The sequence below is a fragment of the Chryseosolibacter histidinae genome (genome assembly GCF_018598225.1).
In the GTDB taxonomy this organism is placed as follows: Bacteria; Bacteroidota; Bacteroidia; order Cytophagales; family Cyclobacteriaceae; genus Chryseosolibacter; species Chryseosolibacter histidini.
This window is the reverse complement of the sequence record NZ_JAHESF010000012.1, coordinates 173,014-223,665: the sequence shown is the minus strand read 5'-3', so window position 1 is coordinate 223,665 and position 50,652 is coordinate 173,014. Positions and strand designations below refer to the sequence as shown.

Genomic DNA, 50,652 nt, shown 5'->3' with positions numbered 1-50,652 from the left:
CCTTACTCCTTACTCCTTACTCCTTACTCCTTACTCCTTACTTCTTACTTCTTACTTCTCAACTCCTCTCCTGACTTCTGACTCCTGGCTCCTGACTTCTTCTCAAACTACCTTACGCTAGCTAGTATTTCCGAAAAGTTTATCCATCGCGTCCGCAGGAAATCAATACGATTTATTTTATTATCGCGTTTTTACCAGTAATGATTTCACTGCACAACATCACGTTTTCACGATCAGGGAAAAAGCTGTTTGAAGATCTGAGCCTGGAGATAAAACCCGGTGAACACCTGATCATACGGGGATCCAATGGCTCAGGCAAAACAACGTTGCTCGAATTGATCGCCGGTGTACTTCATCCACAGGCGGGTACAGTGACCTATGATTTTATTGAAGGCGATGATTGGCATGAACGTTATTTGCAACGCCAGGAAAAGATCCGGTATATCGGTGCGCACGCGCTCCAGACCTTTCTCAGCGGTTATCACGGACTGTTCTATCAACAACGGTATTACAGCATAGGTGACACACAAATTCCCAAGGTCAGCGATTTCTTCGGCGATCACATAAGCCGGTTGCAGCAATATGATTTCCCTGAAAATCTCAACATTCAAAAGCTGCTGGGGCTCGAGCTCACGAGATTGTCTAACGGGCAGCTGAAGAAAGTGCTCATTCTGCACGGCCTCATCAAACACATGCCCAGGGTATTGTTGCTGGATTATCCGCTGGAAGGTCTTGATCGCGAAAGCCGCAGGGATCTGACAGACTTCATAGACCACATTGCCGGCACATTCGGTATACAGGTCATCATGACCGATCATCATCACGAGCTTCCGCAGGTGATCAACCGCAGGCTTGTGCTCGACGATTTCAGGATCGCCCGGATCGAGGCGTTTGAACATCGCACGGAAGCACTTCCATCTGATGTTAAGAAAGCGCCAGCAGAGAACAACGGGCAAAACAAAATACCGGTGGTTGAAATGCGATCGCTCACCATTCAATATGGCGAAAAAAAAATCATCGAAAACCTCAGCTGGTCCATCCACCAGGGTGAGCGATGGGCGCTGACGGGAAAGAACGGGTCGGGCAAAACAACACTCTTCAGCCTGATCTACGCAGACCATCCCATGGCGTATAGCCAGCAGGTGTTCCTGTTCGGAAAACGCAGGGGCACCGGTGAGTCGGTCTGGGATATTAAAAAACGGATCAACTACCTCGGCCCGGAACAGATCCATTTCCTGGACTCCAAAAGCATCACAGCCTCCTGCAGGGAATACATCCTTCACCAACATGCGCCAGGGGAAGACCGCCTGAACACCCTTATCGATTTTTTCAACGCAGCCACGCTGATGAACAAACCGGTGCGCCACCTGTCATCCGGCGAACTACAGGTAATGCTGCTGCTCCGTTTTTTCATGAGCGATAAGGAGCTGCTCTTGCTCGATGAACCGTTCCAGTTCCTGGACCCTGTGAACAAGCAGCGAACCACCGAATACCTGAACAATTACCTCGATCGCAATGCCACGCTGGTGCTCATCACTCACTATGAAAGTGACATGATCCACTGGACACAACACCGGATGAGGATTTAGTCGAGGATCAGCCCTTTGAGGGTTTAAAACCCTCAAAGGGTTGTAACCGTCGACTGTGGACTCTTCCCTACTTCTTCAACACCTTATGCGTAGTCACCTTCCCATCACTCATCACCCTGATAAAATGCAAACCTTCAGGAAGCCTGGATGTGTCTACCACCGTGTGATGTTTCCCTGCAGGTAACCGTTCATCTCTCAACACAACCACGCTGTTCTGCACCGTATTGTATAATTGCACCCGCACATTTCCTTCGCGTGTTGTTTCATAGTATACGGTGACCTTGTCCGCTACCGGGTTGGGACTGATAGCGCTCAGGCTTTCTGTGGAAGATCTTTCGAGCGCACCTGCCGCGGGCACGCCAAACACCCTGAACTCGAGAAGGCTTGCCCACGAGCCCGTGTAACCTGACGCCCCGGTGACAGTGATCCGCACAAATCTTGCACTGACAGCCGTGAATGTGTTGGTGATGGGCGCAGCAATGGTGCCGGGTGTGGTGTTGGTACTTCTGTTCACGATCTGGCTATAAGCGCCTGACGACGTGGTTTTGGACTCAACCACAAACTGATACGCGCGGTCTTCGTAGCTGATCACTTCTGTGCGGCTGATATCGTACAACGCTCCCAGGTCAACTTCGAGCCACTGCGGATAGGTGCTGGCAGACCAGCGTGTTGTTGTATTGCCGTCCACGGCGTTGACTGGCACGTTGGTATCGCTTGAAGATGCTGTCACCGTTTTATTGAGCGCCACGTTCTGAGGTGCTGTTCCTGTAACTTCAAGCTGGTCCACGTTCGGTCCCCCTCCCGCGGTTGTAGCGGTTGCCCGCACTGTGTTAATACCAGCGTTCAGGCTTACGGCAAACGTGCGTGTGGTCCAATCGGTCCACGCGGTGGTGGGGCTGAAGCTCAGGCCAGTGTGCACAACAGTACCGTTAACAGCAATATCCATGGGGCGGTCCACACCTGAAGCATTCGCGTACCGGATCGCCAGGTTATAGTTACCGGCGCTGGTCACGTTGATGCTCCACTGCACATAACTTCCCGCGACGTTATCGTAATTCACAAAACCGGTGCCGTTGAATCCGGTGTGATTACTTTCCACCACGCCCGATACAATGGTTGCATCCTCGGCCTGGTAAACAGGTGTAACCGGCGGCGCCTGTGTGGTGGCGTTGGCAGTATTCGAAAAGGCGGAGTTGCCGCCCGTATTTTCTGCGCGTACCCGGTAATGATAAGTGGTAGAAGCCGGAAGCCCTGTGTTGGCGTAGGTGGTGGTGTTGGCGGCTACATCAGCAAGGAACGACCACGTAGATCCACCGTTGGCGGAACGTTCGATCCTGAAACTACTTTCGTTGGTAGAGTTGTCGGTCCAGCTGAGGTTGATCTGGGACGTCGACACGGCTGCAGCACCGAGACCACCGGGTGCGGCAGGCGCTGAAACCAATCCTGCGGCAGGCCCAACATCGGCAGTGGTCAACGGCCTGTTCAACACCGGCGTGGTTTGGTATTCATCTCCGCCTACGTCACGGGCACCACTGCGCGACTGTTTATCTATGTCTTCCGTAACATAAGTGTACGACCCTGTGGAGGCATCAATGGCGGGGCTGTTCGACTGGATGTGGTAAACACTGTTGGCATCTTCCACCAGCTTCGGGTCTGCGGTTGTATATCCGCTGGATGGCATAGCGCCTCCGGTAACATTCCACAGGATATTACCTGACCACGTGGGGCTTGAATATGTACCGCTGAGCGATATCGGATCGCCTCCCTGGATGATGTTGTTGGCAAACACGATGCCCGTTGCTCCCAGGCCTCCTGTTCTTCCGGGCATCCTGTAGTTGGTGGTGTTGTTTACGAGCGTGTTGAACACAACCTGAACCCTGTCGGGGCGGTCGTGGCTGGTGAGCGGATCGCCATCGGCTACTTCTCCATCGCCATTCACGCAGTTGATGGCAAAGCTGCAGCCTTCGAAATAGTTGCTGTAGATCTTGTGATCATCGGCACAAAAACGCAGGCCCTGGCTGCCGAGAAAGAAGTTACCATATACCTGCATCCTGTTGCCATGCCGCAACGACAGCTCCGAGGTTCCGGTACCAAAGGTGTTGTAACGGTAAATGTTGTCAGACGATTTGTTGGCAATGTTCTCGTTCTCTCCCCGGCATTGTACAAACAGGTTGTACTCGATCAGCGAATGGGCTGGCGTGAGACTGCGGCTGCTGAGCCCCGGCTGAATGGCTGAAGAGTTGTTGGCGCCGGAAGGTTCAAAATTGAAGAAGTAGTTGTGATGGATCCACGTGTTTTGCGCCATACCATCGCTGCCCGGGCCTTGTATGGTGACCATACACCCCTCGGTGGATTTGTTCTGAAAAGTATTGTAGCTGATCTCGTTGTCGTCTCCGGAAACGCTCAGGTAAGGTTTATTGCCCGTACCTGCTGCCGCACATTCGTAGACATTGCGGGTGATGGTGCAATGTGTGGCGCCGGTGTTGATGCGCGCGGTGCCCGTGCTGTGCGTGAATTTGAAACCTTTGATGATGATGTACGCTGCCGGGCTGTTGAGCTGAAAGCCGGTTGTTCCGGCGATCTCCACGCCCCCGGTGGTCTGGGCCATGATGGTGATCGGCTGCGAGGCTGTTCCCTGCCTGTTCACCGATATGGCGGTGCTGGCAGTATATACACCGTTGGTTACAATAATGATGTCGCCGGGGGAAGCGCTGTTGATGGCGCTCTGCAGGGCCGACAACGATGAGACGGTGATCGTTTCGGCCGAAAGCACTCCGGGCCTTGTCAACAGGAAGATCAGCAACAATAGCCAGGCCTTTCGTTTGATAAAGAATGATGAGAATGATTTGTTCATGATATTACGGTTAAGGATAGATCGATCTTTTTAAACGGCTTATGGGGTAGCTGGTGACTCTGAGACTTATTTTTTCAGGATCTTGTGGGTGGTCACTTTACCCCTATGCGTCACGCGGATGATGTACAATCCGCCGGGAAGATGACTTAGGTCGACGGTGGTGTTGTGCTCCCCTGCCGGCTGATGCTGATCGACCAATGGGATGGTACGGTTCTGCACCATATCGTACAATGAAATGCTGACAGGGCCGCCTTCTTCCATTTGATAGGTGACAATGGCTTCACGGGTTGCTGGGTTCGGATAACTTTTGATACGCATTGCCCGGGAAGTTTGATCTTCTCGCATCGCAGAAGCTGCTGCAACGCCAGGGTTGAGCGAAAGATCGTTGGTGACCAGGAGCTGGTCAAGCTGCGCGCCATCTTCGCGATAGGCTACCTCGAGTGTATGCGCTCCGGCGCTCAGGTTGTAGGTAATCACGGTGTTGTTATTGGCAAAATCGTGAAGGTCATCCCACACCCAGGTTGTGCCCACCGGCATCTCGTTCCAGTTTATCCAGGTGCTGTTATCCACGCGCACCCAGAATGAATCGTCACTATTGGTTGCACACAGCGATCGTCCCCATACTTTGTAGGTGCCTGCTGATGGCACAGTGAAATTGTAGCTTGCCCGGCCCGTTGCAGGCGCGGAGGCGTTGCTGTTGTTTCCGGCAGCCACGGTAATGTACTGGCCACCCGATGCACTGCTATTAGACTGCACTTGCATGGGCGCAGTGATGGTTCCTGACTCGGCTTCAATATAAATGCTGACAGGAGTAGTAGTCACTGCAGTGCCAAACACCCTGAACTCGATGAGGCTGGCCCAGGGACCTGTATATCCGGATGCACCGGTCACGGTGATCCTCACATACCTTGCATTCACGGCAGCGAAGTTATCCGTGATGGGCGCGGCAATGGTTCCGGGCGTGGTATTGCTGCTCCGGTTCACAATTTGTGTATAAGCTCCCGATGAAGTTGTTTTTGCTTCAACCACAAACTGGTAAGCCCTGTCCTCATAACTGACTACCTCTGTACGGCTGATGTCATAAACAGCGCCCAGGTCAACTTCGAGCCATTGTGGTAAAGGACTGGCAGACCATCGTGTGGTTGTACTACCATCGACGGCACCTGCCGGCACATTGGCATCACTCGAAGAGGCGGTCGCCGTTTTATTCAGCGCTACATTTTGCAGTGTTGTGCCAGTGGGCGTAGTGGCGTTGGCTGTATTGGAGAATGCGGAGTTGCCGCCCGCATTTTCAGCGCGTACACGATAGTGGTAAGTTGTTAAAGGCGACAGGCCCGTGTTGGCGTAGCTCGTGGTATTGGCACCAACGCTGGTAAGCAGAGACCAGGTGCTGCCGGCATCCAGCGATCGCTCTATCCTGAAGGCGCTCTCGTTGTTAGCGTTGTCGGTCCAGGTCAGGTTGATCTGTGTTGGCGACACCGGTGTGGCACCAAGGCCTGTGGGTGCTGACGGAGCAGTTACGCCGCCGATGCTGCTGGGGCATTGTGAAGCGCTGCTCTCGGAGATACAAAAATCTGCGAACCGCACCTGCTCATCGCGCAGCACATCATCGAGCCCGCGGTAGATTCCCCACTTCGGCCTGTTGAAGCTTGCCCCTGTTCGCCACATGTCGATGCCCGTGCGGCTCACAGAAAGCAACGTTGCACCATCGCTGATCCTTTTGATCACCAACGAGAAGGTTCCGGCGCTACCTTCCGAACTTTTGAACTGCATAAAGGCTTCCACCCATGCGCCCTTGAACGGGGCCAGGTCAACCTCGGCGATCTTTCCCTGGCTGCCACTGCCCTCGCCCGAGCTGTGGATCACTTCCATTTTCTGCGGACTGCCTGCCCGTGGCGTGAGCGTCATCAGCGGAGCGCCAGCGTCACCATCCAGCGCCTTGATCTGCATAATGTGGGTGAACCGTGATGAAGGCACAAAACCTGCGTCGAGCTTGAACTTCCAGCGCATATAGGCAGTTTCTCCCTCGGTGTGTTTCAAACCCGCGGGTGATCCGCTGCCGCCTTTGATCTCATTCCGCTGGCGATCGAAGTTCGTGCAACGGTCATTGTCGATGTCGGCATGGATGTGGAAGATAAAAACATTCTTTCCGAGCTGGCTGTCAAATGCCTCCGTAATGTGCCTGCCGAATGCCGTATGGCTGCAATCCGGATCTTCGGGTTCAGCGCCGAACCTGTCGTTGATCAGTTCGTAAGTGTTACCCGCGCCATCAGCTTCAAGCGTGATCTGCGCAAACAAGTGCCCTGTAGCGAGCAGCATGCAAAACAAAAAGGCCAAAGCGATGCTGCCCGGCCTGAGATTGAGTGAGTCTGGTAGTGAATTTTTCATAGGTCTGTTTATTGAGTGGATAATAGAGATCCAAAGTATACTGACCGGTTGATCAGCGCAGGGAAGAACTATGCGGGGCGGGCGTCACATCAGCAACGGTCAGGGTGATCCTCCTAAAGAATATTGCACGGGCATCAGCATAAAACGTTGGTTCTATACAGGTGACGTGATTTTTACCTGACACCCTTTCATGAGATGCAAAAAAAACGGATGGAATGCTGTAATAGCAGGTAGGAAGTACAGGAAGTGATGGCTTGCAACGTTAAGCCCACACTACGATCATCAAATCAGGGATCTATTTTTGTGCAATTGCACATCCAGGCATGCAATTACAGACAACACAGTGCAACTGCACAACGGTTGCCCACAACGTACTTCTAAATAAAAACTGCCCGCATCGCTCTTGCAAAGCCACGCGGGCAGGTATATCATGAGCGCTTGCCTGTCACGGCAGCACGATTACCATCCGAACACCTGCTCGAGGTTAGGATTCAGCAACACCTGGGGTGCCGGCACAGGACGGTAGTAGTATTTCGGCTCCGTAAAAGTACCACGCTCAGGATCGGTGACGCTTGTGCCACTGGTACCATTGCTCAGGTAAAACGATGCGTCACTTCCCTGCGGCCCCACCTGGTAGTAGATCAGCTTCTTGCCAAGGGAGTTCTGCTCCTTGTCAGCTTCCGCGGGAATAGGTTGTGTGTTAGGAATAAGGATGATGTCGACCACTGCATCTCCTGTAAGGTCATACTTACCCAAGCCAGGGAAGTACAGCCCTTCAGGTTCTTTTTCGATCAGCTTGCCCGCATGCCAGCGCATGAGGTCGTCGAAACGGAACCCTTCCAACGCCAGCTCCACACGCCGCTCACGCCGGATCTCACGCAACACATCCGGCTGGGCACCGCTCACGTTCGGGTATTGCGCCTGCAGCACGGGATCGGCCGGCGCATTCAGCATCAGGCTACCCATGCCTGCACGGGCGCGCAATTTATTGACGGAAAGGTCGAGATCGGCCTGTGTAAGCTCACCGAGCTCTGCCCTGGCTTCTGCGTAGATCAACAGGATCTCCGCCAACCTGATCACAGGAATGTCGAGGCTATTCTGCACAGCGGTGCTTGTGTTATTGACAAATCCTTTGATCTGGTGATAACCTGAAAAATTCTTGGCAAGCTGTTGCACATAAATGCCACCACCCTGCGCGTAGGTAGAAGTGTTGATCAGTTCCCAGCCTGGATAAGCATAGGTCTGATACAGGCGGGGATCGCGGTTCTGAAATTCCTGCACAAACTGTTTGGTCTGATAACCAGGTTGGTTGGTGAACGGTGTGCCGTCGGCCATCAGGTAAGTTTGCATGAGGTCGCGTACCGGGTTCACTTCATAGTTGCCAAACATATAAGCCCACCATCCGCTGTTCTGCTTTTCATTTTCGTTGAAGGTTGCCAGGATCACCTCAGGGTTGCTCTCCAGGTTAGTGCTGTTGAACAATGCGCCGTAATCCGCCATCGGTTTTCCGGTGTTGTAAATAGAAAAACCTCCGTTGTCGATGATCTGCTTTGCAGCGTCGCGGGCCAGCTGCAGATAGATGTTGGCAGTACCCTGCAATGAAAGCTCATCATGATATTTTCTGAACGTGCCCTCATGGAGCGCATGCCGTGCCTGGTAAGCCAGCACCACCCACTTGTTCACAGCACCACTACGGTCGTCTTCACGCACGTGCTGGGCGGCAAAAGCATAATCTTCGAAGATCTTGTCAACAACCAATGTTCTGGGGTCTTGTTTTTTGTACAGGTCGGCATCGTTCGTCTCCAGCGCCTTATCATACCAGGGCACGTTAGAATAACGTTTCACCTTGTCCATGTAAAATTTGGCGCGGAAAAATCTGCCCAGTCCTTCATAGTGATTGAGCGCAGCTTCATTGATTTTCGCTTTGCGCATGTTTACGAGGTAATAATTGATGTTCCGCAGCTGCGTCCAGCTCCATCCTTCGGTAACCGTGGCAGCTGTAGGTGTTCCGATCATCATGTTCTTGATCTCCGTTACGCCGGTGGTCGCGGCGTTGTCTGTGGAAAGATCGCTCACGTAGATTCCGAAACCGGGGAAGTCGTACAGGCTGTACACGTAGGTAGCCAAGTCTTCCTCGCTGTTAAAGAAATTCTCCCTGGCAATGGAGGTCTCCGGATAACGCTCCAGAAAATCGTCGTTACAGGATTGACACACCAGCAACGTTATGACAAATAATATGATATACTTTTTCATGATATCGTGTTGTTAAAATTGCAGTTCCAGGCCAAAAGAGTAACGTCTCTGAAAAGGATAGGCATATCCCCAGCCATTGGACGATTGATACGAGGGATCGAGCTTGCCGATGTTGTCGGTAACGGATTCAGGATCGAAGTATTTTTTCAGTGCCGACCACTCCGTAATGTTCTCACCGCTGGCGTAGATCCTCAGCTTCGAGATCTTCAAACGGTCCAGCAGCGCCGAAGGCAAAGTGTATCCGATCGTCAGGTTCTTCAATCGCAGGTAAGCGCCGTTCAGCATGTACTTTGTCTGTGGTATCGCGAGCCCCTGTGCCTCATCGATGCGCTCACCGAGGTTGCGGTCTGCCAGCCACGCCTGCAGTACTGGAAATGCCGCATCGGTGTTGGCATCCGCAAGGCCTGCAGCGAGGTACGACTGTGAATGTTGTGCCCGTTCTACATCACTCTCCGAAGTAGCGCGGTAATAATCCATCAGGTGCACATAACCGCCGGCATAGGGTTGCTGATAAGCGCCCCAGTACAAATAGTGGAGTGGATAATAATCCATCTTGGCAACGCCCTGCAGAAATACACGGATATCGAAACCACCCCATTCCGCACCCAGGTTGAAACCTACCCTGAGCCGCGGCGTGATGTTGCCGATCACAGACAGGTCTTTAGGATTTTTTACTGTAGTTCCTTTTTCGATCTCGTGATTTCCATCCAGGTCTTTGTACCTGGGCCAGCCTGGCACAATGGTCAAAGCGCCCCAGGGAATGATGGAGGTCTGATTCAGCGCATCGATCTCGCTCTGATCTTTAAAGAAGCCATCGCTCTGCAGGCCCCAGATCTCTCCCAGTTGTTTTCCTTCGTAATACTGTGTGAGGCTGCCGTTGGGATTGTCGAACCTGGTGATGTATGAACGGGAATCCGCCAGCGTGAACCGTGCGTTGAAATGAAGTGGCTTGCTCTTAACCGAAAATTCATTGTCGTATCCCAGTGACAGTTCCCAACCTTTGGTCTCGAGGTCAGCGGCGTTCTCATCAGGCTCTGCGGTGCCCAGCACGTCCGGAAGGTCTCTGCCCTGCGTGAGCATTCCTTTGGTATCGCGTTGATAGATATCGAACGATGCACTGATCCGCTGCTGAAGGAAGCCAAGGTCAACGCCAAGGTTGCGCGTGTAAACTTTCTCCCACGTATAGTTCGATGATACCAGCGGTGCCGCCGATACAACCTGTGGCACGTTTCCACCGATCAGGTATCGTCCAGGCGCTGCATTCATGGTAGCGATGTATCCATATTCTCCCACAAACTGGTTGCCCAGTGAACCGTAGGAAGCCCTGATCTTGAATGTGCTTATAACGGGCCGCAACGATTCCCAGAATTGTTCACCATCGAACTTCCAGGCAGCGGATGCAGAGGGGAAGAATCCAAAACGATCACTCTTTGGGAATTTGGAAGATCCGTCATACCTGCCGTTCAGCTCAACAATATACTTGTCCTTGAAAATATAATTTAGCCTGTAGAATGCCCCGCGGATAGCCCAGTCTGCGATCTCTTCGTCCACACGCGCTTCTCCCGTAGCCAGACCGATGGTGGGCAGCGAAGAGGAGATCACACCGCTCCGTTGAGCCTGAAACCATTCAGACCGCTGATATTCCTGGTTGTAGCCGAGGATAAGGTTCAGCGCATGATCGCCGAATTTTTTCTCAAATGTTCCATAGGTATTGAAGACATAATAAGACAGGTAGCTGGATTGCCGGTAGGCGGTATTGCTCCCTTCTTCGCGCACATCGTTGGGACCAAAACCGATATTGTACTTGGTACGACTGCTATCACCGTTCACATCTATTCTGCGCGCTGTAAAATCAGCATTCAGTCGCAGCGCCCTGTCCATGGCCGAAACCTCGCCGCTGAAAGTGGTCTGCAGCATATTCGTTTTGTTGGTCACGCGACCACCATTTGTAAGGCCAGCCATGGTACGACCCGCATCCGTGTTGGCCCAGGTGCCGTCAGGATTGCGATCCCAGCTGGTGGGGAAAATATTAAAAAGATCCTGGATAGAAAGATGAGAGGGCTTTGACCGCTCTGTCAGCGAGATCGATGTATTGTTGCCGAGTGCCAGCCATGAAAACGGTTTGAAATTGATCTTGCCACGCATGGCATACCGGTCGAATTTGTCTTCCGTCACATTCAGCGCGCCGTTTTGAGAGTCATATGCGCCGGAGAGATAGTAGGATGTATTACCGGATTTTCCCGACACAGAAACATTATGGCGCTGTGATACGGTATAGTTATCGAGAAAATACTTCGTCCAGTCCCTGTTGCCCATGTACTGCCACAATGAATTATCGGTCGGGTTAATCCTCACAGGGCCCGAAGACGAGGGATCATCGGAGCGCTGCCTGGCCCACGCATATTCCTCTGCCGTGTAGTTCACATAATCCCACGGCGTATTGTCAGTCGAGGTCTCGAGCATGCGCATATAGATATAGGGATCGGTGATCTTGTTGGGCAGAACCGTTGGCTTTCCCCATGAAAAGTTGTTGGTATAGTCGATGGTGATGCCGTCACGTATGCCCGACTTGGTCGTGATCAATATCACACCGTAAGCTGCCCGTGCACCGTAGATGGCTGCCGATGAAGCATCTTTCAGAATGGAAATACTTTTGATATCTGAAGGAGCGATGAAGTTCAGCTCGGCGGCATCCAGGGGTACGTTATCAACAAGGATCAGCGGGTTGCCACCATTGATCGAGGTGAATCCACGGATATTGATGTTGGGGGTGGTGCCAGGTTCGCCGCTCAAAAAATCCACGTTCAGATTGGGCACCGCGCCCTGCAATCCCTGGGCGATATTCTGGATAGGCCTTGCTTCAAGGGCTTTGCTATCCATGGCGTCAACTGCGCCGGACAGGTTTTCTTTTTTCTGCTCGCCATACCCCACCACCACGATCTCCTGCAGCGCACTGGCGTTGGCCTGCAATGCCACGTTGATGACAGACTGCTGCTCAACAACAACTTCCTGTGTAACATAGCCGATGAAAGAAATAACCAGAACATCGCCTGGGCCTGCATCCAGCGCAAACGACCCGTTCACATCGGTAATGGTGCCGCGTGTGGTTGATTTGATAAGAACATTCGCTCCCACTAACGGAGAACTATCGGTGGCATCCGTAACAACACCCCGGATGCGGTCTGCAGTACCGCTCTGAACGCTGACCTGCGCCTTTACGAGCACAGGCATGACCATGATAAGCAATATGCCTAAAATGGCCATCCTGAGCTGCTGCAAAAATCTGATGTAGATATGCGTCATATATTGAATGGTTTAGTGTTTCTTAGGTTAGCGGAACCAAATGTAGGCGTTCGGAATATATTGAATGATTGTTCAATCAAAATTTAACACATATTTCATATTGGATGAAATATAACTTCACTTATTTTTGACAGAAGTTTAACATCATTTATGGGAAGAACCAGCCTTAAGCAAACCAGACAAAAAGAGATCGTTCAGGCTTTTTATGAGGTATCGAAAAAGATAGGGCTTGAAAATGCATCGCTCGCCAAGGTGGCAGACCACATGGATATCAACCCAAGCCTTGTGGTGCATTATTTCAAAACAAGAGATGCGCTTTTTTCAGGGTTGATCAGCTTTATCCTGGAAAAGTACAACGACATCTACCAGGCGAACGGAGCCACCTACAGCACACCCAAAGAGCTGCGCGCGTTGATCGAAAACCTGTTCTCACGCAAATGGAACAAACTTTTTGACGACAGCGTATTTTACAGTTGCTATGCGATGACCTATCGCGACAAAAAGATCAGAAAAGCTTTCAAGGCCCTGCATGATTCTTTACGGGCGTTGCTGGTGGATGCCTTGCGGAAGGCAAAACAAAACCAGATCGTTGACATCAGCAATGAAAAGGTTACAGCAGAAGTGATCTTTGCGTTAGTGGAAGGCGCCTATTACTACCTCGGCATGGTTGATTCCAAAGAAGAATACAACACGAAGCTGAAGCTATTAAAGACCCAGGCGCTCTCTATGCTGAAGATAGAACGCAACGGGCAAGGTTGATGTGATGGACTAGTTACTGACCTTGGATCTGCCCCTGTCAGCTTTTTTAAAGCTGATCTTGATGATAGAAATGAAAGCGATGAAGATCCAGGCCAGGTTCACAAAAAGGTTGGGCATGTCAGACATCGTATAGGAGACGATCACCAGGCAGATGCCGCCGATGGCATTGAGCAAATGATAATGCACCCGGTCTGCCCGCATCCAGCCCAGGCTGAGAAAAGCATACGCAACGATGTATACAACAACGCCCGTCCATCCGATAAATTCTGCCATAACCCTGATTGTGTTGGTTCGTGATCAAATTTAATTATTCTATAACAATGGTTTCTTTCCGGTATAAGTTAATAAATTCAATTTTAAACGATCGTTCAATAAATTCGCCTTTAATGTTACGGCTTATTATTCACCAGGCTTTTATGAAAACAATTAAGTTTTCTTTAATTATTCTCTTTCTGCTCATCTTTTCGGTATGCGATGCGCAACGCAAAGCGGTGTTCATCATCGTGGATGGCATTTCTGCAGACGTGATTGAAAAACTGGAAACGCCCGTGCTTCGTGAGATCGCCAAACAGGGCGGATATGCCCGTGCCTATGTGGGTGGGGAAAAGGGCGGGTACAGTCAGTCGCCAACCATTTCCGCTGTTGGTTACAATCACTTACTGACGGGAACGTGGACCAACAAGCATAACGTCTGGGATAACGATATCAAAGCACCCAACTATCATTACTGGAATATTTTCAGGATCGTGGAAAACGCCAACCCGCAGCTGAAGACGGCCATATTTTCGTCGTGGACAGACAATCGCACCAAACTGGCAGGCGAAGGGTTGCCGGAAGCAGGCAATCTCAAGCTGGACTATGCTTTCGATGGCTTCGAGCTGGACGAAAAAAAATTCCCCCATACGGAAGACAGAAAGTTCATGCTTGCCATCGATGAGCACGTGGCAGCCGAAGCGGGACGTTACATCGCTTCCAATGGCCCTGACCTCTCGTGGGTTTACCTGGAATTTACGGACGACATGGGCCACATGTACGGCGATGGCCCCGAATATTACGACGCCATTAAGAAGGCCGATGCACAGGTTGGCAAAGTCTGGAATGCCATTAAGGAGCGCGCGCAAAAGTATGGCGAGCAGTGGATGATCGTGATCACAACAGACCACGGCAGGGATGCGAAAACCGGAAAAGGTCACGGCGGGCAAACAGACCGCGAACGAACCACTTGGATCACCACCAACGTTAAAGATCTGAATCAGCGGTTCAGGCAAAACCTGGCCGTGACAGACATTATGCCCTCCATTCTCCGGTTTATGAACATCGCTATACAGGAAGCCACCGCAGCAGAGGTGGACGGCGTTCCGTTCATAGGGCAGGTTTCCGTCAGTAACCTGAAAGCAAAACGCGAAGGCGATAACCTGACCCTCACCTGGAATGTGATCGATCCCAAAGGAAAGGCAGAGGTCCTGCTTTCTGTCACCAACAACTTCAAAGAAGGAAAAACGGACAGGTACATATCGCTTGGGCAGACTGAAGTTTCAAAAGGGAAGCACGTGGTCAATGTGTCTCAATACAAATCAGCCTTTTATAAAATTCGTCTGAAGGCTCCCGCTAACGAGGTGAATACCTGGGTAAAATAACAGGATAGTCGTCGGACCACTGGTTGGCGCATGGCTAGAGCGCAGTGGTCTGACGACTAAGATCACGACCAAGATCATAGAATTTCAGGCTGTCGTGAAGTCTTTCACCGCAGTATTCAATTTGAAGGATCCGTCTGTTCCGCAATGTTCGCGACGCCTCTGACCTGTGAACCGTCAGTGCTTTCAACAACGTTATGCTTCCTGCGGGTGAAACACACAATAATGGAGCAATCGTCTTTACCTTGTGATCCAGATCTTCATTGCTCAGCAAGCCCTCCTGATGTGTTCCGGGCAATACCTGTAAACCTCCGTTCTCGTCATCGCTGTCGTCGAGATTGAATCTTACGGACAACATTTTATCAAGGAAACGCGGTGGCGGAATTACATGCAGGATGCCCGACTCATTTGTCCAGCCGGAGTAACCCTCCGCTTCCGCAAAGGAATCTACGGCCACCTTGATGTCCTGGTGCCAGGGCAGTGTCCAGTTATTATCCTGTGTCTTGTTGAGAAAAAAAGCGGTGACAGGGATGGCCGCGCCGCCAATAACACTTTTCACCAGGTTCAGGATACGCGGCTCAAAAGCCATGTCTCTGACAACATCGCTGCGATTTAAAAGATTATCCATCGAAGGTGCCCCGGTCTCGATGCGATCATATTCACGCAGTAGATCGTCCAGGGTCTGCGTTGTAAAATACTGCTGCACAACAGCGAAGCCCTGCTGATGGGTCTCCGCTATCGCGCTGGTGAGGTCTGTCATTGCTTCCTGAGATCAGGGAGCATAAATAGAAAGAAATTGTGAAAAAGTCCACAGTCGACGGTCCACAGTCCACGGACGTAACGTTTCAGGATTAAGTGTACCCACCTATAGAAGGTACAAGATACGAAGTACGATCAGCTGTCCAGCACACTACACGGCCGTGGACCGTCGACTGTGGACCGTGGACTACTTATTCAGCATCACCGATGCATGTTGCTCCACCATTTTGCGGCATTCTTCTGCACAGCGGCGACATTCCCGTGCGCACTCCCTGCAATAGATCAGTTCCTTGGAGTCGCTTTCGCACTCTTCTGCGCAGGCTGTACAGATCTCATAACAGGCGCCGCAAAGTAATTGAGCGTTCTCTGCACCGACGCTCATTAGCATGGCCGTGGCGTTGCACACGATGGCACACTCTCTTGTAAGCGCAATGCAACGGGAAAGCATTTCTATGCTATGCTCTTTCAGGCATTCCGTAGCGCAATGCTCGCATTCAGCAGCACAATCATTGCATGCTTCAATACAACGTCTAAAAGTATGATAGTTCATAAGGCTCTTGTTTTATTTTCGATAGTGAACCCGTGTGCAAAACGTCCAGCCACCAGTCACGCATTTTTATCTGACCTGGATGGCTTTTTTAAGCTTTCCCTGAGGCTCCTCTTTTTTGGAAATGGTCAGCTTTAAAATACCGTCTTCGTATTTGGCCTGAACATCTTCATCATTGGTATTCACCGGCAGGTTGAAAGCGCGCGAAAAGGATGTAAAGCCAAACTCTCTCCTGGTGTAGTTATCCTGCTTTTGCTGCTTCTCTTCGCGCTTTTCAGCCGATACCGTCAGCAGTCCGTTGTCGATGGAAATATTAAAATCCTTTTTGTCGTATCCCGGAACAGCGAGCTCCACTTCATACGTCTTGTCAGTTTCTCTGATGTTCACAGCCGGCATGCTGCGGCCGCTGAGCCAGCGTGAATCAAAGAACCTTTCGTCGTCGAAAAAGTCAGACAACAGCGAGCCTCCCAGTGTAGAAGGCCAATCAGAACGTTTGATCAGTGACATATTCCCTCCTTTTTTTAGTGTTTACGTCGATACTGTTATTTGGCAAAATGCACAGGAGGCCGCATACCGGATGCGAGCCTCCTTATTGATCGCTTTATGCTGCCGGTATACCAGATCGGTTGGAAAAAATTTAATTCAAACCAGCCTGGCATGGTCTCGTATCGGCAGTACTGATAAAGGGATCAACTATAAAAAAATCGATAATTTTCGTGCCCTCAGCGCGCGTGGTTTTTTTGCTCAGCACGGGGAAGAAATGTCTACAGTCATTTTTCGGATTCGCCTGACCGTACGCTTTGCGCGGAAGGTAACGGGCAGAACCTTTGCGCCTTTAACGTGCTTATGCTTCAGCAGCACGACACGCGGATCAGGATCTCATGAGGTTGAGGAACGGGAACGGACGCCTTCGTCAGCACAAGTGGTTTATGTGCCACGGCAAGGTCAAAAGTATTATTGAGAGCCATGCCTTCATCAACATATCGAAGCTATTTCAATTTCCCGATAAAGTCTTCAAGCGAATCTTCTTCCGCGAGCGTCAATTTCTTCTTGAGCCGGTAACGCGACTTTTTTACACTCTCAACGGAAATGCCCAGGGTACCCGCAGCTTCTTTCAGCGTGAGCTTAAGCTTGATCAGCGCCGACAACCTCAGCTCTGCGTTGGTGATCTCAGGAAACTGGTAACGCAGGCCGGCGAAAAAATTCGGGTATACTTCGCTAAAAGTATTTTTGAACCTGTCCCAGTCTTCATCTGTGAGGATGTTCGAATGCAGCACCTTATTGAACTTCACAATACGCTCCTGCTCGGCAGACGATCCGTTCTTCAGCAGCTCCAGCTCTTTGGTGATGACGCTGATCACGGTAGATTTTTCCATGATGTTCTGCGTATAAAGATCCAGCTGTTGTTTTTTGGATTCCACCAGCGCATCGTTCTGTGCTGCCAGCTCCTCGCGCTGCCGCACCAGCTCGCCGTTCTGTGATGTGATCTCTTCTTCACGCGACATGAGCTCTTCGTTGGCCATCTGCAACGCGCGCGTCCGCTCATCCACCAGCATCTCCAGCTTCCTGTTCAGCCGGTAGATCTGTCGCACCCTGAGCTTGTAAAAAGTCAGCGCCAGCGCACCCAACGCCAGGGCAGCGGCGATCCTGAACCACAAGGTCTTCCACCACGGAGGCAATATGTGAATGGTCAACGAAGCTCCCTGCTCGTTCCAAAGACCGTCGTTGTTGCTGGCTTTCACCCGGAATACATAGGTGCCGGCATCCAGGTTGGTGAAGGTAGACGAGCGTTTGTTGCCGATGTTGATCCAGTCCTTGTCAAAACCTTCAAGCTTATAAGCATACTGGTTCTTGTTGCTCGAAGAGAAATTCAGGGCCGCAAACTCGATGCTGAAGAAGTTAAAATGTTCCGGCAAGGTGACCTCCGAGGTCTCGCTGATGTGTGCCTGCAGCAGTGAGTCGTGCTCGCCTACTTTCACCGACTGGTTGAAGATCCTGAAATCGGTAAAATAGACGGGGGGAACAAAGGGGTTCAGCGTGATGCTGGCGGGATTGAAGACATTCACACCTTTTCCGCCAAAAAAGAAAAAACCTTCCTTACTCTTGAAACAGGCGCCGGGTTTGAATTCGTTGCTGTTCAATCCATCGCTTACATTGTAATTTCTGACGGCTTTGGTTGCAGGATTGAACCTTGAAATTCCCTGGGTAGTGCTCAGCCACAGGTTTCCCTGATCATCTTCCACGATGCCGTTCACGATATTGCTGGGAAGTCCGTCGCGCACCGTATACGATGCCGTGTATTGCTCTTTCACCATCATGTGCAGGCCGTTGTTCGTGCCTACCCAGAGCCGCCCGTGCCTGTCTTCATGGATGATATTGACGATGGCGTCGAACCTTGTGGAATCGTTATCGTAGAAAAACCGCTTTCGCTTGCGCGTTTTGATATCGTAAAGGTTCAACTCGGAGATGGAGCCCATCCACAGGTTTCCGTTGCTGTCTTCAAAAAGGGTGCGCAAGTAATTGTTGGACTCATGCCTGAGATCAAAATGCCGTTCGAATTTTCCGTTCCTTTCATCCGTCAGCACGTTCAGTCCTTTGTAGCTGCTGACCAGCATCTGACCGGTCTTGTCGTATTCCGCAATGGCATACACGTTGAGGTCCGAGAGACTCTGCGGGTCATTATCTTTCGGCTGATAGGAGATGAACCTGTCATTCACTTCATCGTACCGGTTGACTCCTCCTTCCCACGTGCCGAACCACATTCTGTGCTGGCTATCTTCAAAGATCGTGAGCACGGGATTGCTGCTGAGGCTTCCCTTCCGGTCAGGCTCGTGTTTGTAGTACCGCACATCGCCATCCTGCCAAACGGCAATTCCGCCTTCTGTACCGATCCAGATCCTGTTCCGCGAGTCCTGCCAGATGGCGTTGACCACATCATTTTCAAGTGAAACATCCAGCTCCGAAAATTTTTCCTGGAGGTCATCGATCACACAAAGTCCTTTTGAAAAGGTGCCGGCCCAGATCCTTCCCTGGTGGTCTTTGTACACACACCACACTGAATTATCGCTGAGGGAAAACGGATCCATCTTGTCGTACAAAAAATTCGTGATCTGATCATTGGTTGTGTTCAGCCGGCTCAGTCCCCCGTTCTCTGTAGCGAGCCACAGATAATCACCATCCACGCAGATATCGCGCACCACATTCACCACCATTGAATTCCGGCGGCCTGGCCGGGCAGTAAAGTTCGTGAAGGTACCTGCCTTGATATCGAATTTGCTCAGTCCCTCACGGGTAGCGATCCATAAATTTTCACGCTCGTCTTTGACGATCCTGATAATATTGCTGCCAGCGATGCTGTGGGGATCATTTTTGCGGGGCTCGTACTTTACAAGCGCATTGTTCTCGGAATTCCATTTAAAAAAACCGGTTCTTCGAACGCCGATCCAGAACTCGTGCTCGCCGGCCTGGATCATGGAGCAGATGGACTCGTTGGTAGGGAAGATCTGAAATTCCTTCCATTGTCCGGTGATCGGATCGAACGATGCAGCGTAGGCATGCGAGTACCGGGTGCCTCCGATCCAAACGTGCCCCCTGTGATCTTCTGTGATGCTGATCGTTTCACAGCCGTAAGAAAAACGCTCGTTCCGAATGAAGCGATCCAATCGCCTGTCATAGGTATACAATCCACTGCCCCGGGTACTTACCCAAAGTACACCGCGACTATCTTCAAAAATGGCATTAATGGTATTCTTCAATAAACCGACGGTGTCTGTTTCGCTGCTCCGGTAGGTTTGAAAACCATAACCGTCATATTTATTCAGCCCGTCGTCAGTGCCCACCCAGAGAAACCCCTTCGAATCCTGAAGGATACAGGTGACATTGGAATTGGAGAGGCCGGCGCTCACCTCTATTCGGGTAAACTTCACTTTTTCGGGCGGGGATTGTGCCGAGAGGAATTCACAGCAAAAAGCGCGTATCGATAGCAGGCAAAAAATGAACAAAACCTTGAACAGGATACTATCCACGGATCTTCCAACAGCCATACCTGAATTTACCAGTATTTGTCCTGAAATTCAACATTCGATTGCACAAAGCCCGTAAGCGCTTTTTTGAAAATGTCCACGTGCTTGTCCACCCGATTGACTACTATTTTGTCAGGGTATTTTCTATCGGAATAAGTCATAAAAAATAAATCTTTAATGCACCAAAGACCCGCCGCAGAGAACACGCAGAGGAGACAACCAACCAGGTGTAAAATGAAACCCGATCTGAAATTTCAAGCCGAACAGTACAGTTCCATGATCCCGTTCCTGAAGCGGATCGCAACTGACAAGAGATTCCTTGATGCTTACGTGGAGGCGATTGTGTCTAACATCCGCATTGCAGTGCTCGATAAGAACTATACCATTATTTGGGTGAACGAACGTTTTTGCAGGCTCACCCAATACACACAGCACGAGCTGGTGGGCAATCCCATCGATAAGCTGAAGCTGATCTGCCTTGATTACAAGAGTTTCAAGACGATCTTTCAGACCATTTCAAAAGGTGAAGAATGGTCAGGCGAGATCAAAAGCCAGGCCAAGGACGATTCCTTTTTCTGGACCAAGACCACCATCCTTCCCATCAAAGACGGAGACGAGATCGAATCATACCTGGTGTTCAACTCCAACATCACTGCCACAAAAAATGCACTGGAAGAAAAGAACATCGCCGTTGAGAGCCTCACCAGGAGCGAGGCGCGTTACAGGGCGCTTGTGGAAAACCAGTCAGACCTCGTGTCGTTATGCCAGATGGACGGCACGCGCATTTTTGTCAATAAGAGCTATTGCAGGTTCATGGGGAAGAGCTTCGAAGCGCTGATCGGCACCCGCATCGCAGACCTGCCTTTGAAAGGTGTTCCGCACCACATGATGGTCAAAGTATTTTCACTGACCCTACAATCTCCGGAAATATCCGAAGTGATGGAGCTGGAGAACGCTGCCGGTGAAAAAGTATGGATATCCTTACACGTCAAGGGAATCTTTGATGCCGCCGGAAACCTGTACGAATTCCTGACCATCAGCAGGGATGTAACAGACCTGAAAAACGCGGAGCTCCGCAAAACGCATTACATCGACGCCCTGGAGAAGATCGCCTTTATGACCTCACACAATGTAAGAGGCCCCATCGCCACCATGCTTGGCCTCGCGGAGCTCCTGCGCATGAACGCCATCCATTCAGAAAAATGGAATGAGGTGCTGGACAACTTCAAAAAATGCATCAGTGACCTGGATACTTACACCCGGGAACTGGGAGCTTTCATCTACCAAAGACAATCTTCTAAATAAACCGGCGTTATATCAGAAATATTGTGATCAAAAGCGAAATACAGGTTATGGAAAAGGCGGGGAATGATGTTATGGCAACGGAAAAATACCTGTCTGAAAAAGAAGATCTGATCTTTATGCTCATGCACGACCTTCGCACGCCACTGGCACGCGCGCAGGGGCTGGTCGAGATCCTTGGCGCAACCCAGCTGACCGAAGATCAGAAACAGATCGTTCAAATGATCTTAAAGGCAACGGGCGAAGGTTTTCAGCTGATCAACGACATGCTTCAGATCAGCTCGATCGCCCATCAAAACCAGGAACCCGAAGCTGCATCCATCGACCTCCGCCTGTTTGTACACGAGCTCGTCAAAAACCATTTTGCCATAGCCGCCAATGAAAAAAAGGTACATATCAACATTGCCGTAGAAGATCATCTCCAGGTTCACATCGACGCGCTCGCATTGCAGCGGATCTTCGATAACCTGATCTCCAACGCCATCAAGTTTTCGGGCGCCGGCACCACCGTACACATCAAGGTGCTGAACACAGAACGTTATGTTTATATTTCGGTCCAGGACGAAGGCCCCGGCATCAGCGCGGAAGACCAAAAGAAATTGTTCAAAAAATTCCAGAAGCTTTCACCACAACCTACCGCAGGAGAGTCGTCTACCGGGTTAGGACTTTATATCGTAAAGAATTTAGTGGAGAAGCTCAGGGGAACCATCAGGGTAAAGAGCGAGCCGGGAAAAGGCACTGAGTTCATTATCCGGCTGGACAGTGCGCGATAAGTCGTCAGACCACTGCGGGTCAGCCGTGCGCGAGTCTGTGGTCCGACGACTATGCTTCCTGCTCTATGATCAAAATAATAGCTTCGTTTGAAAGCGCTTCAAATTCTATCACTTCTGCGTGTGTAATGGCAAGTCCGTCGCGCGCGTGAAGAAGCCGGTTTTGCACTTCGAAGGCACCTTCAAGCACAAAAATAAAAACACCATTGGCCGGATTACGCAATTGATACGTTCCTTCTTCCCGGCCCTGGAACGTGCCGAGCAGAAAGGATCCCAAGCCTTGCGCTTGTGGCTGAAACGGTACCAGCTGGTTTTTATGCAGCTCAATATCGAATGTATGACGGCGACCTTCCACCAGATCGCCGCCATGATAGCTAACGGTAAACCTGATCTGAAGAAAATTGATCAGCGCATTTTCATACGGATTGGAGATGCTGAACACCGAGTCCTTCACTGCAAAGAACCCGTATGACTCGCCAACATCCAGGAAACCCGGCGTGGCAGATCCTGTATCATGGTTCAAACCTCCCACCAGGGGAAGCAACAACACAAATGTATCTTCTGCAACCCGGTAACGGATGGTGTGCCCTGCACCCAGCGTCTCGTCATTGAAGGCCTGAAGTCTCCCGAAAGCTTTTCTGTTCTCGTTCGAATACGTTCCGAAATTGAACGTGTAAAGTCCCCGGTACCAGTCCGACTGTGCGCATCCTCTTTGCTGCGCGAGATAGATCGTAGCTTCTGTTTGCATGATCATATTGAAAAGTCCAGGCCGTGTCAGCATTTCCATTTACCAAACAACATTAAGCATTCACAACAATGGTGTGGGTCAGGTCATACCCGGCGGCCACGCTGCCTGTTACCGTACCCAGCTCAGCCGCTGCGGAATCTGAGAAGATGTTGTCAGACCCGTTATAAGTATAACCAGACATACCTTTTGTATAACCATTTTCAGCAGATGCGTTTACCAACATCACAGCACTGTTTGTTCCCTCCGGGAAAGCGATCTGTGTTACCAGCAAGGAAGTGCCTGCGGCGTTGTAGATGTGCACGTGGATGTGCGTTGCCCGGCCCTGATACCAGCCCGGGAATATGGTGGTGAATCCGGCCATGCCATTGCTGTCGGTCACCTGTCTTCCCCTGAGAAAATGTACGGCGGTATAGTTGACGGTTTGCATCTGGGTGCCACCGTACTCGGAGTAATATCCGTCTTTATCACAGTGCCAGATGTCGACGATCGCACCCTCGAGTGCGGCACAATTGTTATTCTTGTTCTGGATGGTGATGGTCACGGAAAGGGGCACTCCTGTTCTGTCGGCGCGGATGTCCGTTCTCACCAGCGACGACGGATCTTTCGTCGGGAAGGGCCCGGCGGTTTCAGAAGGGGTTGTCGTGCAGGAGGAAGAAGCAGACGGATCATCCTCCTCGTTGCTGCACGAACCAAGCAATGGCAACACAAGGCTGCCCATGCCTAACTTTTTCAGGAACTCTTTTCTTTGCATATCGATCTGTTGATGTTTATCAGGGTACTTACCGCATATGGATATTGCTGTGGACTACTGCGCTGCACGTTTTAGATCCAGCATATAGCTGCCAAACTCGTGATCTGCACATGACCACATGACCACAAACACCAGGCAGGCGCCGGTGAGCAGGGAAAATATTTTTGATCGTTCCATGATCGTCATTTGAAACAGCTAACGGCAAAAGTAGCGCTTTAAGTGCCCTGACGATGAGGAGTATAGATAGATCGCCGAAATGTGTCGATTGGCAGGCCAGATACTGCATCAAAGAAATTTTCAAAAAAAAACAAACGTGCCTTGGGGGCATCATTGCGCTAGCGTGCTATTGATGAGGAAAACCGATTTCTTGAATTTTTACCTTTACCTGAAACCATGCACTTAAGAAAAACTGTATTGATCGTCACCCTCTTATCCTGTATAGCATTCATCACATCCTGCGCACCCACGGCTATCGTAGTAGCCCCTAAACCGGCTCCTCAAAAACAGGTCCCTCCAGGCCAGGCAAAGAAGGCCACCGGTAGCAAGTCTGCCAAAGCCTATGCACCCGGCCAGCAAAAGAAAAAACAGCACTAAGAACGAACCTGGATTCCCTGAATATTCCATTGCAGATCCCTGGTGAGGGAAACATTTTCCGGAAATATCCGTCTATCATTTAGTTTGCAGCACAAACTGAATGTTAAACAAGTATATTTATACCATGGAACCGGAAGAAAAGAACATCTCGCACTTGGAAAGCCTCCATGTTATTGCTGACGCCATCAGCAGAACGAAAGACAACTTCAGGGAAAACAGTTTTTATTTCTTACTGTGGGGATGGCTGATCACGGCTGCGAGCGTTGCCTTTTTTATATTGCAGCAATACACCACCGTTCATATCTTTTTCGTACCCTTTCCTATCGCCGCGGCCACCGGGGGCATTGTCACCATCGTGCGGTATCTGAAGCACAGGTCTGTTGCGCCTACAGAAAGTTACATTACCTACTTCCTGAGCAGGTTGTGGATGGTGCTGGGACTGAACTTCGTGGCGGTGGTCTTCATCAATGTATCGCAAAACCAACAGCCATTCACCTATACGTTGATCCTGGCCGGCATCGGCACCTTTGTATCAGGACTCGTAATGAAATTCAGACCGATGACGGTAGGTGGTATTGTCTGCCTGATCTCCGCCATGGTCATCGTTTATGTGCCACAGGATTACCGGGTATTGCTTCACGGCGCAGCGGTCGTCTCAGGATACCTCGTGCCAGGCTATCTGTTAAAGGCATCGAATAAGTAATTCATCAGCATGTATAATGAATTAGACCCGGTACTGAATACGCCTGTACGGCTGGCGGTGGTGTCAACCCTGATCAAGGTGAAGAAGGCCGACTTCAATCACCTGATGGAGATCACCCGCACCACGCAGGGAAACCTCAGCCACCAGCTGAAAAAGCTGAAAGAGGCGGATTATATCGAGATCGAAAAAACATTCAAAGGAAATTACCCCAACACCATCTGCAGCCTGACCCCCAAAGGCAGAAAAGCGTTCCAGGTATATGTGGAATCAATAAAAAAATACCTGCACCTGTAACAAATCTTTTTTTTATCAGTCTAGTTTGTAATACAAACCATATTACCATAGAGAACTAAAGTCGTTTCATTAAAACTGATATTGTATGAAAGCATCAACAGAAAGAAAGCTCTTAAGGTGGATCCATATCGTCACCGGCATTCCCATAGTAGGTTACATTTACGGTCCGGTGGCACAGATGCCCGAGTCAGCCATGGCCGTTAAAGCCGTATTCTTTCCCGTGCTCGCCCTTTCGGGACTATGGCTCTGGAAAGGTTACCTGGTAAAGAACTGGGTACGGAAGCTGAGCAGCGGCAATGCCTGACGTTGGCAAACTGTTTTTTTTGATGATCTGGTTTGTACTGCAAAACCAGATCATCAAAGTTTAAAGTTTAAAGTTTAAAGTTTGAAGTTTGAAGTTTAAAGTTTAAAGTTCCGCTACGAACCTAGGTTGCCCGTTGATGATAAGACTTGAACCTTGGAACTCGAAACTTGAAACCTTAAACTTGAAACTTGAAACCTGAAAACCTGAAACCTTAAACCTGGCCTTCCATGATCTAAATTCTTAAATCGTTCCTAACCCCACACGCCGGTGGCCGCGCTCTTCTTCACATACTCTGAAAAATCTGTCGGCTTTCTGCCCAGCGCGCGCTGAACGCCATCGGTAACGCTCGTATTACGTCCGTCAAGCACTTCACAGAAAAGATACGTAATGAGCGAAATAAGATCGTCAGGCAATCCGTATTCCTTGAGCATGACAGCATACTCCTTTGACGAGATCTGCTCATACCTGATCTCTTTGCCTGTGGCCTTACCGATCTCTTCAACGGCCTCTTTAAAAGAGAGCAGTCTGGGTCCCGTAACTTCATAAAGCTGGCCACTATGACCTTCTTCTGTCAGCGCCGCCACGGCCACATCGGCAATATCATCGGTATCGATGAATGGCTCTTTTACATTGCCCACGGGAAGCGCCACATGTCCTGCGAGGACCGGCTTCAGAAAATTACCTTCACTGAAATTCTGCGAGAACCAGCTTGCGCGGATGATGGTCCAGTCATCGATGGCTTCTTTGATGACCTTTTCACATTCCTGTGCCTCCTCTTCTCCCCTGCCAGAGAGCAGCACCATCTTTTTAACACCACTTTTTACAGCGGCCGCTGCAAACTGTTTGACCGTTTTCACGGCGCCAGGCATGGCCAGGTCGGGCTGAAAAGAAATGTACACCGAATGAATGTTCTGAAGCACTGGCGCCCACGTTGTGCTGTCGTCCCAATCGAACCTCGGTGTAGTAGACCGGGCAGCGCTTTGTACAGGCCAGCCAAGTGTTGTGAGCCTTTGAACGATCCTGCCACCGGTTTTTCCGTTTGCGCCCAGAACAAGGATCCTGTTTTTTGAAGTTGATTTTGCGTTGTTCATAACTTTGATTTTTTTATTCAAAGCTATGCGCCGTGGTCAGCGAAAAATAGAACAAATCCGACAGCCCATCATTTTACGATCTGCGGAAAATTCTCGACCACTTCACGGGATTGTTTGATGAACTCAAGGGGAGAAAAGCCTGTGAACTCCTTGAATACTCTTATAAAATGAGATTGGTCGGCGTAATTGCTCTCATAAGCGAGATCAGAGAGCTTGTCGAAATTACTTTTTCGCATCTGGTTCAGCGACTCCTGAAAGCGGCAGATGCGGGAGAACAGCTTCGGTGAGATACCGATCGCCTGGTTGAACTTCCTTTCAAGACTCCGCTCCGACAGCTGAAGCTTTTGCTGCAGATCTTTCAGCGATATGTTGCCATTGGTTTGAACGATCTGTGCCAGTGCGTATTTGGTGGTTTCATCAACCTGGCGGGTATTGCTTCTGATGTTGTCTGCCATAAAGCCAGACAACGTTGCGATCTGGTCTTTCGCCGACGGAGCCGTGAACAACTTTTCAGAAAAGCCATCGTGTTTCCTGGCGAGCTGGGTAAGGTCTAAACAACCGTTGGTAAGATCGCCGGCATCGAATCCAAAGACGGACTTCAGCGCATGGGGTTGGAAGCAAATACCCACAGCGTTGACATTACCGGCCGACGTGAATGAAACGGGTTTTAAGGTCTGGCCATATAAAAAGATCTCCGGTAATCTTTTATTCTGCTCGTCGCAGAAGGCCTCTTTTTCAGACTGAACCATGATCACCCCGGGGCAGCCATCTACAATGGCACCGAAGGTCTTGGGTTGGTCATCAGCACCTGCACTCTCCAGAGTCCAGAAATACCTGATGAAAGGTTTCAGCACATCCGGAGGTGTAAATGACTGATAGTTCATGAACGTGGCATTTCTGAGATCAATATAATTCATTTCCCGCAGATGACGCGGATTAGCGCAGATATTGCGTCTCAATCGGCGTTCATCTGCGATCCCAATAGCTCTACCAGGACTGCGGGAAACCTTCACAACATCCTGAAATCAAGCGCCGGGCCTTTGAATTGATCCGTTATCAAAGATGCAGGCCATCACCACAAAAAGTATGGTAAGTGCAGAGGCAAGGCTACGGATGCGGTGCAGGGAATTCCATGGCCCTTCAAAAAGTGTGCGCTGTGCCTTGAGCTCATCGGCAGAAGCATTGAGGTTGATCCGGGCAAGCGCATCGTTCAGCGGCACATTTCCAAACATCGTTACGCCGAACACACCAACGGCATAGGTAACAGTAGCCAGCAGCAACAGGTAAAAACGGGCAGTAGGCGTTGCGCTGTAGTGACAATAGGTACTGAGCGGCAGCAGCAACAATGTTCCCATAAAGCTCATCATAAAGAGCGGGTTGATGATCGCCTCGTTGATCGCTTGCATGGCGGCAATGTATTGCGCGTCAGGGAGGCGTCCGAGCCCCGGGTTCACGGAACAGCTATAGGCATAAAACAAGCCGCCGATCAGGGCAGTAGTCATCGCCGTCGTGATAAGAATGGTGGTATGCATAGGTTTTTTCATAATAAATTATTGTTGATTATGGGTTGATCGAAGGGTCTTGACATAGCGGACCACCTGGTGGATCTCTTCCGGTGTAAGTTTTTCTTTCCACGAAGGCATGATGCGCCGGCCTTCACTGATGGTTTCATACAGTGTTTTGTCATCAAGTTTGCTCGTCTGCAGGTTCTTGGCGCCAAACAATCCCCTGGTGCCATCGCGGCCATGACAGCGGGTACATTTGCTTTCGTAGATCTTCCGGCCCATAGGGTCAGGTTGCCGGGCCATTGCGCCAATGCTTTCAGAGAGCAGCAAGGCCACTAAAATGAGGTATTTTGGATTCATCACGCTGATTTTTTAACAAAGTAAACCCCTGTGAACCCGGGGAAATAGAACAAAACCGACACCCCATCTGCCCAGCGGAATAAAAATTCCAATGACCCGGTAGAAATTATGCATCCTGACCGATAACTTTCTGACTACACTAACCCCCTCCTGAGCATGAGACTAATGCTGATCTTTGCCTTCCAATGTCTTATCGGTGCAGCACTGGCACAAGACGAAATCGAATATCCTTTCAGGCACGACCTCAAAGGGCCTGTGCAGGAGTGCAGCGTAAAGAAGTTCAAAGCGCGTTTCGGTGCCGACAAAATTGAAATGGGAGAATACATTGAGGATGATAAATTCGGTATCAAGGCGTTTGACCGCGATGGCCGGCTGATCGAGTTCAGAACCCATCCTGACGCAGCGGCAACCTGTGAGAAAAAGGTAATTACTTACCTGGAGACAGGCTGCTTACAGGAGATGAAAGAATACCACAGAAAAGGTTATGTTGAAGGTAATTCGGTCTACGGGTGTGATGCCAGGGGAAACGTTATCGCGCAAACCGATTACTATTTTGTTTATGAAGACCGGCCCACTGCCAGGATCACTTATAAATACGATGCGGCAGGTCGTATCACAGAAATGCACAAAAAATCAGGCATCCCGAAAAACAAGGCAGCCAAATCAAAAAGCGAGTTTGATGAAGATCATTACGAGCACCGGTATAACGAATATGACCAGAACGGGTTTCTGATCAAATGGACGATCAAACGAGAGGGAATGGATCCGGAGCTCGCCGCCCTGTTCAGCGGAAACGCCGAGATCACCAACGATGCGCAGGGAAGACCGCTGGCTGAATACTCCGTCAACGATCTTGCTGCCAAAGAAGGCAAGACCAAAAAGCTCTCCAAGGAAATGGCCTACAACCCCGAAGGGTTCCTTTCCAAAAAAGTGGATTACAATAATCTGGGTATAACCGTCACGTATTACGAGTACACCTATGACGATCGCGGAAACTGGATCACCAGGCTCGAACGGAAATCGTCAGATGCATCGGGCAAGGACAAAGGTATTCCGGTGAACATGATTGTGAGGGAGATCAAGTACTATTAGTTATCATGAGCATGATTGACTGCACGGTGAGGCTGGCGAACACCAGCGATTTTTCGGCCATTGCTTCATTACACGCTGCCAGCTGGAGAACAGCTTACAAAGGAATTTTGCCCGATCAGTTTCTCGGCGATGGCCTTGAAACAGAACGCGAAGCGTACTGGATAAAAAAAATGAGCGCTTTAAAGGAAAAAGAATTTGTGCTGATTGCCGAAAGTAAAGGTGAGGCGGTTGGATTTATTGCGGTATTGGATAAACCTGAAAACGGAATTGATGCTTTCATTGACAACCTGCATGCGCGGCCCGATATGAAAGGAATGGGCATCGGCGAAAGGCTCATGCGGGAAGCAGCCAAAAAACTGGCAGCGGGCAACAGGAAGAGTGTCTATCTCTGGGTGCTTGTTGGCAATACCGCGGCAGAAGGTTTTTATCTATCGAAAGGTGCGCGCATCGCCGATACAACCACCGTTGTGTTTGGGGGATCAGAGGTATTGCAGCGGCGATTTGTATGGGACACACTTGATCCGTTGTTGTAATTTTCTGCGGTCTACAGAAGCAAACTTCCGGATGAGGCTGGGGGAAGAGGCACTTCCTTATTCGCGCAAAGCATCAAGCAGTTCCGCTGGCAGGCTTTCGATGGGTGTCCATTTAACGTCTCTCTGAGAAGAATAAAAAAAGTACTTGCCATCGGGCGAGAGGTAAGCGCAATACTCATACGTGGGCGTATTCCATTTCCTGCCCATAGATCTTCCCTCCTGCCAGCTACCGTCGTCGTTTCTTACTGACATATACAGATCTCCCTCGCCCAACCCATCCTCCCGGTCAACGGAAGTGTAGATCATGAATTTCTCGTTTGCAGGCAGGCACGCATCATGGTCAGAATATGGCGAGTTTATCTTAGGCCCCAGATTTTCAGGCTTCGTGTATTGTCCATTCACCTTCCGGCTTACATAAATATCTTCCATTCCAAAGCCACCCACCCGGGAGGACGCAAAGTAAAGATTACCATCACCGGCAAAAGAGACATAGTATTCGGTGCTGTCGGTATTGACAACCGACAGGTTTTCGGGCCGGCTCCACCCTCCGCCTTCCTGCGGGCGAACAAACCAGATGTCAAAATCTTTCAACGTATCGGCATCGTCCTTAGGCATATTGGATATAAAATATAGAAACCCATCGGGGCCGATGGCCGGATCGGCTTCTGAATATTGATCTGTATCGAACACTACCTTTTCAGGTTTGCGCCAGCGATCTTCCCGGAAACGGGTTTGATAAATATCCCAGCTGCGATTGCGCGAGCGGGTGAAGTAAAATGTTTTTCCATCCAGGGAAAAGGTTGCATTAAAATCGATCGAGTCTCCATCACTACAAACGACGCCCGGCAGGAACCGCGCAATAGAATCCTTCGGCGGCGGTGGCGGATATGGAACGGAAACAGTGTGAGGCTGTGAACAATTTAAAGCAACCCATAGCCATACCGGTAAGATCCAGAGCAGATGTTTCATGAAATGTTCTTTGTGGCTTAATATCTGAAACTGTATTTATCGCGGTAGTCAGTAACGGAAAGTCCGGTGATCTTTAAAAACAGATCCCGGAAGGTCTTCATATCCGAATATCCTACCTCATACATAATTTCGTTGACGGTGCGGCGTCCCATTTCGATCTCCTTCTTGGCGGCTTCGATGCGCACCCGTTGAATATACTCGGCAATGGAATTTTTCGTGGCCTTTTTAAACCTGCGCTCGAGGGTACGCCTGATGATCGAAAAATCTTCTGCCATTTTTTCGATATTGATCTTATCCCTGTAATTGGCTTCGATAAAAACCTGCACCTTTCGCACAGTTTCATCGCCGTGCTCCTTCTGTCCTTTGAACATCATAAACTCGGCCTGGCTGGTCTTTTCGATGTCGAGCAGAAAAAACTTCGTGACCTCGAGCACTTCACGGCGCGAGCTATATTTCTCCAGCAGGTACAGCAGCAGGTTCCAGTATGAGATCCCGCCGCCGCTGGAGTAGATGCCATTTTGTTCGGTGATGATCTTATCGTCTACCAACGTGGATTCAGGGTAAAACGAACGGAATTCATGCGCATACTTCCAGTGCGTGGAACATTGCTTGCCATTCAACAGGCCGGTAGCCGCCAGCACAAAAGCCCCCACACAATAAGTAGCGATCTCAGCACCACTCTTGTATTGATCGACAAGCCAGGGAAAGTAATGACGATTAAATTGCGTGGCGCGTAACACATCGCCGCTTACGGCCGGAACAATGACCAGGTCGCTCAAGAACGTCTCGTCCAATGTTTTGTCAACACGCATGCAAACGCGGCCCTCTTCCAACAGGATCTCCCGGGTGAAACCGACCAACTGAACAGCAAAGGGATCGTCGCCCCCGGTGGACCTGATCAGCTCGTTGGCTTTTCCAAAAAACCGCAGCGTGTCTGTAATGCTTGCCGTAACACCATGCTCCGGCACGATAACCGAGATCAGCTTTTTCATAGGCACAAACCTAAACATCGACCGTGTCGCAATCAACCCCATATTTTGTCGCTAAACCACTGGTACCGGTCCTGTTTGAGACACCATCTTTGAGCAAACAATTTAAACCAATGATCAAGCTCGACCCGTATTTAAACTTCCCCGGTAACACCGAACAAGCATTCCTTTTTTATAAAAAAGTGTTCGGTGGAGAATTCGCTACTTTTATGCGCTTTGGAGAGATGCCGGGCGCCGACAAGATGCCTGTAAACGACCGAAACAAAATTCTGCATGTCTCCCTGCCAATAGGATCCAGCACCCTGATGGGGACAGATGCCATGGATTCAATGAATCAGAAGCTCACGTTGGGAGACAACTTTCACATCGCCATCCAGATAGACGATGAGCCTGAGACGCGCCGTATCTTTGATGCGCTGGCACAGGGTGGTGTGGTGATCATGCCGCTGGCCAAAGAATTCTGGGCCGACCTGTATGGCATGTGCAAAGACCGGTTTGGCGTACAGTGGATGATCAACTATAAGGCGCAGTAGCCCGAAAATTCTATCGTGGAAGCGCCTATTGGAACCAGGCGTTAATCAGCAGCAGGTAACAAAAGCAGTTTCTGGTCGTGCACAAGCGGTTTCCGGTCGTGCATTGGGTACTTATTGTTGCTGAATAGCGTAACTTTCATCAATTTCCAATTTGAATTTAAACTGGTTACCAAGAGATGAAAAAAGTAGTTCTTGTTTTACTGGGTGCCATCGCGCTGATGCTGACGCCCAATGGATTGAAAGCACAATCTTCTGTAGAGACAAAAAAAGCGAACTCCGACTATAAGCCTGCCTTTGAAGGGCAAACGCGGATTTCGGCGGTTGTCACAAAAATGCCCTATGAAGGCAAGATGCTCACCGCTGCGCTGAAACGGCCGTGGGGTATTGCCGCGATGCCCAACGGCAAGTTCCTTGTAACGGAAAAAGGCGGCACGATGAAGATCGTATCCGCTACGGGTGAGGTGGGTGAAGCCATCAACGGTGTACCTGCGGTGGCCAGCGAAGGCCAGGGCGGGTTACTGGGCATTTGCCTCGACCCGAACTTCAGCAAAAACCGCATGGTATACTGGGCGTTTTCCGAGCCGCTCGACAACGGCAACCTCACCTCTGTTGCCAAGGGAAAATTATCAGCCGATGAAAAGAGCCTGGAAGGCGTTACCGTGATATACCGCGCCACGCCTGCCTACAAAGGCAACCTTCACTTCGGAGGCCGTGTTCTTTTTGCCAAAGACGGCACGCTGTTTCTTTCTACGGGTGAGCGGTCAGACATGGAAACACGTCCCCAGGCACAGGACCTGAACTCAGGCCTTGGCAAGATCATCCACATCACCACAGAAGGCAAGCCGGCAAAAGGCAATCCATTTGCAGGCGATGCCAAAGCCAGACCTGAACTGTATTCGTACGGCCATCGCAACGTACAGGGTATTGCACTGCACCCCGGCACCGGCGACCTGTGGGAAACGGAGTTCGGCCCGCGGGGTGGCGATGAGATCAACCGGGTGTTGCCCGGTAAAAATTACGGATGGCCTACCATCACCTACGGCATCGAATACCGCGGCGACAAGATCGGCGATGCCATTCAACAAAAAGCTGGCATGGAACAACCGGTGTACTACTGGGATCCGGTGATCTCCCCCAGCGGCATCACCTTCCACGACGGCCGCGACATGGCAGAATGGAAAAACAACCTGTTCATTTCTGCGCTCAGCGGGATGCACATTTGCCGCATCGTGATCGAGAACAACAAAGTGGTGGGAGAAGAAAGGCTGTTGTCAGGTGAGAACCAACGTTTCCGCGACATCACCCAGGGAACGGATGGTGCCCTGTATGCCGTGACTGACCAGGGAAGGTTGTATAGGGTTGGAAAGAAATGATCCGTTGCTTGTTGGTGAGGAACACCAACAAGGGCGCAAGAACTGGCCCCGGAGAGACTCAAACGTTTTTCCGGGGCCTTTTAATTCCAAATTAATTTCTCTTTAATATCGCCCTTATCGCGGCCTGTTTCTTTGGGATATCATTATCTGAAATCCCAACATGCTTTTACTTACCCTGTTGCTGAGTATTTTCTCCTTTCAGCCATTTCAAACGGAGATCATCGATGGTTACACCAATAAAATGTCCGCGTTCCCCGGCGATTCGATCGAGCTTTATCTTAACGCCAACCTTTCAGGGAAACACGATGTACAGCTTTACGATCTGTCTGAAAGAATTGTCTTCAGCCGGACTGCCCGGGTTTTTCCGCAATCCGTTACCCATCAAAAAACTTACGAGACCGGGTTCGGGTACAAGCGCACCTGCAAGATCGCGGTACCCGATGTGCCCAGCGGTGTATACTTGTGGGAAAACAAAATTCCCTTTATCGTGAAAACGCGTAATCCGAAAATCACCATCGTCTACGCTTCTAATACTGTTAACGCATATTGTTCTTCCGGCGGCAAAAGCCTGTATGCATTCAATTCAACTGAGAACACTGCTGCGCAAAAAGTTTCTTTCCTCAGGCCGCTTTCATTGCCCAAACATTCGGAAGCCTTTCTGCGATGGGTGGTGAAGGAAAATATCAAGGACGTAGGGTACGTGGTTGACCTTGACATGGAAGACTACAACAACATCAGGAAATCAAGGCTCATCATCATTACGGGCCATAGCGAGTACTGGACGCTGCAGGCAAGGCTGAATTTTGATCGTTTTGTGAACGAAGGAAAAAACGCATTGATCCTTTCGGGCAACACCATGTGGTGGCAGGTCAGGTATAATAAGTCTAAAGACCAGCTTATTTGCTATCGCGATCAAAAAGCAGACCCTGTAAAGTCTGAAAAATTAAAGACCATCAACTGGTGTGAGCCTTCGCTCGGATATCCGATCCAGGCATCAACCGGCACTGATTTCAGGAATGCGGGATATGGACTGAAGCAAGACAATGGTTGGGACGGTTATAAAATAATCGCCGATTCGCCGTTGCTCGAAGGAACGAAATTAAAACGGAACGACGTGCTGAGCTGTCGCAGTGATGAATTGGATGGTGCACCTTTAACATCGTTCACGGATGGGATCCCGGTAGTTGATTATCAGGCGTTGTCTTTTTATAAAGTCGAAATCGTTGGTTATGACCTGGTTCAGCGGGCAGGAAAGGAAGGGGTTGCAACCTGGATCGTCTTTAAACCAGGCCGTTCATCCGGCATTGTGATCAATACTGCATCAACCGATTGGTGTTCGTCACGGGGCATCGGTAGCAATTCTGATATTCAAAAGATCACGCTGAATATGATCACAAAACTGATGAACAACGAACGCGTATTCTCAACGGACGACGAACCTGGCAGAATAGTGAATTAAAATTAACACCGTGTGCGATTTACAAACCCGGGAAGGTTATTTTAGTGCCCGGGTTCGCGAATATAACGCCGATGAGGGAAGTAAGATCAACTTATCCGGTAGGCAGGATATCCTACGACGTAATAAGGCAATTTATAATACACCGCAAGGTCCAGGTGTCGGAAGTCATTCAGCTGAACATGTATGACTTCGACAACCTGGTACTGGATTTTCGGGAGCTCTACAAAACTGCCATGCCCTCAAATGTGAGGATCCTGGGCGTGAGAATCGAGGAACGACGATATGGCATCCCACGGCGAAATGTACAGGTGATCAGTTTTGTAAAGGATAATATCGTGATCCCTGAAGATTATAAAAGTCGCTACTTGACCTTGCGGGAATTTTATCTCACACAGTAACACACGAAAGCACCTTTGCGTGCATTCTTCCAATGTGGCATCAAAACAAAAGGCCCTCACCATTAACGGCGAGGGCCTTCGCATTTCAGCTCAGGTGTATTAAGCTGAACTTAGTTTGCTGTGAACAGTCGTACCGCCGAGCCTGGGGCTGCCGTACGCAGTCCGGCATAAATGTGATGTACATTTCTGCCCACGGTAGTAGTCCAGAAGTCGGCATAGGGCTGTGTGGTGCCACCGGTGGTCCTGGCCTGCAAGCGACCTGTAATATTTCCGTTCGCATCCACTACCTGGATCAGGTAATCCAAACGTGCGGTACCACTGGCATTATAAACCTCTTTAAACACCTTCACCGGCTGCCACCCTGTAGACTCTCCAAAAGCCACCGGAGGTCCGACATCCAGCGTATCCTTGTTAACGATGATCCGCTCGCCTTTTTCATTAAAGTAGCTGCGTGTAAAGATGTACTGGTATTGCAGCCTCAGCGTAGTAGGTACGTTGGTAGTCTCATACAGGAAATTATAAAATTTCACATACGAAGTGGTATCGGTATCGAGCGTTACGGCGTCTTGATATGGAAACCCGTTATCGACCACCACGGGTGGCTGATTGAAATTGTGTACGAAGATATTCTGCTTTCCGGCTACCAGCGTAGCGTTCTGATCGTACACCAGGGTTGTTCCATCCGTTCCCTGATACAGCTTGATGTTAACATTACCCGGCTCTGCAGTGTAAAAAGCACTGGCTGTACCACTGGGAATAGCATTGTATGTGGTGAGTGGTGCGCTGGTGTTGCTGTAAACCTTTCCATTGATCTCAACCCGGTAAATGTTATTGGCAGCAACTGCCGTAACCGGCACCACGTAATGCAGCTGGAATTCCGCAGCACCCGAAACAGGAGCAGCATCATATTCAATGACATGCTCTTCGCACGAAAACGCGCATACCGCCAGCAGTATCCAAACAATATTTTTTAGAATTTTCATATTCATTTATTTAAAAATGCGCTTGACCATAATTAGTTAGTAGTAGGAAGATCGCCAGGATAAGCAAACCAGGGTATAGAACACTGATAATTATCCGCCAGGCCGGAAATAGGCGTCAGAATTTCCAGGGAAGGTTTGTTCCACATGTACTCTGAGTTGTACCTCGGACGGATGCGGAAGCAAGGCGAACCTTGATTGAGAAGATTGTAGGTGCTCTTACGGTTCTGCACCTGGGCAGGCGCCAGGTATAATCCTTTGTAAACCTTTGTAGGATCTGTATCCCATTTCTGATTGAGGATATTAATGGTCCACGCGCCACTTGCCTGAGAAGGATATTCACCCGAATAGCTGATGTCGTAATGATACTTGCGCATATCCACCCAGGCTTCCTGTGCACCCCAGGGATAAAGCGCAACCCACTTTTGCATCATGATGTGCGACAATGAAAAGTCTCCCGTTGGCAGTCCGTCAACAAACGGTCCGGCCGCATATTGATTGGCCAGTGTAGTGAATAAAGCCGTGGTGATCTTGTCTCCTCCCGTAGCGGATCCTTTTGTGCCAGGCGTAATATACTTGGCGGTAAAAGCGATGTCTTCCTTGACGCCTGCTTTGAAGGCTTCAAACGCCGCTGTCTTATCTCCGATTTTCCAATAGGCTTCCGCCAGGCAGAATTTTAATTCGGCGCAGGTCATCAAAATATAAGGAGCATTATCGCGGTATAACCACCGGCCTGTGCCGTCATGTGTTGTGCCGGCGTAGCTTGAGCTGGCATTCCTGCCATAGAATGAAGGTGCTGTTCCGATGGGGCCTGATGTACCTGTAAAACTTCCTCCGAGATATTTGCGCTTTTTGACGGCAAACGCATTGTCGATACCGGAATAAGTGGGATCGTCAGCAGTGGCCAGCTTAACCGCTACCCGGGGATCATAATGTCCGGCCTGGGTAATGATTGCCGTATCGCAGATGATTTGTTTGGCCGCCAGTTCGTAAGGGTAGTAGGTATTACCTGCAACAGGAGTTTTGTTTCCGGTAGCCTGATCATACTTTGGAACTGTGCCTGTAAACACCTGCACAGCATATTCGTGCTGGAAATACGAATAGGAAAGATTGGGACGGAATGTACCCCAGAAATTATTGAACTCAGAATAAGGTGCAGTGGTTCCTCCCCCTGCAATCCGCAGTGTGGCATCGTCAGCGGAGGTCGCAAAAGACTTGGCCGCAGCATCAATCAACTCCTGGGCGTAAGCCGTGTTGAAATTTGTTTTATTTGACAACGAAGCCAGGTTGCGCACAATCACACCATAAGCGAACTTGATCCACTTGGCTTTATCGCCGCCATAGATGTAATCGTTGGCGCTGATCTTTGTACCGTAATTGGTCAGGTCCTCTTTTTCAAGGTATTCAACGGCTTTGTAAGCCCATGCCCGAACCTGCGGATAGATCTCAGATTGATAATCGTAATCGTGCGATAAAAGACCCGGCACATAGGCATCGGTCATCGGCAGATCGCCATGCATTTTTGTCAATTGATCCCACGAAAATGCCTTGATCGCATAACCGATACCGGCAAGTGTCCACTCTCCTGCCGCCTCTGATTGTTTGATGAGGTTCTCCAGGTTCATGCCTTGCAGGAAGTAAGTCAACCTCCACAGCTCCCCTCCTTCATCTCTGCCGGTAGGATAGAAATTTTGAGCATAAACGTTGAAATAAGTAGCTGACGTGCCCATCATTTGCGCAAGGGGCGCTGTGGCACGAACATCATAATATAAGCCCTGGTAAGCCTGCTGAATACCGGCCAGATAGAGGTAGCCATCCACATAGGCGGGTGCGTCAACATTCTTGTTCACATCCAGGTACTCTTCGCATGCTGTTGGCGCCAATAGCAACCAAAGCGCTGCTGAAATAATATATAATCTTCTTCTCATGATAATTCTTGTTAGAATGTTTAAATGTTAAGGGTTAGAAGGTAACGCTAAGCCCGACTGACATTCCGCGGGGATTGGGTATACCCCATACATCAATGCCTTCGCCCCCGGTTCCACCAGCTGCTGCAGACATGGTATTACCTACAGCGTCAATACCCGAGTAATTGGTCCAGGTAAACAGGTCATTACCGGTAACATAGACACTCGCATTGGAAACAGATATTCTCCTTAGCAAGGAAGAAGGCAGCCTGTATCCCAAGCGCACCTCCTGCAGGCGCAGGTAGTTCACGTTCTTCTCCAGCCAATCTTCATCGCCGCCGGTGTAGATCGCAGAACTCTGCGAACCATAATTAACGGAGATATTGTTGCGGGTAGGCGTCTCTGACTCTTCATTGCCATCTTTGAGCACACCATTAAATACCACCGGTCCTCTTTCTCTCAGGTCAACCGATTCCCAGCTCACACCCCGTGTCATCATGAGGCGTTTGGTGCCGTTCACCACAGTGGCGCCTGCCCTTCCTGCAAACACGGCAGACAATGAGAAAGCTTTATACGTAGCGTTGGTTGTGATGCCGAACCTCAGCTTAGGCTCGCGATTGCCGATCACGGTCCAGGTAGCATCCACCAAAGGAAGGCCCGTGGTTGGATTGATCAGGATGTCGCCCGCTTTATTACGTGTATAGGCATTTCCTGAAATGGTTGTAACAGGATGTCCCATGCTGATACCGTTCCGGATGTTACCACTGTTCCAGGTATAGGCATTGTAATATTCCGTAACATTGGCCGGCAGGGAAACAACTTCTGAATTTGTCTTTGAAGCATTAATGCCCACATTCCAGGTCACACCACTGGCGCTCCGGATAACGTCTGCATCAATATGGCCTTCAAATCCCCAGGTATCGAAAGTACCCACGTTCAATGTATTCTGTACAAAACCGGTTGCGTAGCTCAAACGGAATTCTTTCACGATCTGGTCGGAACAATGCGTCCAGAAGTGTGTAAAGTCAGCATGGATCCGGTCATCCAGGAAACGTGTTTCAATACCGATCTCTTTGGATGTGGTCATCTCCGGCTTCAGGTTCTTGTTAGGACCTACAAAGTTGTAGCGGTAGCCTCCACCGGTCAACGCCGTAGGGATCAGCTGGGGATCAATTTCGTTTGGTCCTGCATCCCTACCTACCTGGGCAACAGAGCCGCGCAACTTCAAATAGCCGATGGTGGGCTGGAGCGCCTGCATAAAAGCCAGGTCCGAGATCACCAGCGATCCTTCGATGGCCGGATAGAAATACGAGTTGTTGGCTTTTGGCAACGTTGACGACCAGTCGTTACGGCCACGCAGCGTAATGAAAGCTATGTTGTTATAACCCAGTTCAATCTGTCCGGAGACTGCCTGTATCCTTCGCTTCGTTGTCACCTTCGTTGAAGTCTGGCTGCCAACAGCGGTATTGTTGATCGACTGAAAGTCAGCTACGAGAAAATCGGAGCCATAGGTCGAAACCCTGCTAACACCGTTTTCCAACTGGTGATAACCTGCCTGCGCCGACACTGAAAACTTGTCGTCGAACAACTGCTTGCTGTAGCCCGCCAGTATGTTCACCGTGGGATCTGAGAAGTTGTTTTTAGTAATGTTATAGGCACCGCTGCCATTGTTATTATTGGCGAAATACGGGTGTGTTGAAATCTCATAAGTTGCTACGCCCACGTCCCATCCCAACTGCGCCCGCACAAATGAATTTTCAAAAGGTGTAATAGCCACCGTTGCCGTAGAGAGGATCCGATCGGAAACATCATACAGCTTATTTTTATGCAAACCGAACAGCGGATTCAGCAAGTCGGTGTCAGTGTACAGGCCCGGCAGGCGCATATGTGAGCCATCCGTATCCAGGTAATCGGCGATGTTGTCTACCTGCGGCCACAGCATCGCTCTTCCCAAAACACCGGTTGCACCTTTAGGAGCTTTGGTATTGGTGGTGGAAGTATACTGCATGAACGCCTCGAAGCTCAGCCATTTGTTAACTTCAGCTTTTCCTGCCAGCGACAGGTTAAAACGGGAGTAATCTGTTGTCTTGATCACACCGGTTTGCCCCAGGTACGATGCCGATGCCCGCACCGATGCCTTATCGTTTCCGCCTTCCACTGAAAGGTTGTGCTTGGAGGTAACACCGGTTTGCAATACAGCACCAATGTTATCATAAAGTTTAGTGCCTTCGGGATAAGGAGCTCCGAACTGGCTTGTATAATACTGATTGGTGGTACCGTAAGCACCATTACCATATTTGGTTTGGAACTCGGGATAGCCATAAGCCTTATCCCACCTGAACTGGTTGCTGTACGTCACCTTTCCACCTTTGCCATTTCCTTTTTTGGTGGTGATGATGATCGCACCATTAGAGGCATTGGAACCGTAAAGCGCAGCGGCAGCCGGACCTTTTAAAACGGTCATGGATTCAATATCTTCTATATTAAAATCATTGCCGCGCGAAGAGTAGTCTGTGTCGCGAACAGAATTGGTAGCGGGACCAGCATTGGCCAACGGATCGTAAGTGGAGTTATTCATCGGCACACCATCCACTACGAAGAGCGGCTGGTTATTACCCGAAATGGAGGTAATGCTGCGCAGCTGTATCTGTGTGGAAGAACCAGGAGCTCCGCCTGAGGAGATCACGTTCAGACCGGAAACACGGCCCATCAGCGCAGACGCAAAATTATCGCGACCCGATTCGGCGATCTCTCTACCGGTTACGGACTGAGCTTCCGAGCCCATTGCCCGTGACGCCCGCGCAATACCGAACTCGGCAATGACCACTTCACCGAGGTTGGTGACAGCGTCGTTAAGGGAAACGGTAAGCGTTTGCGAGCTTCCCACCGTAACCTCCTTTGTTTCCATCCCGATAAAACTGAACGTTAATACATCAGAAGGGCGTGCCGTGATCGCAAACTTTCCGTCGGAGTCAGTAACAGTTCCGCTGGTAGTCCCTTTAATGGTCACCGATACTCCCGGTAACGAGCTGTTGTCAGATGCAGCGACAACACGTCCCGTGATCGGCGTTTCCTGGGCCAGACCTTGAAAGTGCAATAGAAGGAATCCTATTGCCCACAAGGTAACTTGTAGATTTTTCTTCATAGTGAACAGGTTTATGATTAGGTATAAAGGGAAAAGATGAGGGTAATCCAAAATATCTACATCACTGAAAATGGTGATTTGGAATTATCACTGTCTTTCGTATTCTAACGGCTTCAAAAGGCCCCGGGCGGGGCTGAGCTGCTGACCATCTGTGTGAGTGGTCGTGGGGGCTATCAGGGAAACGCCGTCAATGATTTTTTTTGGATAAGACTTACATGCTTGCCCACGTGATTATTCAAGAAAAAAAGCCTGCGACTCATTGTAATCGCAGGCACATAGCTTTCCATTTTCAATTCTCTATATTGACCTACCGGTAAGGGAAATGAAGCACCCTCTACGCTCCCTACACCAACTCACTCAATTAATAGTAGTCCTTCACCTGCAATTCTGCAAGGAAGATATGATCAACAATTAATGAGGCGAGCCTTGTAAACAATTGTTCAGGGAAACTGTGACCCATTCCTTCAATAATTTGCAGCTTTGCATTTGGGATCGCCGCAGCTGTCGCTATTCCTCCGCTGACATTAACCATTACATCCGAATCGCCATGTATAACAAGTGAAGGAATTTTCAAGCTGCGAAGCCGTGACGTGCGATCACCCGATTTTAGTACAGCAACAGCCTGACGGACGATCGCAGTCGGGTCATGATCACGATCCCATGCTATACCTGCAATTTCTTCAGCATGCCTTTCGTTAAGGGGATAAATTGGTGAGCCCGTTGCTTTTAAGGATCTAATTCGCCACTTGATATATTCCTGACGATCGTGCATAGGAGGCATTCCAAGTTTTGCCAATAAAGAGTAATCAGTCTGTCCTACATCCTGTGCCCCCGTGGACGACATAATCGAAGTTAAACTTTTAACACGAGATCGGTGCTCGATCGCTATGGTTTGTGCGATCATACCACCCATAGATGCTCCAACAATGTGTACACGTTCGTAGCATAAGGCGTCCATTAGAGCAACAGTATCAGCGGCCATTTCCGATAAGGAATATGGTACTGTTGAAAAATCACCAGCCATGGCAGCATTGAAATCCGGGAGAGGACAATGAGAAAAATGGGTCGATAGTCCAGAATCCCGGTTATCAAAGCGAATAAGGTGAAGCCCTTTGCTCATCAGTTCATTGCATAAGCCTTCCGGCCATGAGATCATCTGAGCACCTGCTCCCATTATAAGAAAAACAGGAACATCCGTTGATTTTCCAAGCCTTTGGAAAGCGATATCAATATCTGAAGCGCCAAAGTTCTGAAGATACGCTACAGTCGATCCAACAATGTTTAATGACATACTATTACTTTGCAATAATGAAGTTTGCTATGGCAGAAAGCCAATAACATTTGTTAATAAATTACTTTTACGCCTCGAGATGCTTATATATACTCACATTGTAGTTTTACCAATGTTGATTTTTGCATGCCGATTTGCGTTCCAAAGAAGGAACCCTACAACTAGTCGTGATGAAAATTGCACACACGCTTTCTGGCCTTGACAAAAAAAATTGACTCGCGTATTTTAATGAAATGCAATCTCTGTTTCGTACTTACCAGAGTCGGCCACTCAAAATTTACATTTTACGGGTGGCCAACTTAAAGCGTGAATATAGGGTCGGCTACATTCGACCAACCTTAAAACCCTGAGCGCTGCTGTTTAATGCTGATCGATTATCAAGCCTATTTTTCTATCCAATTGTCTAATGAGAGGCGTCCGCTACCCAGTAGCATGATTACTAAACAAATTCCGATCACCAACAAGTGATATTCATAACCTTCTCCTTGTTGGGTTCCAAACCAGTTCATAAAAAGACCGTGTTTGTAGTTTGTGGTGATTATTGCGCCAACCATAACTACTAACAGTCCAAACGCCCACACTTTACTTGCAAATCCGGCGATCAATGCAGCGGCTCCAAAAAATTCCAGCGTAATTACCAGCAAACCGATAATCCATGGTAATTTCAGGGTATCAGTAAAGAATTGCATTGTTGGCGTAAAACCATAACCTCCAAACCACCCAAACAATTTTTGCGCTCCATGCGGAAGCATTATTGCCCCAAGCAGTATACGAAGAATAAAACCGGCCCAATCACCCGTTGTTGAAAATAGTAGATGTTTCATAACTTTTTTTTGTTTTGCTTTTTCCTGTACAAAACAACTACCACCAGCAAGAAAAAAGATTAAACTACTTTAAGGAAATTATGGCTTTAGCCTTTTTATTGCGTATCATTTTCAAGTATTATATCATTATGTATCCAAGTAGTAACGGAAACCGAATACCGGTAAATCGTTTTGGACTAAATCCAGATCGGCGGCTCGATTAAAACCAAGTTTCTCATACATCTTCAAGGCTCCGATCATTGCCGCGGAGGTATGAATGATCACTGTCTTTTTCCCTTTCAATCTTGCTTTCTTAATACATTCAAGCGTCAGCATCTCACCAATCCCCTTGCCACGAGATTTTTCTACGACTGCCATGAAGCGAAATCCGGAAGCATTCGGTTCTTGGGTAGCTGTTCCACCTGATGCGTAATATCTCATATTGCCAAAGTAAACAACCGCACCCTCAATGCCTCCCGCTTTATTCACTGCCACCACTATTTCGACTTCCGGCTTTACGCATAATTCTCCAACCTTCAATAACATTGCGTAATAAACTGGCTGATCGGCAGGCCTCGGAAATCCATCAATGCCTGAATAAACATCGACGAGCATGAGCCCCACCCTCGAAAGCTCTTCAAGATGCGCGGTCCTAATATCCATCATGCTGCTTCAAAATCAGATTATGCAAAGAATAGCGTCCAATGATAACAGCGAAACGCCAGTTGTTGAAAATAACAGATGCGTTTTTTGTTTTCTGACACAAAACAACTAACACCTGTCAGCAAAAAAGATAAACTACTTTAAGGAATTCGATGCTTTTGTCTCTTATTTCGTATCATACTCAGAAACTCAGGAGTCACACCGAGATAGGAAGCGATATCTTTTTGAGAAATGCGAAGCTCCAATCCCGGATACTTCCTGGTAAATGCATCATATTTTTGCTCGGCTGTTGAGAACAGGCTTTGGGTCATCCTGTGCTGCAACATAATATATGCGTTCTGATATCGCAGCTTAGCAAACTTTTCTAATTGCGGAACTTTCTCGTAAAGCCAGTCATGGTGCATCTTGCTTATCTGAAAGCATTCGGAATCCTCAATTGCCTGAATGGAATAGAAGGCAGGCATCTGGGTGGCAAAGCTTTCGAGATCCAAAGACCACCAATTTTCAGGGGCAAACTTAACGTTGTGCTGTGTCCCATTGAGGTCAGTATAGAAAACTTTAAGGCAGCCCTTATTGACAAACGTTTCATTCCTGCAAAGATCGCCGCTCTGAAGCACAAACTCTTTCTTCTTGAATAGGCGTACTTCAACCACCGAGAGAAACACTTCGATTTCTTGCTGACTAAGTGACACAACCTCCCGAACATTGTCTAACAAACGTTTATATTTTTCTATTTGGCTCACAAGTCTTTGAGGTTTTAATCCACACTAGAACTTCCTTATCTTAAAAACTGCAAGCGATCACCATTGTTTTTTGCCCAGGGTCCCGCAATTCAGCGTAAAAGATTGTATTCATCAAGAGGTGCCACATAATACGCTCGTGCGTAGACCGAGGCAACAAACTGTTTTTCATAAAACTTGTAGATGAAGTCGCGATCAGCCAGTCTGGTGGCAACAAATTTATTATAGACCTCATCCTCCGTTAATTCCCGGAGCTCTTTCATGAAAGACTGCACAACCTTTAGCCAAAATATTGTAATTGTTTCATGATAACCACGCTCGCCCGTATTCTCGCCACCATTTACATGATTGAATAAGATAATTGCAGCCCTTACACGACAAATGGTTTCTTCAAAAGAGTATCGTTTCAAATGCCAGATAGCGATTTTTACGTGGCCAAGGTGATCAAAAAGATCCTTTGGCAACGTTTGATTTAAAAATCCCTTTGCAAAGCAGTCCACGTCCGGGTACAATGAATTCATAAGGAGTAAAATGTAACGGTTGCAATTACACACATCCCGGGAAGAAAACACTTATTCATTATTGACAATTTTAGCCTTGAGTCCGGTTCACATCCTTAATATGCGCGACAGATAAATAAAAATCAAATCCTGTACTGAGGCAGATGATTAAAGACACCTCACGGTAATGAACTCCGTCAAATCACCAACTTGTCTGACATTGAAGAGGGAGCGTATCCATAAATTTTTTTGAATAGATTACTGAATGAGCCAAGCGATTCAAAGCCAACCATCAGGCAGGCATCCGTGACGCTGTGTCCGTTCTGAAGCAATTCGTAGGCCTTACCGATCCGCACTTTTTGGAAATATTGGTACGGAGTGATGTTGTGAATTTCTTTGAAAAGCCTGGTCATATGAAATTTATTCAAACAAACCTGATCAGCAATTTCATCCAAGGTCAACAAACGCGTTATGTTGTCGTGTATGTATTCTTCAGCGAGCTGAACACGAGAAAACAACTCCTCCTTGGTGCTTTGCCTCATTGCAGACATTTCGTCAAGGCATCGCTGTACGCTAGTCATATTCACAAATAAGAAAGAAGTAAGATTTATGAGCTTTTGCTCGATGTCTGCGCTATTAACTTCGCCGCTCGAAATAGTACTGCTTAAAGCCGCGATTTCATTCAGCATTTTAAACGGTACCAGAGGAAAATTAATTGCTTCAGTTGTCTTTAGCGCTTTGGGATCATCTAATAACGACTGGACACCTGAATTTGCATGATAGGCCGCCTCGTAAAAAAGCCGTTCCGAAAACAATATCAAAAGTGTTTCTCTTTCCAAACTGCTCTGAAAATCAATTGAAAGTTCGTCGCCAGGATTTAAGACATAAAAATGTTTGGGACCAATTTTAACTTGCCTGCCATTCATGCAGTAATTCCCCTGCCCGATCTGATTGGCAATAAGCAAAAAGGGTGTTTCATGTTTAGGGTGATGGTACGCATTGCACGTTCTCGACAAAATAATAGTATTGCCGGCCATTTCCTTTGTGACCAAAGTATTAACAGATGGATCAGGTAATTCATTTACAATCATCCTGGCAACGATTTTATCGTTTTATAATATCTTGATATAAAGGGGCAACCTGGTAATTCCCGAACAGATACTTCGACAAGAAGCATCATCCAAAATAATAGACGCTACAATACATTGCTTCTTATAGACATCTCATCAATCTTTACAGGTTTCATGTACACAAAAAAAATCGACAAGTCAGCTTAGAAAAATAAACTACTTTAAGATTTAAGGGAATCTTGCTCATTCGGAAATCAACGTTCTCAAATCTAATATCACTCAGGACAAGATTTGAAAATGAGCAATTCTGAAAAAGTCACATAATAACATCCTTTTTTTAAAAAGGTACCGATTCGATTTCATCAAATTCCCAGCAATTCTTTTTTCAGTGCCTTGGCCAAAATGTCGTCATCATCGATAATTGCGACCCTGGATCATACCACAAGGTAAGCCCCGTCGGTCAATAGCGCAATACTTCTTTTGGGTACCTGGAGCACCGCCCCAGAAAGAAAAATCATCCTTTATAAGCATTTCTTTTCTTAGCCCTAAGCTGAACTTTGTACCATAGCTGCTACGTAGTAGCGCTTCCATTCGCTTTTAGATACAGTTATCGACCTAAAAAAACTATTATGAAAAAAACATCTTTAATTTCGGAAGCACTCATTGGGCGTTTTAAATTTTGCGCACCGGCCAAATCCAGCACATGGTTTTTTGTAGCTTTTTTCCTGTTTGCATTGTCTTGCAGCGAAGATCCAACTAAAACCTCACCTGTCACAGAGAACGTGTTACCGGAGTTTGTCGCACCCGACGGCATTGATTTCAACGGTGACTACCTTATCATCCCTACACCACAGCTGTATGAGCAAACCATGAAAGCACTGAAGGCATCAGAGCCCGAGTCTGTGTCAAAATGGACTGCCAAACTTGGGCTCACTTCAATGAGGGATATCTATGTTAAGGCTATGAAGGAACAGGATGACTACTTGCTCAATCTCCTGAAGGAGTATGAATCTTTGCCAGCCGATGATAAAAGACTCAAGACAAAACCTGTGATCCCACAAACACCTTTTGTCGCCCAACATGCAGCTTTGTTCGATTTCAATGAATATGGCGCAATTACACGGTTGAAGCTTTCAAATCCGCTGATGGATCGTTTGCTGAACAAAGATGGTATCATTATGGTGGCAGGCCATATTTTTCAGTATAACGAAACAAATACAAAGATCATTGTTGGAGGAAGCAATAGTAAGATAGCCATGCTCCCGTCTGTAGCAGCCACTAACGACAAGTTGAATATCATTGTGAATCCCGTGACAACCCAGCATAAGACTTTGACCGATGCATCGGCGAACGGACGTCTTGCCTACAGCTACAGTAGCAGTGCACAAATTAACCTTCCTGATAAATGGGATTTATATTTCAATTATTCCGTCTCTCTCAGCACAAGCCTGATGCCGATCTATGACACAAACAATCCTGTATGTGATCCTCCTGGTTGCGGTCAGGCACGAGCCTCAAAAACACAGGATTGTTATTGCTACTACCCAATCATTGGCCAACAAGGCTTCACACTGCATTATGCAACCATGGAATGCCGTAAAATCTGGTATAGCGCTATTGATACACAACATCACTCCGACAAAAACCGGATCACTGCAACGATAACAGACAATGTGTTCGGAACCAATAATTATAGCTATACCAACCAATATTCCGTGAACGCGACTCTTTATATCTACGATGGACCTATCCCCAATAACTATGATGTTACATCAGGATCTTACACATTCTACGAAAAGACATTTTGGGATGAGCAGACGTTCGAGGGACAGACAACCCATTCGTGGTAAGACTAACCAATCAGGGTAACCTGGCAGCGATTGAGCAATTGCAAAGGAAAAAACGTAAATCCCGCACGGGGTTCGCAAGCCCGTACTTTACCAACGCTTCGAGTATACGAACTTCAAGGGCAACTGATTCCAAAACGTACGGGTAAGTGGGTGCTTTATAGCGGAGAAGCCATTGAACTTCATAGCTTCCCTCCTGCCATAGAACAAATCAAGTTAATTCAAAGAGAAAGGGGCCTCATACCGCTTCTTTTCAGGTCTGGAAAACTATTTTTCCTCAATTTTGTGACACTGATCGTGACACTGCTAAAATAAAAACCCCGAACACAGGACGCCTGGCGTTTTTTGAAACAAAATTTATCCAGGCGATAAAAAAATCTTTTTCACAACAGCTACAGCGTCTTGCCTCGTCATAAAATGAAAAAACCGCCCGGCTATCGCCGGTGCGGCTTTCTTCGTTGAGGTCCCGAGCGGATTCGAACCGCTGTAGAAGCTTTTGCAGAGCTCTGCCTAGCCGCTCGGCCACGGGACCAGGCTAGTTGTTAGTTTAAAGTTTCAGGTTAAAAGTCCTGAAAAATCGCACTCCGCAAAACTAAAAAAATCGGAGGTGATTACAACATCATAAAAAAAGAAAAGGTGACCGAAGCAGTCACCTTTCTTTTCTTCAATACAATTATTCAGCTTTTGATTCGCCGCCGCCAGACATTTTCTCTTTCAGCGCGCTGAGCGCCTCAAGATCTCCGAGCGTAGACTTCTCAGTCTGCTGATTGATGTTCTGAATGGTTTTGCCTTTGGAAGGAGCTTTCTTCTTGGCTGCTGCCACTTCTTCTTCCACAGACCACATCGCTTTGTGCGACAATACGATCCTTCTGTCGTCTTTAGAGAACTCGAGCACTTTGAAGTCGAGCGAATCGCCAACCTCTGCCCTGGAGTTATCTTCTTTCGCCAGGTTCTTGGCAGAAACAAAGCCTTCGATACCGTAAGGTAACTCGAGCACTGCGCCTTTGTCGTTTTTGCTGATGATCGTTCCTTTGTGAACGGATCCCACGGTGAACACACCTTCGAAAGTATCCCAGGGGTTCTCTTCCAGGTGTTTGTGGCTGAGGGCCAGTCTGCGGTTAGCCGCATCAAGCTCCAGCACCTGAACTTCCATGGTATCTCCTACTTTCACGAACTCGGAAGGATGTTTGATCTTCTTCGTCCAGCTGAGGTCAGATACGTGCACGAGGCCGTCGATACCTTCTTCGAGCTCGATGAAGAGACCGAAGTTGGTAAGGTTGCGAACAATGCCTTTATGCTTGGTGCCAACAGCGTATTTGCTGAGCACGTCCTGTCTTGTCCAGGGATCTTCGGTGAGTTGTTTGATGCCGAGTGACATCTTGCGCTCTTCGCGGTCGAGGGTAAGCACCACAGCTTCCACTTCGTCGCCAACTTTCAGGAAGTCCTGAGGGTTGCGCAGGTGCTGTGACCAGCTCATCTCGCTCACGTGGATGAGGCCTTCAACGCCAGACTGCAGCTCGAGGAATGCGCCGTAATCTGCTACGTTAACGATCTTACCTTTCACTTTAGAACCTACCTGGATATCGGCAGGTAACGAATCCCAAGGATGAGGCGTCAGTTGCTTCATACCCAGGGAGATCCTTTTCTTGTCGCCGTCGAAGTCGAGCACAACCACCTTCACGGTCTGGTCGAGCTTCAGCACTTCTTCCGGATGGTTGATACGGCCCCATGAGATATCGGTGATGTGGAGCAGACCATCTACGCCACCCAGGTCGATGAACACACCAAAGTTGGTCATGTTCTTGATCACACCTTCCAGCACCTGTCCTT

The 50,652-nt window shown here is 48.8% G+C and carries 43 protein-coding genes and 1 tRNA gene (1 of these 44 only partly in view); 15 read left to right on the top strand and 29 right to left on the bottom strand.

Annotation, left to right across the window (positions count from 1 at the left end):
• Positions 1-200 precede the first annotated feature (200 nt).
• The gene (locus tag KK083_RS14350; RefSeq protein ID WP_254163940.1) at positions 201-1,589 is read left to right on the top strand and encodes an ATP-binding cassette domain-containing protein; all 1,389 of its coding nucleotides are present in this window, start codon (positions 201-203) and stop codon (positions 1,587-1,589) included.
• 67 nt (positions 1,590-1,656) lie between these two features.
• Here KK083_RS14350 and KK083_RS14345 read toward each other — a convergent pair whose 3' ends face one another.
• From KK083_RS14345 to KK083_RS14330, 4 genes are all read right to left on the bottom strand, one after another.
• Complete coding sequence (locus KK083_RS14345) at positions 1,657-4,443, bottom strand: chondroitinase-B domain-containing protein (protein WP_254163939.1); 2,787 nt, start codon at positions 4,441-4,443, stop codon at positions 1,657-1,659.
• A gap of 66 nt (positions 4,444-4,509) precedes the next feature.
• Positions 4,510-6,831 carry a discoidin domain-containing protein gene (locus tag KK083_RS14340; RefSeq protein WP_254163938.1) on the bottom strand — a complete coding sequence of 774 codons (2,322 nt, stop codon included), beginning with the start codon at positions 6,829-6,831 and terminating at the stop codon, positions 4,510-4,512.
• Positions 6,832-7,290: 459 nt separating this feature from the next.
• A complete protein-coding gene (locus tag KK083_RS14335; protein WP_254163937.1) occupies positions 7,291-9,084 on the bottom strand; it encodes a RagB/SusD family nutrient uptake outer membrane protein in 1,794 nt (597 codons plus the stop codon).
• Positions 9,085-9,096: 12 nt separating this feature from the next.
• A complete protein-coding gene (locus KK083_RS14330; RefSeq protein ID WP_254163936.1) occupies positions 9,097-12,387 on the bottom strand; it encodes a SusC/RagA family TonB-linked outer membrane protein in 3,291 nt (1,096 codons plus the stop codon).
• A gap of 150 nt (positions 12,388-12,537) precedes the next feature.
• Here KK083_RS14330 and KK083_RS14325 point away from each other — a divergent pair, with 150 nt between their 5' ends.
• Positions 12,538-13,146, top strand: a complete 609-nt coding sequence (locus tag KK083_RS14325) for a TetR/AcrR family transcriptional regulator (protein WP_254163935.1) — start codon at positions 12,538-12,540, stop codon at positions 13,144-13,146.
• A gap of 9 nt (positions 13,147-13,155) precedes the next feature.
• On the opposite strand, the gene KK083_RS14320 is transcribed toward KK083_RS14325, so the two are convergent.
• Positions 13,156-13,419: a CBU_0592 family membrane protein gene (locus KK083_RS14320; RefSeq protein ID WP_254163934.1), complete on the bottom strand. Its 264-nt coding sequence runs from the start codon at positions 13,417-13,419 to the stop codon at positions 13,156-13,158.
• A gap of 143 nt (positions 13,420-13,562) precedes the next feature.
• On the opposite strand from KK083_RS14320, the gene KK083_RS14315 reads away from it, so the two are divergent.
• Complete coding sequence (locus tag KK083_RS14315) at positions 13,563-14,783, top strand: alkaline phosphatase family protein (protein ID WP_254163933.1); 1,221 nt, start codon at positions 13,563-13,565, stop codon at positions 14,781-14,783.
• Positions 14,784-14,817: 34 nt separating this feature from the next.
• On the opposite strand, the gene KK083_RS14310 is transcribed toward KK083_RS14315, so the two are convergent.
• The 4 genes from KK083_RS14310 to KK083_RS14295 form a co-directional block, all read right to left on the bottom strand.
• Complete coding sequence (locus tag KK083_RS14310; RefSeq protein WP_254163932.1) at positions 14,818-15,540, bottom strand: phytanoyl-CoA dioxygenase family protein; 723 nt, start codon at positions 15,538-15,540, stop codon at positions 14,818-14,820.
• A gap of 186 nt (positions 15,541-15,726) precedes the next feature.
• Entirely contained in the window at positions 15,727-16,089 is a 363-nt protein-coding gene (locus tag KK083_RS14305; RefSeq protein ID WP_254163931.1) for a four-helix bundle copper-binding protein, read from the bottom strand.
• A gap of 66 nt (positions 16,090-16,155) precedes the next feature.
• Positions 16,156-16,593 (bottom strand): Hsp20/alpha crystallin family protein, encoded by a 438-nt coding sequence (locus tag KK083_RS14300; RefSeq protein WP_254163930.1) that lies wholly within the window; start codon positions 16,591-16,593, stop codon positions 16,156-16,158.
• A gap of 482 nt (positions 16,594-17,075) precedes the next feature.
• The gene (locus KK083_RS14295; protein WP_254163929.1) at positions 17,076-20,129 is read right to left on the bottom strand and encodes a two-component regulator propeller domain-containing protein; all 3,054 of its coding nucleotides are present in this window, start codon (positions 20,127-20,129) and stop codon (positions 17,076-17,078) included.
• 213 nt (positions 20,130-20,342) lie between these two features.
• Between KK083_RS14295 and KK083_RS14290 the strand changes: the two genes are divergently transcribed.
• The gene (locus KK083_RS14290) at positions 20,343-21,413 is read left to right on the top strand and encodes a PAS domain-containing protein (protein ID WP_254163928.1); all 1,071 of its coding nucleotides are present in this window, start codon (positions 20,343-20,345) and stop codon (positions 21,411-21,413) included.
• A gap of 47 nt (positions 21,414-21,460) precedes the next feature.
• Positions 21,461-22,183, top strand: a complete 723-nt coding sequence (locus KK083_RS14285; RefSeq protein ID WP_254163927.1) for a sensor histidine kinase — start codon at positions 21,461-21,463, stop codon at positions 22,181-22,183.
• 49 nt (positions 22,184-22,232) lie between these two features.
• Here KK083_RS14285 and KK083_RS14280 read toward each other — a convergent pair whose 3' ends face one another.
• Genes KK083_RS14280 through KK083_RS32525 form a run of 3 tightly spaced genes read right to left on the bottom strand, consistent with a single transcriptional unit; the run spans position 22,233 to position 23,856 of the window.
• Positions 22,233-22,934: a pirin family protein gene (locus tag KK083_RS14280; RefSeq protein WP_254163926.1), complete on the bottom strand. Its 702-nt coding sequence runs from the start codon at positions 22,932-22,934 to the stop codon at positions 22,233-22,235.
• Between the two features lie 46 nt (positions 22,935-22,980).
• On the bottom strand, positions 22,981-23,679 hold the full coding sequence (locus tag KK083_RS14275; RefSeq protein WP_254163925.1) for a dioxygenase family protein: 699 nt from the start codon (positions 23,677-23,679) through the stop codon (positions 22,981-22,983).
• A 54-nt stretch (positions 23,680-23,733) separates the two neighbouring features.
• The gene (locus KK083_RS32525; RefSeq protein ID WP_262899524.1) at positions 23,734-23,856 is read right to left on the bottom strand and encodes a hypothetical protein; all 123 of its coding nucleotides are present in this window, start codon (positions 23,854-23,856) and stop codon (positions 23,734-23,736) included.
• Positions 23,857-24,397: 541 nt separating this feature from the next.
• Here KK083_RS32525 and KK083_RS14270 point away from each other — a divergent pair.
• From KK083_RS14270 to KK083_RS14260, 3 genes are all read left to right on the top strand, one after another.
• On the top strand, positions 24,398-24,976 hold the full coding sequence (locus tag KK083_RS14270; RefSeq protein ID WP_254163924.1) for a hypothetical protein: 579 nt from the start codon (positions 24,398-24,400) through the stop codon (positions 24,974-24,976).
• A 9-nt stretch (positions 24,977-24,985) separates the two neighbouring features.
• On the top strand, positions 24,986-25,270 hold the full coding sequence (locus tag KK083_RS14265) for a winged helix-turn-helix domain-containing protein (protein WP_254163923.1): 285 nt from the start codon (positions 24,986-24,988) through the stop codon (positions 25,268-25,270).
• Positions 25,271-25,355: 85 nt separating this feature from the next.
• Positions 25,356-25,574, top strand: coding sequence for a hypothetical protein (locus tag KK083_RS14260; protein WP_254163922.1), 219 nt, complete (start codon positions 25,356-25,358; stop codon positions 25,572-25,574).
• A gap of 251 nt (positions 25,575-25,825) precedes the next feature.
• Here KK083_RS14260 and KK083_RS14255 read toward each other — a convergent pair whose 3' ends face one another.
• From KK083_RS14255 to KK083_RS14240, 4 genes are all read right to left on the bottom strand, one after another.
• The gene (locus KK083_RS14255) at positions 25,826-26,665 is read right to left on the bottom strand and encodes an NmrA family NAD(P)-binding protein (RefSeq protein ID WP_254163921.1); all 840 of its coding nucleotides are present in this window, start codon (positions 26,663-26,665) and stop codon (positions 25,826-25,828) included.
• A 68-nt stretch (positions 26,666-26,733) separates the two neighbouring features.
• Complete coding sequence (locus KK083_RS14250; RefSeq protein WP_254163920.1) at positions 26,734-27,582, bottom strand: helix-turn-helix domain-containing protein; 849 nt, start codon at positions 27,580-27,582, stop codon at positions 26,734-26,736.
• 108 nt (positions 27,583-27,690) lie between these two features.
• The gene (locus KK083_RS14245) at positions 27,691-28,209 is read right to left on the bottom strand and encodes an anthrone oxygenase family protein (RefSeq protein ID WP_254163919.1); all 519 of its coding nucleotides are present in this window, start codon (positions 28,207-28,209) and stop codon (positions 27,691-27,693) included.
• Positions 28,210-28,215: 6 nt separating this feature from the next.
• Positions 28,216-28,530 carry a c-type cytochrome gene (locus KK083_RS14240; RefSeq protein WP_254163918.1) on the bottom strand — a complete coding sequence of 105 codons (315 nt, stop codon included), beginning with the start codon at positions 28,528-28,530 and terminating at the stop codon, positions 28,216-28,218.
• 156 nt (positions 28,531-28,686) lie between these two features.
• Between KK083_RS14240 and KK083_RS14235 the strand changes: the two genes are divergently transcribed.
• Together KK083_RS14235 and KK083_RS14230 are read left to right on the top strand one after the other, a co-directional pair.
• Complete coding sequence (locus KK083_RS14235) at positions 28,687-29,622, top strand: RHS repeat domain-containing protein (RefSeq protein WP_254163917.1); 936 nt, start codon at positions 28,687-28,689, stop codon at positions 29,620-29,622.
• Positions 29,623-29,627: 5 nt separating this feature from the next.
• Entirely contained in the window at positions 29,628-30,155 is a 528-nt protein-coding gene (locus KK083_RS14230; protein WP_254163916.1) for a GNAT family N-acetyltransferase, read from the top strand.
• Between the two features lie 57 nt (positions 30,156-30,212).
• On the opposite strand, the gene KK083_RS14225 is transcribed toward KK083_RS14230, so the two are convergent.
• Both KK083_RS14225 and KK083_RS14220 read right to left on the bottom strand, forming a co-directional pair.
• Positions 30,213-31,124 carry a TolB-like translocation protein gene (locus KK083_RS14225; protein WP_254163915.1) on the bottom strand — a complete coding sequence of 304 codons (912 nt, stop codon included), beginning with the start codon at positions 31,122-31,124 and terminating at the stop codon, positions 30,213-30,215.
• A 17-nt stretch (positions 31,125-31,141) separates the two neighbouring features.
• Positions 31,142-32,116, bottom strand: coding sequence for a GlxA family transcriptional regulator (locus KK083_RS14220; RefSeq protein ID WP_254163914.1), 975 nt, complete (start codon positions 32,114-32,116; stop codon positions 31,142-31,144).
• 110 nt (positions 32,117-32,226) lie between these two features.
• Between KK083_RS14220 and KK083_RS14215 the strand changes: the two genes are divergently transcribed.
• The 4 genes from KK083_RS14215 to KK083_RS14200 all read left to right on the top strand — a co-directional run bounded on the left by KK083_RS14215 (position 32,227) and on the right by KK083_RS14200 (position 35,876).
• On the top strand, positions 32,227-32,646 hold the full coding sequence (locus tag KK083_RS14215; protein WP_254163913.1) for a VOC family protein: 420 nt from the start codon (positions 32,227-32,229) through the stop codon (positions 32,644-32,646).
• A 176-nt stretch (positions 32,647-32,822) separates the two neighbouring features.
• Positions 32,823-34,019 (top strand): PQQ-dependent sugar dehydrogenase, encoded by a 1,197-nt coding sequence (locus KK083_RS14210; protein WP_254163912.1) that lies wholly within the window; start codon positions 32,823-32,825, stop codon positions 34,017-34,019.
• Between the two features lie 160 nt (positions 34,020-34,179).
• Positions 34,180-35,478, top strand: coding sequence for a N,N-dimethylformamidase beta subunit family domain-containing protein (locus tag KK083_RS14205; protein WP_254163911.1), 1,299 nt, complete (start codon positions 34,180-34,182; stop codon positions 35,476-35,478).
• 155 nt (positions 35,479-35,633) lie between these two features.
• On the top strand, positions 35,634-35,876 hold the full coding sequence (locus KK083_RS14200; protein ID WP_254163910.1) for a hypothetical protein: 243 nt from the start codon (positions 35,634-35,636) through the stop codon (positions 35,874-35,876).
• A gap of 110 nt (positions 35,877-35,986) precedes the next feature.
• Here KK083_RS14200 and KK083_RS14195 read toward each other — a convergent pair whose 3' ends face one another.
• The 9 genes from KK083_RS14195 to KK083_RS14155 form a co-directional block, all read right to left on the bottom strand.
• Positions 35,987-36,859 (bottom strand): hypothetical protein, encoded by an 873-nt coding sequence (locus tag KK083_RS14195; RefSeq protein ID WP_254163909.1) that lies wholly within the window; start codon positions 36,857-36,859, stop codon positions 35,987-35,989.
• 32 nt (positions 36,860-36,891) lie between these two features.
• A complete protein-coding gene (locus KK083_RS14190) occupies positions 36,892-38,784 on the bottom strand; it encodes a SusD/RagB family nutrient-binding outer membrane lipoprotein (RefSeq protein ID WP_254163908.1) in 1,893 nt (630 codons plus the stop codon).
• A 34-nt stretch (positions 38,785-38,818) separates the two neighbouring features.
• Complete coding sequence (locus KK083_RS14185) at positions 38,819-41,908, bottom strand: SusC/RagA family TonB-linked outer membrane protein (protein ID WP_254163907.1); 3,090 nt, start codon at positions 41,906-41,908, stop codon at positions 38,819-38,821.
• 361 nt (positions 41,909-42,269) lie between these two features.
• Positions 42,270-43,199, bottom strand: coding sequence for an alpha/beta fold hydrolase (locus tag KK083_RS14180; protein ID WP_254163906.1), 930 nt, complete (start codon positions 43,197-43,199; stop codon positions 42,270-42,272).
• A gap of 383 nt (positions 43,200-43,582) precedes the next feature.
• Complete coding sequence (locus KK083_RS14175) at positions 43,583-44,023, bottom strand: DoxX family protein (protein WP_254163905.1); 441 nt, start codon at positions 44,021-44,023, stop codon at positions 43,583-43,585.
• A gap of 126 nt (positions 44,024-44,149) precedes the next feature.
• On the bottom strand, positions 44,150-44,668 hold the full coding sequence (locus KK083_RS14170) for a GNAT family N-acetyltransferase (RefSeq protein ID WP_254163904.1): 519 nt from the start codon (positions 44,666-44,668) through the stop codon (positions 44,150-44,152).
• 137 nt (positions 44,669-44,805) lie between these two features.
• Positions 44,806-45,408: a Crp/Fnr family transcriptional regulator gene (locus KK083_RS14165; protein ID WP_254163903.1), complete on the bottom strand. Its 603-nt coding sequence runs from the start codon at positions 45,406-45,408 to the stop codon at positions 44,806-44,808.
• A gap of 89 nt (positions 45,409-45,497) precedes the next feature.
• Positions 45,498-45,926 carry a hypothetical protein gene (locus KK083_RS14160; RefSeq protein ID WP_254163902.1) on the bottom strand — a complete coding sequence of 143 codons (429 nt, stop codon included), beginning with the start codon at positions 45,924-45,926 and terminating at the stop codon, positions 45,498-45,500.
• A 176-nt stretch (positions 45,927-46,102) separates the two neighbouring features.
• On the bottom strand, positions 46,103-46,996 hold the full coding sequence (locus KK083_RS14155; protein WP_254163901.1) for a helix-turn-helix domain-containing protein: 894 nt from the start codon (positions 46,994-46,996) through the stop codon (positions 46,103-46,105).
• A gap of 608 nt (positions 46,997-47,604) precedes the next feature.
• Here KK083_RS14155 and KK083_RS14150 point away from each other — a divergent pair.
• Positions 47,605-48,825 (top strand): hypothetical protein, encoded by a 1,221-nt coding sequence (locus KK083_RS14150; protein WP_254163900.1) that lies wholly within the window; start codon positions 47,605-47,607, stop codon positions 48,823-48,825.
• 458 nt (positions 48,826-49,283) lie between these two features.
• Here the strand turns inward: KK083_RS14150 and KK083_RS14145 are convergent.
• Positions 49,284-49,354: transfer RNA gene (locus tag KK083_RS14145), tRNA-Cys, on the bottom strand.
• Positions 49,355-49,495: 141 nt separating this feature from the next.
• Positions 49,496-50,652, bottom strand: partial view of a 30S ribosomal protein S1 gene (gene rpsA / locus KK083_RS14140; protein WP_254163899.1) — the 3' portion only. 838 nt of this gene lie beyond the right edge of the window; the window shows 1,157 of its 1,995 coding nt (coding positions 839-1,995); its start codon lies off the right edge, out of view — the gene reads right to left on this strand; the stop codon is at positions 49,496-49,498.

Bases quoted from the DNA above. Each gene is read 5' to 3' on its own strand.
- KK083_RS14265 (WP_254163923.1), top strand. From the start codon at position 24,986: ATGTATAATGAATTAGACCCGGTACTGAATACGCCTGTACGGCTGGCG.
- KK083_RS14340 (WP_254163938.1), bottom strand. From the start codon at position 6,831: ATGAAAAATTCACTACCAGACTCACTCAATCTCAGGCCGGGCAGCATC.
- KK083_RS14295 (WP_254163929.1), bottom strand. From the start codon at position 20,129: ATGGCTGTTGGAAGATCCGTGGATAGTATCCTGTTCAAGGTTTTGTTC.
- KK083_RS14190 (WP_254163908.1), bottom strand. From the start codon at position 38,784: ATGAGAAGAAGATTATATATTATTTCAGCAGCGCTTTGGTTGCTATTG.
- KK083_RS14310 (WP_254163932.1), bottom strand. From the start codon at position 15,540: ATGACAGACCTCACCAGCGCGATAGCGGAGACCCATCAGCAGGGCTTC.
- KK083_RS14195 (WP_254163909.1), bottom strand. From the start codon at position 36,859: ATGAAAATTCTAAAAAATATTGTTTGGATACTGCTGGCGGTATGCGCG.
- KK083_RS14240 (WP_254163918.1), bottom strand. From the start codon at position 28,530: ATGAATCCAAAATACCTCATTTTAGTGGCCTTGCTGCTCTCTGAAAGC.
- KK083_RS14330 (WP_254163936.1), bottom strand. From the start codon at position 12,387: ATGACGCATATCTACATCAGATTTTTGCAGCAGCTCAGGATGGCCATT.
- KK083_RS14260 (WP_254163922.1), top strand. From the start codon at position 25,356: ATGAAAGCATCAACAGAAAGAAAGCTCTTAAGGTGGATCCATATCGTC.
- KK083_RS14290 (WP_254163928.1), top strand. From the start codon at position 20,343: ATGAAACCCGATCTGAAATTTCAAGCCGAACAGTACAGTTCCATGATC.
- KK083_RS14185 (WP_254163907.1), bottom strand. From the start codon at position 41,908: ATGAAGAAAAATCTACAAGTTACCTTGTGGGCAATAGGATTCCTTCTA.
- KK083_RS14160 (WP_254163902.1), bottom strand. From the start codon at position 45,926: ATGAATTCATTGTACCCGGACGTGGACTGCTTTGCAAAGGGATTTTTA.
- KK083_RS14170 (WP_254163904.1), bottom strand. From the start codon at position 44,668: ATGATGGATATTAGGACCGCGCATCTTGAAGAGCTTTCGAGGGTGGGG.
- KK083_RS14215 (WP_254163913.1), top strand. From the start codon at position 32,227: ATGATCAAGCTCGACCCGTATTTAAACTTCCCCGGTAACACCGAACAA.
- KK083_RS14315 (WP_254163933.1), top strand. From the start codon at position 13,563: ATGAAAACAATTAAGTTTTCTTTAATTATTCTCTTTCTGCTCATCTTT.
- KK083_RS14225 (WP_254163915.1), bottom strand. From the start codon at position 31,124: ATGAAACATCTGCTCTGGATCTTACCGGTATGGCTATGGGTTGCTTTA.
- KK083_RS14205 (WP_254163911.1), top strand. From the start codon at position 34,180: ATGCTTTTACTTACCCTGTTGCTGAGTATTTTCTCCTTTCAGCCATTT.
- KK083_RS14335 (WP_254163937.1), bottom strand. From the start codon at position 9,084: ATGAAAAAGTATATCATATTATTTGTCATAACGTTGCTGGTGTGTCAA.
- KK083_RS14250 (WP_254163920.1), bottom strand. From the start codon at position 27,582: ATGAATTATATTGATCTCAGAAATGCCACGTTCATGAACTATCAGTCA.
- KK083_RS14285 (WP_254163927.1), top strand. From the start codon at position 21,461: ATGGAAAAGGCGGGGAATGATGTTATGGCAACGGAAAAATACCTGTCT.
- KK083_RS14345 (WP_254163939.1), bottom strand. From the start codon at position 4,443: ATGAACAAATCATTCTCATCATTCTTTATCAAACGAAAGGCCTGGCTA.
- KK083_RS14305 (WP_254163931.1), bottom strand. From the start codon at position 16,089: ATGAACTATCATACTTTTAGACGTTGTATTGAAGCATGCAATGATTGT.
- KK083_RS14150 (WP_254163900.1), top strand. From the start codon at position 47,605: ATGAAAAAAACATCTTTAATTTCGGAAGCACTCATTGGGCGTTTTAAA.
- KK083_RS14350 (WP_254163940.1), top strand. From the start codon at position 201: ATGATTTCACTGCACAACATCACGTTTTCACGATCAGGGAAAAAGCTG.
- KK083_RS14275 (WP_254163925.1), bottom strand. From the start codon at position 23,679: ATGCAAAGAAAAGAGTTCCTGAAAAAGTTAGGCATGGGCAGCCTTGTG.
- KK083_RS14300 (WP_254163930.1), bottom strand. From the start codon at position 16,593: ATGTCACTGATCAAACGTTCTGATTGGCCTTCTACACTGGGAGGCTCG.
- KK083_RS32525 (WP_262899524.1), bottom strand. From the start codon at position 23,856: ATGGAACGATCAAAAATATTTTCCCTGCTCACCGGCGCCTGCCTGGTG.
- KK083_RS14325 (WP_254163935.1), top strand. From the start codon at position 12,538: ATGGGAAGAACCAGCCTTAAGCAAACCAGACAAAAAGAGATCGTTCAG.
- KK083_RS14245 (WP_254163919.1), bottom strand. From the start codon at position 28,209: ATGAAAAAACCTATGCATACCACCATTCTTATCACGACGGCGATGACT.
- KK083_RS14320 (WP_254163934.1), bottom strand. From the start codon at position 13,419: ATGGCAGAATTTATCGGATGGACGGGCGTTGTTGTATACATCGTTGCG.
- KK083_RS14220 (WP_254163914.1), bottom strand. From the start codon at position 32,116: ATGAAAAAGCTGATCTCGGTTATCGTGCCGGAGCATGGTGTTACGGCA.
- KK083_RS14255 (WP_254163921.1), bottom strand. From the start codon at position 26,665: ATGAACAACGCAAAATCAACTTCAAAAAACAGGATCCTTGTTCTGGGC.
- KK083_RS14175 (WP_254163905.1), bottom strand. From the start codon at position 44,023: ATGAAACATCTACTATTTTCAACAACGGGTGATTGGGCCGGTTTTATT.
- KK083_RS14155 (WP_254163901.1), bottom strand. From the start codon at position 46,996: ATGATTGTAAATGAATTACCTGATCCATCTGTTAATACTTTGGTCACA.
- KK083_RS14235 (WP_254163917.1), top strand. From the start codon at position 28,687: ATGAGACTAATGCTGATCTTTGCCTTCCAATGTCTTATCGGTGCAGCA.
- KK083_RS14280 (WP_254163926.1), bottom strand. From the start codon at position 22,934: ATGATCATGCAAACAGAAGCTACGATCTATCTCGCGCAGCAAAGAGGA.
- KK083_RS14230 (WP_254163916.1), top strand. From the start codon at position 29,628: ATGAGCATGATTGACTGCACGGTGAGGCTGGCGAACACCAGCGATTTT.
- KK083_RS14180 (WP_254163906.1), bottom strand. From the start codon at position 43,199: ATGTCATTAAACATTGTTGGATCGACTGTAGCGTATCTTCAGAACTTT.
- KK083_RS14210 (WP_254163912.1), top strand. From the start codon at position 32,823: ATGAAAAAAGTAGTTCTTGTTTTACTGGGTGCCATCGCGCTGATGCTG.
- KK083_RS14270 (WP_254163924.1), top strand. From the start codon at position 24,398: ATGGAACCGGAAGAAAAGAACATCTCGCACTTGGAAAGCCTCCATGTT.